The sequence below is a fragment of the Mesorhizobium sp. M0047 genome (genome assembly GCF_040323315.1).
GTDB lineage: Bacteria > Pseudomonadota > Alphaproteobacteria > Rhizobiales > Rhizobiaceae > Mesorhizobium.
Genome location: NZ_JAMYUW010000017.1, coordinates 1 through 54,678 on the forward strand (window position 1 = coordinate 1; position 54,678 = coordinate 54,678).

Genomic DNA, 54,678 nt, shown 5'->3' on the forward strand with positions numbered 1-54,678 from the left:
CCCCCCCCCCCCGCGCCGGGCGGGCCCACCCCCCCCCCCCCCCCGCCGCCCCCCCCCAAACTAATACCCCTTTTTTTTTTTTTACGGGGGTGGGGGTTAAACCCCAACCCCCCAACCCGCTCCAATCGTTTGTTTTGACGTAGGGGGAAAGCGCTATGCGCTTTTCCCGGGAAAGCCGTCCGATGCTTTTCCCGGAATTCCTCCTGCGCAAAGCTTTATTCTGCCGTGATCGCGCCGCAAGCTTGTTCGGAGGAACAACCCTGGCGACGGCCATGCTTGATGCTCTGCGCCTGCTTGCCTGTCTTGCCTGCGCCCAGGCCGCCGCCTCGCCGCCGGATGCGCCGGCCGTCGACGTCGAGTTGGTGCTTGCAGTCGACATATCGCTGTCGATGGACGAAAAGGAGTTCGCCCTGCAGCGCGCCGGTTATGTCGAGGCGTTGCGACATCCTGACTTTATCAAGGCTGTTCGCGCCGGCGCCACCGGCCGGATCGCGCTCACCTATTTCGAATGGGCCGGCACGGTGCGCGACGACGCGGTCATCGGCTGGCAGATCATAGACAGCGCGGAGAGCGCCAACCTCTTTGCCGACAAGGTTGCGGCCCGCCCGTTCCGCAGTTTCCGCGGCACCTCGATTTCCGGTGCGCTGGCCTTCGGCACCGAGCTTTTCGATCACACTTCTTTCAAGGGCGAACGCAGCGTCATCGATATTTCCGGTGACGGTCCGAACAATATCGGGCCGCCGGTCACCGCCACGCGCGATGCGGCGACTGCAAAGGGCATCGTCGTCAATGGATTGCCAATCCTGATCAGTCCATCACCCACCTTCAGTCATCTCGACCAGTATTACGCGCAGTGCGTGAGCGGCGGGCCCGGTTCCTTTGTGCTGCCGATTTATGCGGCCGCCGAATTTTCGACGGCCATCCGGCGCAAGCTGATCCTCGAAGTAAGCGGCATTCGGGACGAGGCGAGAATCATGCCCGTCGACGTGGCGACGCCGATAGACTGTCTGCAGGGCGAACGGGATAGGCGGTTCTTGTCCGATCCGTATTTTCCGGAACTCGACCGGTGAGCCTTACTGGAACTTGTCATGCATGTCGTAGTCTAGAACCGGTGGACACTTTTAGGCGACATGCAATTAGGCCGGTCGGGCGCCAAACTTGTCGCGGAACTCGTTGTAGAGATCGCGGCGCCAGCGCCGGCCGTGAATATAGCCGTGCATCAGTTCCGGCAGCGTATAGCCGAGCGATTTCGACGAGCGATTGGCCATGTAGCCCTCAAATGCTTGAGGTATCCGGCCCCTCAGAATATCGGCGATAATCTGCCGCGAGATCATGTATGGCGGAATATGCGGGTAGGCGTCGGCAATATGCGGATGTTTGCCCATCAGGTTCGCATAGGCTTCGACATAGCCGTCACGGCGGCCTGAAATCGAGTTTTCCGAGTTGTATTTCGTCCAGTCGATGTCTTCGGACAACCGAGCGCCATGACGGCGCGCTAGCCGCAGCAGCAATTCCCGGTCCTGCATCCGGGTGATGTCGCTGTCATAACCGCCAATGCCCAGCAAGGCCTCGCGGCGAGCGGTTATCGCGGAGCCGGCGATGAAGATCGTCTGTGCGACCAGCGTCCGTTCCAGCATCGTCGGGCTCACGAACGCATCGCGATTGACGCAATTGGTGGCGCGATTGCCCTTCAGGGACACAAAAGAGCTGATCAATACCTGAAGTGCGGAATTGTCGTCGAAGCGGGCCAGGGTTCGTTCAAGCCGGTGCGGCAGGTAAACGTCGTCCGAATCAAGGAATGTCACCACGGGCGCCCGCGCCCGCTCGATGCCGGCATTCCTGGCGGCATTTGCGCCTCGCCATTTCGCACCGACATAAATCAGCCGCGGGTCTTGAATGCGGGCGAGTGCCGCCTCGGTTCCGTCGGTCGAGCCATCGTCAACGACAATATGCTCGAGCCTTGGCATGCTTTGGGAAAGCACGCTTTCCACGGCGCGCAACACCGTTTCGCGCCGGTTGTGGGTCGGCGTGATGACGGTAACGAGAGGTGTTGGATCCATGATCCCGGCCATGTCGTGTCAGCTGTTTCCTGCGCAGAGCTGCGCGTCTATCCAGGACTTTTCAATTCTTGGAACGGTCGAATGGATCGAACTTCCTTTCCGCGACATCCCGTAGTCGATCCGACGCTACAAAAAGCAGCTGCCCGTGTCATCCACTTTACCGATACTCGAGCCGCGCAAGCCAACGAATTCCGGTTATTAGCGCTCCATTTGCAACAGCATCGTCGAACAGAGCATATGCGAATCACCACGGAAGCGGCCTGCCGCAGCGGACAGCATATATTCCATTACCTCGAACGTAATCGTTTTATGCTCGGCATTCGGTCAGATTGCCCTTGCGAGGCCGGCAACTCGGCTTCGTTGACAAGGGAGTACAGTCATGACCGCCTACGCCGTTGCCCATATGCGCCAGGCCACGATGGGCCCGCAGATCGTCGAATATCTGCAGAAGTGGCCTGGCCACCTGATCATCATCGAATTTCCCGACAGGCAGCATGTGCATGGCTGGTACAACTCGCCCGCCTACCAGGGCAATACTCGCACTACGCACGGATAATTCGGAGGCCGATGTGGTGTTCGCCGACGGGGTCGAGCATCCGCATAAGGCGACGGATGTTCTGGAATAGTTGACTGGTCCCAAATCAATGCAACGTTGGGGGCACGGCTCAAGATGCGACAAATCGGCTAACTGTGCCCGATATAGTCGGGCACGATCTCGATTTCGTCGCGAACTATGCCGGCAGCGAAGCTAAACTGGCCCCAGAATGCCAAGCTATAAAAGACCTGACCGACAATCAGGGAGAACGGAATTTGCCAAAGCGGCATCCCTGTCTCCCGAGCATGGCCCACAATGCGTCGTGTTGTGCGCCACGACATGGTGAACCAACGGCTGAAAGACTTGGCTACCCGTCGCATGCGACTAGGCGAATTGAGGGCCACGAACTTTCGGTCGGCGTCGCGGCCTGTAACCAGGGCCCGCCAGTAAAAGAAACGCCAGCCCCGCGGTGAGTAGTGGAAGACGCGTGCGTTGACATTATGAATTTTGTGGCCTTCACGCAGCAGTTCGCGCATCAACAACGTGCAGGAAACCTTGAAGCCATTATGGTTCGGGAAAGGATGACTGACGATCCATTCGCGCCGAAACCCTACGTTGTTTGCGTTCATCGCCCGCTTCGACGCGAACCGACTGTCTCCATGGGCCATCGGAAAAAACCAGATCAAGGCAAACGTTCTTGAAAAAAAATCATCGTGCGAAAGATATGTGTATCCGTTTACACAAATAATTTTGGGGTCTTTGAATGGCTTGAGCAAACCCGGCAGCCAGCCTGGTTCCGGCACGACGTCGGAATCGATAAAGATGACGATATTTCCGTCAGCTGCCAGCATGCCATTGTTCTTCAGGTCGTAGTATCGACCTCCGGGGAAAGCTGTGAAGACCAGGTTGGAGACTTGACCCAACTGCGGTGCTTCAGCCGCGATTTTACGATGCAGCGCATCTGTTTCCGACTCTGCCGCGCCGTGAGAGATAACAACCGTCGGTCGCGCCAGGCCGCTCGCGGAAACTGCGGCGATTTCCCGCGCCAAAGCCTTCAGTCCAACGCCGATCTCGTCCCAGTCAATGGACTTGGCGTTTTCCATTTCCATGACGAGCGAGTATGTTGCGCGTTCTTCAACCATCCCGGCCCCAAATATCTATCGATAACCAGGGGGAATATAGTCGCCTCGTCGCGATGTAAAGGCAACCCGTGCTGATCAACCGGCAGCGTTTTCGCCATTGTCCGGTGTTGTCTTTGCGGTAAAATTGGGCTTGACGCCGCTTCTTAAAGAAGCCCCCGAATTCGATGACTGATGGTCTGGAATTTTGAGAGGGCAGAGTACTGCGACAGAAAGCGCTCCCTCCATTCCATATTGATTGTGTCTCTTTGAACCTCAAGGCTGGAATTGAGGGCCGACGCAGGTCCAAAAGTGATGTGGGTGCCGGCCAGATGCGCAATTTTCTCAAGGCAGGTCTGTGGGTTTGCCAAGACTTCCTCATACGTCAATGGCAGGAAGGGCAGTCCGTTCTTTGCAAGCCAGACATCCCACGCGAGATTTTCCAGTCCGATTTTCTTAAGCGATTCTGCGATGGCTGGGCCGTCGTAGCGTGGTGAATTCTGGCCTTTCTCGGTAGAGCGGAATCGTCCCGTTTGACGGGCGCGTGTCCAAGAGATCGCCTGGCCAAGAAGATCGCGGCGGGTCAAGCGGACGTAGCGCAGCGCTGGAAGGCTGGCCGGGAGGTCCACAGTCTTGGACACTTGCGAAAACTGGCTTGCAAATATTTTGACTGCGTAAATCCCCGAGGGGGTGCGTCCGTCCTTCAGTGCCCGTAAAACCTGAGCACGGGGATCTCGCGGATAATTGGGCAGTTCCAGAACGCGGCGGCCGCCGAACCACTCGAGAGGTTTGCCAAGTCCCGCACCTGCCATCAACTCGGCGAGATAGTTGCTGCCGCTCCGAGGTGACGTGCAGATCAGAATCCCGGCCTTTATCCCAGCCAGAACGTCCGGTGGAGTTTCAACGGGCAGAGGGCCTCTTCGAAAAAGATGCATGGCTAACACAGCTACCGCTTCAGCAAGAACACCGCCTGCTGGCCGAAGAAATTCCAGAACCACCACGGCATCGACAGACCTATCTTCTGGCCGTTGGCGTCGAGTGCCGTCGCCTTTTCCACTGTCGCACCGAGTTCGTCGCACAGATTGACGAAGTCGCGGATGGTGCAGAAATGGATATTGGGCGTGTCGTACCAGGAATAGGGCAGGTCCTTTGTCACCGGCATGCGACCCTGGATGAACAGCGACAGGCGCACCCGCCAATGGCCGAAATTGGGAAAGGATACGATGGCGCGGTTGCCGATCCTGAGCAGTTCGTCGAGCACCAGCTTCGGGTTGCGGGTGGCCTGCAGCGTCTGCGACAGGACGACGAAGTCAAAGCCCTTGTCGGGATAGAATTCGAGATCCTTGTCGGCATCGCCCTGGATGACCGAGAGGCCGCGCGCCACGCATTCGTTGACGCCGCGCTGCGACAGCTCCAACCCACGGCCGTCGACCTGCTTGGTGTCCTGCAGCAATTCGAGCAGCGAGCCGTCGCCCGAACCGACATCGAGCACGCGGGACTGCGGCGGGATGAGATTGGCGACGACCTCGAGGTCGACGCGCTGGTCGCGATTGACACTCATGATGCCGCCTCCTGCGTGGAGCATGATCCTGGACAGACCAGTCCGCAACTTTCCAGGGTCATGCGCTGAGCCCTCTCGCCCGGGCCGCCGAGCCGATGAAGCCGTTGATGGCGGCAAACAGTTCCGGCTCGTCCAGCAGGAAGGCATCGTGGCCGCGATCGGTCTCTATCTCGACGAAGGACACCGAGGCGCCGGCGGCGTTCAGCGCATGCACGATCGAGCGGCTCTCCTCGGTCGGAAACAGCCAGTCCGACGTGAAGGACACCAGGCAGAAGCGGGTTTTGGTACCGGCAAAAGCGTCGGCCAACCGGCCGCCATGGTCGGCTGCGAGGTCGAAATAGTCCATCGACCGGGTCATGTAGAGGTAGGAATTGGCGTCGAAGCGATCGACGAAGGTCATGCCCTGGTGGCGCAGATAGCTCTCGATCTGAAAGTCGGCGTCGAAGCCGAAGGTCAGCGCTTCGCGATCCTGCAGATTGCGGCCGAATTTCCGGTGCAGCGCGGCCTCCGACAGATAGGTGATGTGGGCGGCCATGCGCGCCACCGCCAAGCCTTTTTCCGGGCGTTTGCCGTGCTCGAAATATTTGCCGCCATGCCAGTCCGGATCGGCCATGACAGCTTGCCGGCCGACCTCGTGGAATGCGATGTTCTGCGAAGAATGGCGCGCGCCTGTGGCGATCGGCAGCGCCGAGAAGACGCGCTCCGGATAGCTCGACGCCCATTCCAGCACCTGCATGCCACCCATCGAGCCGCCGAGCACGCAGAACAGCTTTTCGATGCCGAAATGGTCGATCAGCATCTGCTGCGCGCGCACCATGTCACGGATGGTGATGATCGGCAGGTCGAGCCCATAGGGCTTGCCGGTGGCGGGATTGGTCGAGGCCGGGCCTGTGGAACCAAGACAACCACCGATGACGTTCGAGCAGATGACGAAGAAGCGGCTGGTGTCGATGATCTTGCCGGGGCCGATCAGCACTTCCCACCAACCCGGCTTGCCGGTCACCGGATTGGTGCTGGCGACGTGCTGGTCGCCGGTCAGGGCATGGCAGACGAGGATCGCGTTGGAGCGGGCGTCGTTCAGCGTGCCATAGGTCTGGTAGGCGATCTGGAACGGCGACAGCAGCGTGCCGGCGTCGAGCTTGAGCGGCTTGTCAGGCCCAAAACGCAAAACCGGGCTCGACGGCTGGTCGGCCTCGTTGTTGGTTTTGCGAGCACGCAGAGCGGCCATTGCATCCATCTCACACCTTGATCCCTGCACCGTGCTTTTCGAAAATCGACGCCGATGCGGTGTCCGGCCGGCGCGGGCAATAAAAAACCGGCATTGCAGTCGCAAAGCCGGTTACAGGATGCAAACGGCCCTTTAGCAAGTTGTTTAACGTGGCTGCAAGCCGACCGGCCAAATCACCACGGTAGTTCGTACCCCTTCTAGGGCTGCGGCAGGCCGGCGTCAACGGCCAGCCATTGTCCGGAGGCGGTCACCTCTCGACATTGCGGGCCACGGCTTGTATTTCCGCTGCGGCTTCCCTGAGGAAGCGTTCTCGACGGATTTTGCGACATGAGCCAGACACCGGACAAGGCACGTCCAACCCCGCGCGCGGGCATCATGGACATCGACGCCTATGTGCCGGGCAAGAGCACGGCGCCTACCGGCGTCGCCAAGGTCTACAAGCTTTCGTCGAACGAGAACCCGCTCGGTCCCTCGCCAAAAGCGATCGAAGCCGCGCGCGAGATTGCCGGAAAGCTCGACGTCTATCCCGACGGCACCGCCAGGCGGCTGCGCGAAGCGATCGCCGAAGTGCACGGTCTCAACCCGGCCAACATCATCTGCTCGAACGGTTCCGACGAGATCCTCGGCCTGCTGGCGCAGACTTATCTGTCGCCCGGCGACGAGGCTGTCATCACCGAACACGCCTTCATGGTCTACAAGATCTACATCCAGTCGGCGGGTGCCGTTCCGGTGACGATCAAGGAAAAAGAGGAGCGCGCCGACATCGACGCCATCCTGGCCGCCATCACGCCACGCACCAAAATCGTGTTCCTTGCCAATCCCAACAACCCGACCGGCACCTATGTGCCGTTCCAGGAGGTGCGCCGGCTGCATTCCGGTTTGCCAAGGCACGTGCTTCTGGTGCTCGACGCGGCCTATGCAGAATATGTCCGCCGCAACGATTACGAAGCCGGCATCGAGCTGGTCGGCAGCGCCGAGAATGTGGTGATGACCCGTACTTTCTCGAAGATCGGCCTTGGTGGGGCGCGGATCGGCTGGATGTACGCGCCGATGCACATCGTCGACGCGATCAACCGCGTGCGTGGCCCCTTCAACGTCAATGCAACGGCGATCGAGGCCGGCATCGCGGCGATCCGCGACCGCGCCCATGTCGAGCGCAGCGTCGCGCACAACGAGACCTGGCTGGCATGGTTGAGCGAGGAGTTCACCAAGCTTGGGCTGCGGGTGACGCCCAGCGTTGGCAATTTCGTCCTTATTCATTTCCCTGACGACCAGAAACATTCGGCAGCGGCCGCGGACGACTACCTAACGGCACGCGGCTACATATTGCGGCGCGTTTCCGGCTACGGCTTTCCCAACGCGCTGCGCATGACCGTCGGCACCGAAGAGGCCAATCGCGGCGTTGTCGCCGCACTCACGACATTCCTGAAAAGCTAGAACACCATGACATCACCGATGTTTGAAAAGATCGCGCTGGTCGGCATCGGCCTGATCGGCTCGTCGCTGGCCCGCGTCATCCGCCGCGAGGGGCTGGCTGGCCGCGTAGCCATCTCGACCCGCAGTGCCGCGACGCTGGCGCGAGCGAAAGAACTTGGGCTCGGTGATTCCTACACCACCGATGCGAGCGAAGCGGTCCGGGATGCCGATCTGGTCATCGTCTCGGTGCCGGTCGGCTCGTCCGGCGCGATCGCCGAGGAAATTGCGTCTTCATTGAAGTCGGGCGCGATCCTCACCGATGTCGGCTCGACCAAGGCATCTGTCATCGCGCAGATGCAGCCTTATGTGCCAGCCGGCGTCCACTTTATTCCCGGTCATCCGCTGGCGGGCACAGAGAAATCCGGCCCCGATGCCGGGTTTGCCGACCTATTCGACAATCGCTGGTGTATCTTCACGCCGCTGCCCGATACTGACCCGGACGCGCTGGAACGGCTGTCGGAATTCTGGCGCCGCTGCGGCGCCAACATCGACACGATGGATCCTCAGCATCACGACATGACGCTGGCCATCGTCTCGCATTTGCCGCACATCATCGCCTACAATATCGTTGGCACCGCCGATGATCTGCAGTCGGTAACCAAGTCCGAGGTGATCAAGTATTCAGCTTCGGGCTTCCGCGACTTCACCCGCCTTGCCGCTTCCGACCCGACCATGTGGCGGGACGTGTGCCTGCACAACAAGGATGCAATCCTCGAAATGCTGGCGCGGTTCTCGGAAGACCTGGCGTCGTTGCAACGCGCGATTCGCTGGGGTGACGGCGAAAAACTCTTCGACCTGTTCACCCGCACCCGGGCCGTGCGCCGCTCGATCATCGAGGCCGGCCAGGACATCGACGTGCCCGATTTTGGCCGCCAGGCGGTCGAACACCCGGCCAAGACTTAAATTTGTTTCAGGCCGGCCAGCTCGCCGCAACCATCGCCAGCGTCTCGGCTCTATTCGGTGCCCCAAGCCTGCCGCCGAAGCGCAGGCATTTGAGCGCGGCGGCCGCACTGGCAAAGCGCAAAGCATGCTCGACGGGCATGGCTTCCGCCAGGCCGACGGCGAAGGCGCCGTGAAAGACGTCGCCGGCGGCCAATGTGTCGACCGCTTTGATTCTCGGCGCCGCGACATGACGCACACAGCCTGCGGAACGGTCGTGCCACCAACTCCCCGCCGCGCCGCCAGTCACCGCGACAAAGGCGTCGGTGTGGCCGGCGAGATCGGCGCAAGCCGTTTCCGGGTCGAGCGCCTGGCCGCAGACAATGCGCGCCGCCGGCTCCGAAGCGACGATATGCGTGGCGAGCGGCAACAGCTGTTCCAGGACCTCCAGCGGCGCGGTGTCGGCATCGAGGATCGCCGGCCGGCCGACGGCGCGCGCTGCGTTGAGGGCAAGTGCTGCCGCGCCCGGCCAGCGGACATCGACCAAAACGGCGTCGAATGCCATGAGGTCGGCGACCGGCAAGGCTTCGGGATCGGCTTGGGCACGCCCGTCATAGAACGGCACGATGATGCGCTCACCATGCGCATCGACCAGGATCGAGGCCAGCGCCGAGCGAGCGCCCCCGACGCGGCGGACATAGGCGCAATCGACACCTTCGGCTTCGATCGCGGCAACGAGATGGTCGCCGACGGGATCGTCACCCGCACTAGCCCACAGCGACACCTCGGCGCCCAAGCGGTGCGCGGCGCAGGCAGCACTGGTGGCCATGCCCGAGGCGATCTGGACGCCGTCGGAGGCGATGAACTTGCCTTGATGCAGCGGCAGTGTCTCGACACGCAGGATGGTGTCCAGCGTCAGCGCGCCGACGCTAAGAAGTTTTGCCGGTCTGTTCATACAGGGACGCTTAATCGAGTGGCTTGATCTTGCCCAGCGGGATGAAGCCGAGCGAGGGCTTGCCCTTGACCACCGTCAGCAGCATCGATGGCTCGTTGCCGAGCACCGTCAGGGCAGAAAAGCCCTGCTCGATCTGGCTTTTCTGCTCGGGTATGGCGGCGCCGAGGATGGCGGCAACCGCTTTCGGGTCCTTCAGCCTGATCATCAGATCGGCGTTGACCAGGCCCTCGGCATCGACCGAAAGCGGTCCTGAAACGGTGATGCGCGCCGTGCCTGACGACAGGTAGAGGTTGCGGATTTCGATTGCCTGGCCGCGCAGGCTTTTCAGCTGCGTGCCGATCAGTGCTACGCCGTTCTTCAGCGTCGCGTCGCCGCTGGCATCGAGCGCCGGCAGCACGCGCCCGCCGATCGCGCCGGGGTCGATCTCGAGATCGCCGAAACTGCCGAGATAGTCGATGTCCGCCCCATTCGGCTGCAGTTGGCCAGCCGCCTTGCCGGCGCTGAACAATTGCACCGGATCGGAATCGTCGGCCGGATCGGTCTGGCCGGACAGGCCCTCCGCCTCCAGAGCAATCCGCTGCGGTAGCGGCCACCACAATTTGACGTTGGCCTGCAGATTGTCCCAGTCGATCCACAGCGGCGCCATGCCTGGCACGGAAGTCCTGAGCGGGCCGCGCAGATTGGCAACCGGTGACAGAGGCTGGATGATCTGGGCGGCTGCTTTGAAACTGCCGGCCGAAGCGGCGACGTTCCTGGCATCGTCCTCGTAAGCCAAATTGTCGCAAGAGACCGTAAAGCTCAGGGGATAGCCGCTGACCTGGAGGTTGGCGCAGCCGGCTTCGACGCCAGTTTTGTTCAGCGTGGCAACCGCCTTGTCGGCCTCGCTCCTTACCCGGTTGGCCAGATAGAACCAGCCGCCGCTGTAGATGGCAAACAGCACCACGACGAAGGCGGCAAGCCAGATCAGGCGGCGAAGGTTACTCGGCTGGCGTTCGTCACTTGACGTCATGCTTTGGCTCTCGTTAACGCATGGGTGTTGCGGACGGACAGTCGATCCCGCCGACAATAGGTAGACAGAGACGAATAGGTAGACGGGACAGGCTAAAAAACTCCGGTCCCGGTACGGTGTTGGCATTCTTTGCAATCAGGCGCGGCGATATGGGCGATTTTTGGGTGTTTGGCTATGGTTCGTTGATCTGGCGGCCGGGTTTCGCGCATGTCGAGACACAGCGCGCCCGCCTGCATGGGTATCGCCGGTCGCTCTGCGTCTATTCCTTCGTGCATCGCGGCACGCGTGAACGGCCGGGGCTGGTGCTCGGCCTCGACCGTGGCGGCTCCTGCGTCGGCCTGGCGTTCCGTGTTCCCGGCGACTTGCGCGACGAGGTCATCACCTATCTGCGCGACCGCGAGCTGGTCACCAATGTCTATCTCGAGCGCTTGCTCAAGATTCGTCTCGACGGGGGCCGGACTGTCGAGGCGGTGGCCTATATCGTCGACCGCCAGCACGAGCAGTATGCCGGCGCGCTCGACGAGGCGGAGGCGGCGGCCATGGTGCGTGGCGCGGTCGGCCAGTCCGGCGTCAACGAGGATTATGTGCTCAGCACACTGGAGCATCTCGAGGCGCTAGGCATTCGCGACCATTGGCTGGAGGAAGTCGCCAGGCGGGTCGCGCCTTTGTGAAGCTGGCTCTGCGGAAAAAGGCGGCCAGGCCTTTGACCTCGCTCGGCCAAGACCTAGCTTAGGCTCCGAACCTCAGCCCGCGGGCAGCATTCGCCCGCCCAATCATTCCGGAGATATGCCTTGCAGAAACGCCGTCTCGGTCGTACCGATCTTTCCATCGCACCGCTGGTTCTGGGCGGCAATGTCTTCGGCTGGACCGCCGACGAGAAAACCTCGTTCGACCTGCTCGACAGCTTCATCGGCGCCGGCCTCAACGCCGTCGATACGGCGGATGCTTATTCGCGCTGGGTGCCCGGCCACCGGGGCGGAGAGTCGGAAACCATTATCGGCAAGTGGATGAAGGACCGTGGCAATCGTGACAAGGTCATCGTGGTCACCAAGGTCGGTTCGGATATGGGACAGGGCCATAAGGACCTGTCCGCCGCATACATCGAAAAGGCCATCGACGCATCGCTGAAGCGGCTGCAGACCGACACCATCGATCTCTATCTGTCGCACTGGCCGGATCCGACGACGCCCTACGAGGAAACCCTTGGCGCCTATGAGAAGCTGCTCGCCAAGGGCAAGATCCGCTATGCCGGCTGCTCGAACCTCGACGCCGCCCAGTTGCGCGCCGCACTCGATGTGGCGAGCCTGCGCGGCCTGCCGCGTTACGAAGTGCTGCAGCCGGAATACAATCTCTACGACCGCTCGTCCTTCGACGGCCCGCTGCGTGATCTCTGCGTGGCCGAGGACATCGGCGTCATCACCTATTTCAGTCTTGCCAAGGGTTTTCTCAGCGGCAAATACCGCAGCGAGGCCGATCTTGGTCAGAGCCCGCGTGGCGGCGGTGTGAAGGACTATCTCAACGCGCGCGGATATCGCATCCTTGCGGCACTGGACGCGGTCTCGGCCAGGCATTCGGCCAAGCAAGCGGAAGTCGCGCTTGCCTGGGTGATCGCGCGGCCCGGTGTGACCGCGCCGATCGCCAGCGCCACCAGGCCCGATCAGATGGACAGCTTGATCAAGGCGGCGTCGCTGAAATTGAGCGCCGACGATATGGCCGAACTCGACAAGGCGAGCGGCTGAAGCTTTCGGCGACCGCTCCTCGCACGAACGTCCAAGACGACCCTCTTGTCTTGCCGTACCGTCCCTTTGCACGGGGCAAGGCAGAGGTGCAGATGACGGAGCCGCTTCTTTCGCAGCTGGACCTTTGGCGTCAGCTGGTCGCGCTGGTGCTTGCCGCCACGATCGTCATGGGCAGCCCAGGGCCGGCAACGATAAGCGTCACCGCCGTCGGGGCCGCCTTCGGCCTGCGCCACTCGCTGCGCTATGCCTGGGGGATCATCCTGGGCACGATCGCCGTGTTGCTGATCGTGGCGACCGGGGTCATGGCGGTGCTCACGTCGATGCCGCGGCACGCGCCGCTGCTGGCCGTCGCTTCAGCGGTCTACATCCTCTATCTCGCCTTCAAGATTGCTACGGCACCGCCCTTGGCGGCACGCGCCGCCGAGGCTTCGCGTCCAACATGGCTGGCTGGGTTCCTTCTCGCGGTCGCCAATCCAAAGGCCTATGTGGCGATCGCCGTCGTGTTCGCCTGGGCTTCGTCGAAACAGGGCGTCGCTGAGCTCGGTCCATGGCTGAGGCTGACGGTTCTCGCCCTGATGATCGTCGCCATCCATGCCGTGTGGCTCGTCGCGGGAGCAGCGTTCGCGCGCTTCCTGCGCCAGCCGGCGGCATCGCGGATTATCAATCTGGTCTTTGCCGCGACGCTGGTGTTGACCACTGCGCTGGCCGTATTCGGCTGAGAACTGCCGGCCGGAGACTTCGGCTCAGGCTTTGGTTTTTGCGGCGTGATCCAGCTCTTGCAGCCTTTTCACCGCTGTCGGTGGCAAGGCAGGTGGGTTCGGGCCGCGCGCCGCCTCGATCAGGAACTGGTCGCAGGCGGCCTCGGTCTCCCCGATCAGCCGGGCCATGAATTCGTCCTTGCTCAGTCCCGGTGGAATCGGCGGCAGGAAGCGTGCCTTGATCGTGCCGGGGTAGCGCAGGAATTTCCGGCGCGGCCAATAAAGGCCGGCGACATGGGCGACCGGCACCACCGGAACACCAAGCTGCGCATAGATTTCGACGATGCCGTATTTGTAGGCCGGCTCGTCGCCCGGCGCCCGGCGCGTGCCCTCGGGATAGATGATGAGCTGGCGGGGGTTGCGCGCCATCTCCTCCTTGGTCGCGGCGACCACGGCCTTCAGCGCCTTCGAGCGGCTGCCGCGGTTAACCGGGATCATGCGCATCTTCATGATGTACCAGCCGAAGAACGGGATCCAGGTCAGCTCTCGTTTCAAGATGTAGAGCGGGTCCTGGAGGAAGGGAAAGAAGGCGATCGTGTCCCAGAACGACTGGTGCTTGGGTGCCAGGATGAACGAGCCTGCTGGCAGGTTTTCCTGGCCGGTGATGTCGCTCTTCGTTCCAGCGATCTTGTCGAAGAGCCACATCGAGGTGCGCGACCAGAATTTCGGCACGAACCAGGCGCGGTGACGGGGCGACAGGAAATAATAGGGGGTCCAGAGGATCATCTGGACGATCAGGTTGACGTAGAAGACGAAATTGAACGTCAGCGATCTGGCATAGAGCATGGGGGAGGCCCGGTGAGGAGTTGAGCGTTGGTTACACCAAGCGCGGGGAAAAAGGAAACAAGGTGATGCGGCTCATTCACCACGCCGCCTGCGCCAGGCGTTCCCGCAGGCGAGGAGCGGCGAAGTCGAGGAAGGCGCGCAGTTTCACCGGCAGCCGGCCCTGGCCGGCGTGTACGAGATTTACGGGCCACGGCTGCGGTTCGAAGTCCTGGAGAACCGCTCTGAGGGCTCCTGACCGCACAGCGGCTACGATCTGGTAGGAAAGTACCCGTGTTATCCCGATGCCGGCAATCGCAGCGTCGATCGCGGCCTCAGCGGTGTTGACGCGGAGCCTTGAGCGAACCTGGATTGGAAGGTCGGTCTTCTCCACCGAAAAGGTCCAGGTGGCGAGGGAACTGAGACCCTCAAAGGTAATGCAGCTGTGCGTCTCAATATCTCTGGGGGTTTTCGGCGTGCCGCGTTCAGACAAATAGGCGGGGCTTGCGCAGACAACACGACGGATGGAGCCAAGCCCTGTGGCAACCATGCGCGAGTCCGGCAGCCGGCCGATGCGGATTGCGAGATCGATATGCTCCTCGGCCAAATGGCTTATCGCGTCGCCGAGCGTCAGGCGAATGTCCACTTGCGGGTAGGCGGCGAGAAACGCGGTGACGACTGGCAGCACGTGAAGGCGGCCGAAGACGATCGGCGCGGTGATGATCAATTCGCCCGTCGGGGCGCTGTACTCGCCGCCGGCGACCCGCTCGGCCTCGCCGACCTCGTCGAGAATGCGGCGGCATGCGGCGAGGTAGGCGTCGCCCGCATCGGTCAGCGTCAGCCGCCGCGTCGACCGGTTCAGCAGGCGTGTCTGAAGATGACGCTCTAGGTCGGAGACCTTGCGGCTGACCGTGGCAAGTGGAACGCCCGAACGGCGCGCGGCAGCGGACAAACTGCCAGCCTCGACCGTGGCAACGAAAAGGGACATGGCTTCGAGGCGGTCCATTGTTTATTCCAGAAATTGGAAGGATAGATTGCAATTATGGCATCTACATCTGCAATGTGAAAGGATGCATATAAGACGGGCACCTCAAAAGGAAATCGTCATGCCCCGCATCGTTACCCTGTCATCCATTGCCGCCGCTCCAACAGCCGCGCAACCCATGCTGCACGCTGTCGAGAAGCAGCTCGGTGTCGTGCCGAACCTGTTTAGGATGGTTGCAAACAGCCCGGCCGCGCTGGAAGGCTACCTCGGCATGTCGGGGGCGCTTGCCAGGGGCCGCCTGCCGGCGCCAACGCGCGAACGTATCGCGCTCGCGGTCGCCGAGGTCAATGGTTGCAGCTACTGTCTTTCCGCCCACACCTACCTCGGCAAGAACCTCGCAAGGCTCGACGACGCCGAAATGATTGCCAACCGCCACGGCGGTTCCACCGATCCCAAGGCGGGCGCGGCTGTCCGTTTCGCCGCCAAGGTCGCCCACAGCCGCGGCCATGTCGGCGACGAGGACCTCGCAGCCGTCAGGCTGGCAGGCTATGACGATGGTGAGATCATTGAGATCGTCCAGCACGTCGCCCTGAACGTCTGGACCAACTATATCAATGAGGTTGCCCGGACCGAGATCGATTTTCCGGTTGTTTCTGCCCGCGATGCTGCCTGACTCCGGAAAGGCCAGGCGGTGTCCGCCGGTCTCCGCCACGCACGCCGCAGAGGAATGTCATGTCTGAGAGCCGACCACCGCTTCCACCGTTCACAGCCGAGACCGCCGCACAGAAGGCGCGCATGGCCGAGGACGCCTGGAACTCGCGCGATCCGGCACGGGTCGCGCTCGCCTACACAATGGACAGTCGCTGGCGTAACCGGACCGAATTCCTGCAAGGGCGCGATGCCATCCAGGCGTTCCTGACGCGCAAATGGAGCCGCGAGCTTGACTATAGGCTGATCAAGGAGGTCTGGGCCTTCCACGCCAACCGGATCGCGGTGCGCTTCGCCTATGAGTGGCGCGACGACAGCGGTTCATGGTTCCGCAGCTACGGCAACGAGAATTGGGAATTCGACGAACACGGGCTGATGCGCCTGCGCATCGCCAGCATCAACGACCTGCCGATCGGCGAGGCTGACCGCAAATATCACTGGCCGCTCGGCCGGCGGCCGGATGACCACCCAACACTGTCGGAACTCGGGCTTTAGAGCAATTCCAGGAGGCTTTCGATGAACGCGCATGCTTTCACCAGCGACGTCGCCTTCACGCCGACGATCAAGGCGATCCAGGCCCGCAAGGGCTCACGCCAATCCTATGCCCGCGTCGAGCAGCGTGGCGGCTGGCAAGCTGCCATCACCCCCGACCTTGCCGCCTTCATCGAGATGCAGACCAGCGTCTTCCTGGCGACGGCCAATGGCGATGGCCAGCCCTACATCCAGCACCGCGGCGGGCCGGCCGGCTTCCTCAAGGTGCTGGATGAACACACGATCGGCTTCGCGGATTTTGCCGGCAACCGGCAGTTCATCACGCAGGGCAATCTGGCCGACAATCCGCAGGCCTTCCTGTTCCTGGTCGACTATATGCATCGGCAACGCATCAAGCTCTGGGGCACGGCGCGCGCTGTCGAGAACGATGCCGAACTGCTGGCGAAACTGATGCCGCAAGATTACAAGGCACGTCCCGAGCAGGTCATCCTGTTCACGATCACGGCCTGGGATGCCAATTGCCCGCAGCATATCCCGCAGCGTTTCGAGGCGGCCGACGTGGCAGCGGCACTCGGTGAACGGGACAGGCGCATCGAGCGTCTTGAACAGGAGGTCGCACGGCTCAAGGAGGTGTCGGGCGCGGCTGCCAGGGCCGCCAGGGCAGGCGCGGCCGCCGGGGAATAATGGTTCAGCCGCCGGCTGCGGTTTCGGCCAGCGCGATGCCGTTGGGCGTCGGCTTGACCGGGACGATGCCACGCGCCAGCGCCAGCAAATATTTGTTGTACTCGGTGAACAGCACACGCAATGCCCGCGGCTTGGTCAGCCAGCCGCCATTGTCGAGGTTGGAATTGACCACCGGATAGGGCTCAAGCTTGGCGCCATGCAGCAGCCGGCCCATTTCCAGCAGACTGCGCGGCATATGATAATTGTTGGTGACGAGGATCACTGTGCCATAGGCATGGCTCTCGACCCATTTGGCGCTTTCCTCGGCATTGCCGATCGTATCGAGCGCGGCACGGTCGATGTCGACGCAGCAGGAGAACAGCCTGACGTCGCCACCGGTCGCCGCCTGCAACTGGCGACGGCTGGCGGAAGGATGCACACCGCTGATCAGCAGCCGCTCGCCCTTGCCTGACGCCAGCAGGTCCATGGCCGCATCGAGGCGGGATTGGCCGCCGGTCAGGACGATGATTGCATCAGCCTTGGCTGGATTGGCAGGCGTCGTCAGGTGGCTGACCTTGTTCGCGAACCAGCCGAAGCCCCCGGCAAACAATGTCGCGAGGACGAGCAAGGAGAGAGCGGATATACGCAACGCGGCCCTTAGACGGCTCATCGTGTTGCGGTCATGCGAACGGGCAACCACCACTGGCATCTGTCCAGCCGTACCGGTCGTATCCCGCGCGTCCATCGCCATATGGTTAATCCTGAAATGCGGACTTGGGTAGGTAAAAGACGCACTTTGCGTTACGCGAATTCTCCATCCGTGATCATCTTGCCTCGTCAGCCTGCATCCGGTTGGCGAACATCGATGTCGCTGAGATAGGCGACTACGGTGGCGTGCGAGGTTGCCGCCGTCAGCCCGCCGATCACCAGCACCATCAAGACGACACCGAGATACCCAGCCGAGCCGATAGCGAAATTGCCGAACAGGGCAGTTGCCTGGTCGGCCTGCGGCGTTGCCATGTTGCGCGACGACCACCAGGAAAAGACGATGAAGACGAGTACCGCCGCGGCACCGCCGGCCGCCGCTCCCTTCATGCCAGTGACCAGGAAATGTCGCCGGAATTCGCGTGCGATGAAGCGTGCCTCGGCACCGACGAAATGCAGCACCTCGATGATGTGGCCATTGCCGGCCATGGCGCCGCGTGTTGCGAACACCACGGTCAGCACCGTCGCCGACAGCATCAACGCCAGCACGGCGATGCCGATGGTCACAGTGGTGCGGGCCATGGCAACCAGCCGGTCGACCCAGGTGCGGTGATCGTCGAGCGAGGCACTCGGCAGTTTCGGCGTGATCGCGGCGCGCATCGCGGCGAAATCGGGTGGGCTGCTTTCGTCGATAGTGACGATGATCAGGCGCGGCACCGGCAATTCGTCGATGTTGAGGCCTGAACCCAGCCACGGTTCCAACAGCCTGGCGGTCGCCTCGCGATCGATGATCCGGGTTGCCTTGACGCCGGGAAACTCGCCGGCGATCTGGGAGGCCCGGGCAAGGGCTGCCTCCATGTCGAGGCCGTCGACCGGCTTGATCTGGATCGTCGCCTCGCGCGAAATCTGGTTCTCCCAGACGGACGCGGTGTCGCGCACAAGCGTCACCGCGCCGAAGGTCAGGCAGGACAGGAATGTCATGATGGCGATGACCAGCACCAGCGCCCGGCCGGCGATGTTCTGCGCCGGCACGATCGGTGCCATCCTGCGCTGGGCGCGGGCCCCTGCCTTTGCCGCCTCGGCGTCCTGGTCTCGTTCCACAAGATGTTCGGCGGACAGTTCAGTCATAGATGTCCAGCCTTCCGCCGGCCAGGATCATGCGACGCGCGTCGACCTGTTCCATCAAGCCGAGATCGTGGGTAGCGATCACCACGGCGGTGCCGAGACGATTGAGCTCGATGAACAGCCGCAGCAGGCGTCGCGCCAGCGGCGGATCGACATTGCCGGTCGGTTCGTCGGCCAGCAGGATCTCCGGCTGCTCGATCAGTGCTCGCGCGATCGCGGCGCGCTGCTTCTCGCCGCCGGACAGAACCGGCGGCAGCACGTGCATACGTTCGCCCAGCCCAACCCACTTCAACAGCTCGGTGACATCGGTGCGGTAGCTTGCTTCCTCGCGCCCGCGCACGCGCAGCGGCAGCGCGACGTTCTCGTAGGTAGTCATGTGATCGAGCAGGCGAAAGTCCTGGAACACGACGCCGATGCGCCGCCGCAGATGCGGCAGTTCGGAGCGCGAGATACGTGACCGGTCCTTGCCGAAGATGGTGATCAGCCCGCGCGTCGGCTTCAGCGACATGAACAGCAGGCGCAGCAACGTCGTCTTGCCGGCGCCCGAAGGCCCACTCAGGAACTGGAAGGAGCGCTCCGGAATGTGCAGGGAGATGTCGCGGAGGATTTCCGGACCCATGCCATAACGGAGGCCGACATTTTCGAAGCGAATCAATTTCGGCGACCTGAAATTCGGCACGGCGGCGAGCCGGCCTGTTCTGGGTAAAGACCATCGGCCGGCATGGTTAACCGGCGGTTAATTCCTGGGCTCTTTCGGCTCGTCACGAGGGCTCCGGTGGGGAAGCGTTAACCATTTGTGTTTACGCAAAAGAAACGAAAAGCGAACACGTGCTGCAATGCTGGGGCCATGATGGCTGACGATCGAACCGCGCGCCCGGTTTCCGGCGAAATCATGACCGATCCGGCGGCAATTGCCGCTAAGGACCGGTTCATGCGTGGTCCCGCTGCCGACGTCGTCGATGCCGATTATGTGGTGATGCCGCGTCTTGTCCCCGCCGTGGAAAGCGTTTCGCCGCTGCCGCGTGCGATCGTCACACCGGCCATCGAGGGCATGGACATGCTGCGCAAGCCCGAGGCCCCGGCGGAACGGCCGCCGGCCTCGCGCGGCGGACCGATCTTCTGGATCGCCGGCGTCGGCGCCGCGTTGGCCGCTTTCTGGGTCTCCGGCGGGCATGCGCTGGTGCGCCAGGCGTCGTTCCTGTCCAGCGCGCAGCCCTCGGCGCTCAGCATTTCAGGCGTCACCTCACGCGTCGACGCGTCGGGCCCGAACCCAGCGCTGTTCGTCGATGGCGAGGCCGTCAATGATGGCGCGAAACCGGTGCAACTGCCGCCGCTCGAAATTCGGGTGACGAGCAATGACGGGCGCACAACCCGCTATACGTTGGGGACATCCGGCCGCTCGCTGGCGTCGGGCGAAAGATTCGGCTTTGCCAGCCGGCTCGACGTGCCTAAGTACGGCGTAAGAGCCGTCTTAGTCACTTTCGCTCAATAGGCGACTACCGAGGAACACCAATGCCAATCGTACGCGGCAAGGACATCGAAGTCCTGTTTTCAGCATCGGCGATCGCCCGGCGCAACCTCGAACTCGCCAAGGAGATCGCCGGCCACGACTATCACGATCTGCTGGTGATCTCGGTGCTGAAGGGCTCGTTCATCTTCGCCGCCGATCTCATCCGTGCCATGCACGATGTCGGCTTGTCGCCGGAGGTCGAGTTCATCTTCATCTCCAGCTACGGCGCGGGCACCACCAGCGGCGAGGTGAGGGTGCTGCGCGACATCGACAACGAGGTCACCGGCCGCGACGTGCTGTTGATCGACGACATTCTCGAATCGGGCAAGACGCTAAGCTTCACCCGCGACCTGATGCTGTCGAGGGGCGCAAAAAGTTGTTCCATCGCCGTGCTGCTCGACAAGCGCATGCGTCGACAGACCGCACTCAACGCTGACTATGTCGGCTTCGACTGTCCCGACTATTTCGTCGTCGGCTACGGCATGGATGTCGCGCACGCTTTTCGCGAACTGCCTTTTGTCGGCGTCGTGAAAGGCGATGTCTGAGCGACTTCCAAAAAGATCCGCCGACCGTGGCCGCTTTCAGGAAAAGTCAACTTTTCGCGGCCAAATATGCCGGCCATGGCAAAGCTTCTGATCGTCGAGGACGATGAGTCCGTCCGCACCCTGGCCGCCCGCGCGCTTGAACGCGCAGGGCATGCGATCGAGGTCGCGGCGGACGGCGCGCAAGGGCTTTCACTGATCCAGGCCGCAAAAGGCGGCTACGATCTCGTCGTCTCCGACATCCGCATGCCGGAGATGGACGGCATCGAGATGGCGATTGCGGCGTCGGCCCTTTTTCCGTCAATGAAGATCATGCTGATGACTGGCTATGCCGACCAACGCGAGCGCGCCGAGGAGTTGGACGGCGTTATCCTCGATGTCGTGCAGAAGCCCTTTACGCTGGCCGAAATCCGCTCGCGGGTCGAACGGGCACTGATCTGCTTCGCCTGATCAGGCTGGATCGGCAGCAGTGAGCACGGGTGGAGCGCTCTTGCGCCGTTCGGTGTTGAGGGCCAGCAGGCCGGCGCCGATGATGAGGGCCGCGCCAATGACGGTCGTCGACCGCGGGACCTCGGCGAAGAACAGGAAACCCCACAGCGGCGACCACAGGATGCCGGTATATTCGAAGGTGGCAACGCGGTTGGCCGGCGCCATCCGATAGGCCTGCGACAGCAGGATCATGCCGGCGGAGGCGACGATACCGCAGGCCGCCATCTTGAGAAAATCCGGCAGCGTCGGCCACAGCCAGGGCCGCACCAGGAATTCCACGCTGGGGTGGACGGCATGGGTGATGCCGGCAAGGTGGAACACGCCGGCAACGACAGCGGCGCCAACCAGATAGGCGCCGTTCTGATAGAAGGCCATGACGGTCGACGATTCGGTGTCGCCGATCTTGCGGGCCATCAGTTGCGAGAAGCCATAGAGCGCCGCCGAGCCCAGCGACAGGAGTGCTGCCATGTCGAACAGTCCGGTGCCGGGGCGCAGCATCACGAGCACGCCAAGCAACCCGATCAACACGGTCGCCAGCGTCTGCCACGAGACGCGCTCGCCGAGATACGGCCCGGCCAGCGCCATGATGAACAGCGGCGCCATGAAATAGAGCGCCACCGCATCGGCCAGCGGCAGAGCGGCGATTGCCAGATAGTAGACCGTATAGGAGGTGAACTGGATGAAGGCGCGCATGGTCAGCATGCCGAATCGCTTCGACAGGATCGCCCGCAGGCCGACATCGGCATGGACCAGAACAATCAGGATCGGCAGAGCGACGATCGAGCGGATCGCCATCACTTCGGTCACCGGATAGCCGCTCGATACGGCTTTGACGAGCGGGTCCTGCAGCGAGAAGACCAGCACGCCCAGGCACAGGCTCAGGATGCCGCGCACCATCCGATTCTGCATCTGCATCCAAGCTCCTGCGTATACGATCCGAAGCTGTCGCTTGCGGGGTAAAAAGAACCCGCCACCGTTTCGGGCAGCGGGCACGAGTGAGGACTCTTGATTGGTCCGCGGCTGATTTCGCAGCCGCATATCCAATGGGAAAGGCCACTATCATCCTGGGTTTGACATGTTGCAAACGAATTGGAATGATACCAGCGATCAAATTTCCTTATGGCGGATTTCATGCGACCAACCCTCGACAGCGACCTCCTGCGCACCTTCGTGGCCATTGCCGAAGCCGGCAATTTCACCAAAGCGGCCGAGCAGGCTGGCCGCACCCAGTCGGCGGTCTCGATGCAGATGAAGAAGCTCGAAGAGCTGATCGGCGACAGCCTGTTCGAACGCGGTTCGCGCGGCGTCGCGCTGACGCGGCGCGGCGGCGAACTCATCGTCAATGCCCGCCGCATCGTTTCGCTGCTCGACGAGACGGCGGCGTCGATGGCGGCGGCGCCGCTTGGCGGGCCGGTGCGCATCGGCATTCCGGAGGAGTATGGCCACGCTATCCTGTCGCGCGCGCTCGGTGCCTTTTCGAAGCGTCACACGCAGGTCGAGGTCACGGTGCGCTATGCGCATTCAGGGGCACAGATAGCGGCGCTCGCCGCCGGAGAACTCGATCTGTGCGTGGTGTTCGAATGGCAGGATCCTGCCGGCGGCGAAGTGCTGATGCACGATCCGACCGTGTGGGTGACATCGACCCTGCACCATATGCATGAGGAGCAGCCTGTGCCGATCGCGCTCTACAACCGGGCTGGCTGGTGCAAGGACTTCGCCATCAAGTCACTGGAGCAGCGCAATCTTGCCTATCGTGTCGCCTATACCAGCGACACCACTGGCGGCCTCAAGCTCGCCGTCACCTCCGGACTGGCGATCGCGCCGATTTCGCGCAGCAACATCCCAAGCGGCTGTCGCGAACTGACGGCCGCGGACGGGTTCGGCGACATCGATTCCTCGAATGTGGTGATGCACCGCAACCCCAATGCCTCAGGTGAGGCGATCGACGGCATGCAGGAGGCAATCCGCGAAGCGTTCGTCAACAGGCAGGATCACCCCGCGGCATCCTCGTAGAAATGCAGGCGGTTGCCGAACGGGTCGGCGACCGATACCTCACGGGTCTTCCATGGCGTCTCTTCCAGGCCCGGCCTGGCGAAGCGGTATTTTTTGCCGATCAGTTCGCGATGCAGTGCGGTGATGTCCTCGACCTTGATGCGCATGGCAATGCCGGGTGCACCGTCGCCGTGATGTTCGCTGAGATGCAGGACGCAGTCGTCGCGGCCGACCGCCATGTAGAGCGGTGCGTCGTCGTCGAAGCGATGTTCCCACTGCACCTCGAAGCCGAGGAAGCCGACATAGAATTCACGCGCCTTGGCAATATCGAAGATGCGCAGGATGGGGGTGACGGCGCCAAGTTTGGGCATGGTGGTGCAACCGCTCGAGAGGGTTTTCGGGTGGCGTGGAGGCGGGGCGGCAATCCCTATGTCTTGTCGCAATTCCGGACGGAAAACCGCTTCACACCTTTCTTGAAATTGCTCTATTTCAACTCAAGCAGCCGTTCCAGATAACTGCGTTCGATATCGGGGCTGAGCGCGTTGCCGAGCCGCTTGCGGATCGCTTCCAGAATCTGACGGGCACGCTGCACGTCGATCTCGTCGGGCACCTTCACTGAATCGCCGAAGTCGGGACCCTGGCTGGCGCGCGGCCGGCCGAGCGGATCACGATCGGCGTTCTGCTGGCGACCGCCTTTCTCGCTGCCGCCCTCGTCGCCTTGCATGGCCTGCATCTGCTTCATCATGTCCTTGGCGCCCCTGCGCAGCGCTTCCAGCGCCCGGCCCTGATGGCCGACGGCCGCATCGCCTTCGCCCTCGCCGAGCGCCTGTTCGGCATTGCCCATCGACTTGCCGGCCTCGCCAAATCCTTCGTTGGGCTGCATGCCCATGCCTTCAAGCCCCTTCTTTAGCTGCTCGAGATCGCTTTTCAGCTGGCCCTGACCTTGCTGCAACTGCTTCAGCGCATCGGCGAATTCCTGCGGTGTCATCGGCTTCGGCTGGCCGTCCTCGTTCGGCTTGCCGTTTTCGCCGGATTGACCTTGTTGCTCGTCCTGGCCGAGCTGTTCGTCGCGGTTCTGTCCGCGCTGGCGTTCGCCGCGCTGCATCTGGTCCATGCGGAAGGTATCGTTCATCATCTCCTGCTGGCGGCGTAGGATATCGCCGAGCTTGTCCATCTGCTGGCGCATCTCGCTGTCCTGCTGGCCGCCTTGCTGCTGCCGGCCAGCCTGCAGATTGTTCATCATGTCCTGAAGTTGCGACAGCAATTCCTGCGCCTTGTCGCGATCGCCCGACTTCGCCAGATTCTCGATCTGGTCCATCATGCGGTCGATATCGCTCTGGCGCAGTTCCTGCCCGTTCTGCTGCATCTGCGGAGCGTTGGGATTCTGCTTGGCGCGCTCCGCGAATTCCTGCAGGAACTGGTTCATCGCCTCGCGCAGTTCCTTCATCGCCTTTTCGATTTCAGCGTCGCTGGCGCCATTCTTGATGGCGTCCTGCAGTGCCTGCTGCGCCTGGCGCAGCCGCTTTTCCGCAGCCGAGAGATTGCCTTCCTCGATGCCGAGCGCAATTTCCCAGAGATAGGAGACCTCGTTGCGCAATTGATCGTCGCTGTCGGCCATCTTCAGCCGGCTGCGGGCGCTCATGATGGCGAGGTAGTGGGACATGTTGTCGAATGTGTCTTCCGGCCGCAGCGTGATGGCGTCCATCAGGTCGAGCACGCGCGGCTTGGTATTGGTGTCGAGCGCGAGCAGGCGGCGCTGCTCGATCACGGCCCGTGCCAGCGGATTGGCGAATGGCCGCTCAGGCATCAGCAGCGTCTTGGTTTCGCTCGATGCGGTGTGGCCGGCGTCGTCCGTGGTAACCAGCGTCAGCTTGATTTTGCTGCCGGCCCAAACGTGCTCAGTCAGGTCCTTGGAGGTCCTGGCGGCATTCGACTTGCCGCCGCGGCGCGGCAGCGAAAGCGGCATTTCGGGCGGACCATAGAGCGGATGGGCATTCGGTGCCTGTTGATCGGCAAGCGCGAAAACCCCCTTGGCGGTGGCGGCGCCATAGTCGTCGTCGATCTGGTAGTTGAGTTCGACGGCGCCGTTGGCGGCGCGCTTCGGCTCGCCGACGAAGCGGATCTGCGGCGGCTTGTCGGCTATGACCGCGAAGGCCCAGCGGCCGAGCTGATCCTCGCCCGACGTCAGCGTCAGCGTGCCGTCGCCGGTCAGCTTGCCGGTGAACTGGCGTATCTTGGACGGTGTTGCCGGGCTTGCCGCAGGCTTGGCCGTGGCGGCGGCCTGCGGGCCAGCCGGGTCGATGGCGCGGGAATTGCCACTCTTGTCGGCGTAGGCAAGCGTTTCCTCGCCCGAACCGCCGGTCACGCGCAACGAAACATCGCTGCCTTCGGGAATTGTGAAGGTCGGGGTCGCCTGATTGGCGTCGGCCGTCAGGAAGATCGGCGGCTTGCCGGTGTAGGCCGGTGGCGTCACCCAGGCGTCGATGCGCGGCGGCACGGCATCATGCGCGCCATGGGCTTTGAACCCGTCGCTGATCCTGCCGCCCGTCGGCCCGAAGGAGAAGGCGAAGGCGGTAACGAGCAAAAGTGCTGCCACCGCGCGCAGCCCCCAAGGGTCGCGTTCCGGCACGCGCGTGCGCGGCAGGTCGGCGCCGAGGCTGTCGAGCCTTCCGGCCATGCGCTTCTGGTGCTCGCGCCAGAGCGCCTGCGAGAAGCTGCTTTCCCTGCCGCTAGGCCGGTCGGTCTGCACCAGCACCGGGCTGTGCAGCAATTGATTGGCCGCCTCGATGCGGCGGTCGATTTCGGCGGCACCAGGGATGCGCAAGAAACGCAGCGGGTAGAGCGCGGCCAGTGCCGCGATCGCGAAGGCGGCGACAAGGCCGATGCGCGCCATATCCGGCAGCCGGGTGAAGATACCGAGCCATGAGGCGCTGAGGAACAGGCTGGCGACGATGACGAGCGGAAGCAGCAACGGCCAGCCACGCTCGACCATCATCGAGACCCGCGTCGCCAGCCGGCTCAAGGCGAGGCGCGAGGCCAGGCCGCGGTTGCCGTTGAAGGTGGGTCGTTGCGTCATCGGCCCTTCCTCCTATTTCATCCCGAAAGGACCGGGATGGGACTCTGTCTCCTGCATGATCTGTCCGGAAACCGGATTCCCTTTTGGGGTCATGCTGTGGGCGGGCAGGATAGCCCAAGCCTCACGACTCGAAGAATACCAGCAAACACGGCAAAGGCGAGGCAGTTTGCGAAAACGTGAAGGCCGCCGTTATAGTTCCACCGGTTGCAGTCAGAAAGTTGCGGGGTTGGCATTTGCCCCGCAGACCAGCACCGCGACGCGTTCGCCCGGCACCGGCGCATAGCGGCCGGACAGGATCGCGGCAAAGGCGGCGGCGCCACCCGGCTCGGAGATGATGCGCACCCGGTTCCACAGCGCCTTTTGCGCGGCGATGATGTCGTCGTCGCTGACCAGGATCGAGCGTTCGACAAAGGCCTCGGCGATCGGGAACATCATCTCGCCGACACGCTTTGGTGCCAGCGAATCGGCGGCGATGCCCTCGGCTGGCGCATCGACGGGGTGTCCGGCTTCAAACGCCCGGTAAAGCGTCGGTGCCCCCTCCGGCTCGACGGCGACGATGCGGATGCGGCCGGCAAACCAGGCAGCGATGCCGCCGATCAAGCCGCCGCCGCCGACAGCGACCAGCAGCGTGTCGATGTCGGGCAAATCGCCCTCGATTTCCAGCCCGAGCGTGCCCTGGCCGATCAGCGTCTCCTGCTGGTTGAAGGCATGGATCTGCAAGGCGCCGGTTTCCTCGGCGAAGCGTTCGCTGGCGGCCAGTGCCTCGGCATAGCGGGCGCCGCCGACAATCAGATCGGCGCCGTAGGAGCGGATCCGCTCCAGTTTGGCCGGCGGGCTCACTTCTGGAACGAAGATGGTCGCCTTGTGGCCAAGCCGCATGGCGGCATAGGCGACGGCAGCACCATGGTTGCCGCCCGACGCAGCGACGACGCCGGCCTTGGGAACCGGCCGTTCCAGGAGATTGGTGAAGGCGCCGCGTGCCTTGAACGAGCCGGAATGCTGCAGGCATTCGAGCTTCAGGTCGATCGTCAGCGGCGGCCGGTCGAAGTCGGCCATGTCGACGCGCAGCACCGGTGTGTGCCTGATATAGGGGCGGATGCGCGGTTCCATCGCGGCAATGCGCTCGCGTGTGACGGTGTTGCCGTTCCTCATGATCTGCTCCTGTGACGGGCAACTGTATTTCCGGCGCCTCTATGCGAGCCAATCGGGCACGGAATCCAGCCCGATCAGGTCGTCATAGGTCAGGCGCGGACGCACGATGTGGAAGCGGTCGCCATCAACCAGCACCTCCGGCACCAGCAGGCGAGTGTTATAGGTGCCGGCCTGCACCGCGCCATAGGCGCCGGCGGTGAAGACAGAAATCAGGTCGCCGGCCTTCAGCCTGGGCAGATCGCGGTCGAGCCCGATATAGTCGCCGGTCTCGCAGACCGGGCCGACCACGTCGACCATCATGCGTGGCGCGTCGGCCGGCGGCTGCACGACCGGACGGATGTCGTGGAAAGCATCGTAGAGCGTCGGCCGGATGAGATCGTTCATGGCGGCGTCGACGACCAGGAAGTTCTTGGCGTCGCCTTCCTTCACGAAGATCACCGCGGAGACCAGGATGCCGGCATTGCCTGATATCAGCCGGCCCGGCTCGAACATCACCTTAAGCCCAAGCTTGCCGACATGCTTCCTGACGATCTGGGCATAGGCATCGGGGAGCGGCGGCGGGTTGTTGTCGACGCGGTAGGGAATGCCGAGGCCGCCGCCGAGATCGATATGCTCGATGGCGTGGCCGTCAGTGCGCAGCGCGCCGACCAGATCGACAAGCAGGGCAAAGGCGTCATCGAAAGGCTGCAACTCGGTGATCTGGCTGCCGATATGGGTGTCGATGCCGGTGATCTTGATGCCGGGAAGCGTTGCCGCGCGGGCATAGACCTGACGTGCCTTCTGCCACGGGATGCCGAACTTGTTCTCGGCCTTGCCGGTGGAAATCTTCTTGTGGGTCTTGGCGTCGACGTCGGGATTGATGCGCAGCGAGATCGGCGCCACCTTGCCCAGCGTCGCGGCTCGTGCCGACAGCAGTTCGAGTTCCGGCTCGGATTCGACGTTGAAGCAGAGGATGCCGGCGGCAAGGGCAAAGTCCATTTCGCGTGCGGTCTTGCCGACGCCCGAAAACAGGATCTTGCCTGCCGGGATGCCGGCGGCCAGCGCCCGGCGCAATTCCCCTTCCGAAACCACGTCGGCGCCGGCGCCGAGCCTGGCCAGCGTCCGCAGGACGGCCTGGTTGGAATTGGCCTTCATGGCGTAGCAGACCAGCGCGTCGAGCCCGGCAAAGGCCTGCGCGAACACCCGGTAGTGCCTGGTCAAGGTGGCCGTCGAATAGCAGTAGAACGGCGTGCCGACCTGTGCGGCGATATCGGGGATCGCCACGTCCTCGGCATGGAGCACGCCGTCGCGGTAGTCGAAATGGTTCACGAGAATGGTTCCGGGAAGTTGGAGCGCGATGAGATCGGGTTTAGAAGGACCAAACCCAGCCTCATCGGTTCTAGATCAGCGGGTCAAGGATGAACTTCTTGTCCACGACCGGTTTTTCCGGCTCCGGAGGTACAGGCTGGTGCGCTTTCGAGGCATCCTTGCGCGCTTGCACGGCTGCCTCATAGGGCGTGTCGAGACCGCCCCTCCTGCCGCAGGCCGAAACGGCCGCGATCGCCGCCAGAAGCGTAAGCGTCACCAAAATCCTGCTTCCGGTCATCGATCCATCCGTCCGAAACGTTTGCCAGCCGCCGCTTTTAGCCGAGTTCTCGGTGTATTGCACCCCGGGATATTGCTGGTTGCAATATCAGGGATATTGCTGGTCGCAATAGCCCGGAGATATTGCTGGTCGCAGTAGCCGGCATCACGCTTTCGCCAGTCGCTTTTTCCAGGTGCGGATCTGTTTCCTCACCTCCGATGGCGCGGTGCCGCCGAAACTGGTGCGGCTCTTGACCGAGTTCTGCACCGCCAGCACCGAAAAAATGTCGGCCGTAATGCCGGGATTGATCGACTGCAAATCCTCCAGCGAGAGCTTCTCCAGCCCAATCTTCTTCTCTTCAGCCAGCGCCACCGCCCGGCCGGTGACATGATGCGCCTCGCGGAACGGCAGGCCGAGCGTGCGCACCAGCCAGTCGGCAAGGTCGGTGGCTGTCGCGTGGCCGGAGCCGGCGGCTTTCTTCATCGCGGCCGCGTTGACCGCCATGTCCGAAACCATGCCGGTCATGGCGGCCAGCATCAGGTCCAGCGTCTCGGCGGCATCGAACACCGATTCCTTGTCTTCCTGCATGTCCTTGCCATAGGTCAAGGGCATGCCCTTCATCACCGTCAGCAGGCCGACGAGATGGCCGGTGACGCGGCCGGTCTTGCCGCGCACCAGTTCGGCGGCGTCGGGGTTCTTCTTCTGCGGCATGATCGAGGAGCCGGTGGAAAACGAGTCCGACAGCCTGACGAAGCCGAACTGCGGCGTTGACCAGATGATGATCTCCTCGGCCAGCCGCGACAGATGCGTGGCGCAGATCGCCGCCATGCCGAGGAACTCCAGCGCGAAATCGCGATCAGAGACGCTGTCCAACGAATTGCGCATCGGCTCGCGGAAGCCGAGCGCCTTGGCGGTGCGGTGGCGGTCGATCGGGAAGCTGGTGCCGGCGAGGGCTGCGGCACCGAGCGGGCTTTCGTCCATCCGCTCGATCGCATCGCGCACGCGCGACAGGTCACGCGAAAACATTTCGACGTAGGCCATGCAGTGATGGCCGAAGGTCACCGGTTGCGCAGCCTGCATATGGGTAAAGCCCGGCATCACCGTCGCGGCATGCTCCTCGGCCCGCTCCAGCAGCGCCCTGATCAGCCCCTTCAATGCCTCGGCGACGCGAAAGCACTCGTCCTTGACCCACAGTCTCAAGTCGACCGCCACCTGGTCGTTGCGCGAGCGTGCGGTGTGCAGCCGGCCGGCGGCCGGGCCGATCAGGTCGGCAAGGCGGGCCTCGATGTTCATGTGGATGTCTTCGAGCCGGGTCGAGAACTCGAAGCTCCCGGCCTCGATCTCTTTCAGGATCGTGTTCAGCCCGAGAGCGATTTTTTCTTGATCGGCCGCCGAAATAATGCCCGTCTGCGCCAGCATCTCGCTATGGGCGATCGAGCCTTTGATGTCCTGCGCATAGAGTTTGCGGTCGAAGGAGATCGACGCGTTGATCGCTTCCATGATCGCGGCCGGACCCGAGGCAAAACGTCCGCCCCACATCTGGTTGCTGGTCTTCTTGTCGCTCATGGCTATAACCCGTGCTTCGGAGCAGTTCTGAGAAAATGGCAGACGGTAATAAATTCTTCCCGGCCCCGCGCCTGATCCTCGCCGCCTTGGTGGCGGGCGCGCTGGCCGGCGTGGTCGCGGTATATGTCAGCGAGAGCCGGTCTGGCAACAATGCACCGGCACAAGCTGCCGTCGACGACAGCAAGGATGACGTCGCCTGCGCCGCCAAGAGCGACCGCGCCAAGAAGATCGCGGCCTCGGCCACTGGTGAAGTCGCAGCGCTTTTGCCGGCCGATCCGCCGCAATCCTTGAAAAGCCTCGCCTTCAATGGTCCGGACGGGAAGGCGATGACGCTTGCCGACCATGCCGGCAAGACGGTGCTGCTCAATTTGTGGGCGACATGGTGCGCGCCGTGCCGCGCCGAAATGCCGGCGCTCGATGCACTGCAGAAGGAAAAGGGCAGCGACGCATTTCAGGTGGTCGCCGTCAATGTCGATGCCGGCGACGATGTGAAGCCGAAGAAGTTCCTCAGCGATACCGGCGTCGCGACGCTCGGCTACTACCGGGATTCGACGATGGCGCTGTTCAACGACCTCAAGAAGCGCGGCCTGGCGCTCGGCCTTCCCGTCACCATGCTGATCGACGGCGAGGGCTGCCTGCTCGCCCATATGAACGGCCCGGCCGAATGGTCGGGGCCGGATGCCAGGCGGCTGGTCGAGACGGTGCTCAAACCCGAAAGCCTTTAGAGCAACTCACCGTTTCACGGCTGCGGCGGCTGTAATCAGCTTTGTCGTGCCCGAAAGCCAGCTTGGCGGAGCCCGGTCCTGAAGACGGTTCCTGCCCTGTTCGTTGTCGCGCTAAGTCGGCTAACGCCATTGCTTTGCCGTAGTCTGTTACGGGGAGGCGAGCATTGCTTCAGCCAGAGATGAAGTTCATCGATCTGCAACAAAGCCGTTGTCTGATTGTCATGAGCGACACATATTGCCTGTGCGGGAGTGCCCCTTTCGCCAATGACAAACGGGAGATGAAACATGAAGTCCTTCGGCTTCGCGGCCGGTGTTGCCGCCACCTTTACGCTGCTTTCCTCAACCTCCGCTTTTGCTGTCACGCAGATCAGTTGGTGGCACGCCATGACTGGCGCCAATGCCGAGGTCGTCGACAAGATCTCCAAAGATTTCAATGCCAGCCAGAGCGATTATGAGCTCGTTCCGGTGTTCAAGGGCACGTATCCCGAGACGCTGAATGCCGGCATCGCCGCCTACCGCGCCGGCCAGGCGCCCGACATTATCCAGGTGTTCGACGTCGGCACCGGCGTGATGATGGCAGCCGAAGGCGCAATCAAGCCGGCAGCCGATGTATTGACCAGCGCTGGAATGACCTTCGACAAGAGCCAATACCTGCCAGGCATCGTCGGCTATTATTCAAAGCCGGACGGCACCATGCTGTCCTTCCCCTACAACTCCTCTTCGCCGATCCTTTATTACAACAAGGATATCTTCCAGAAGGCGGGCCTCGACGTAGACAGCCCACCGAGGACCTGGAAGGAAGTGTGGGAAGATGCCAAGAAGATCAAGGCGAGCGGTGCTGCTTCTTGCGGCTACACCTCGACCTGGCTGACCTGGATCCATCTGGAGAATTTCGCTGCCTGGAATGATGTGCCATGGGCCACCCAGCAGAACGGTCTGGCCGGCGGCGATGTCGAACTCAAGATCAATGCGCCGATTTTCGTCAATCACTTCCAGGCGCTCGCAGACCTCGCCAAGGACGGCACCTTCAAATATGGCGGGCGCACCTCCGAAGCCAAGCAGATCTTCCTTGCTGGCGAATGCGGGATCATGACCGAATCCTCGGGAGGTCTCGGCGATATCGTCAAGTCCGGGATAAATTACGGCATCGGCCAATTGCCCTATGACAGCGACGCCAAGGGCGCACCGCAGAACACGACGCCGGGCGGCGCCAGCCTGTGGGTTTTCGCGGACAAATCCGACGAGGAATACAAGGGCGTCGCGGCCTTCTTCGCCTACCTGTCGAAGACTGATGTGCAGGAATACCTGCACCAGAAGTCGGGTTACCTGCCCGTAACGCTCGCCGCCTACGAAGCGACCAAGAAATCCGGTTTCTATGACAAGAACATCGGTCGCGAGACGCCGATCCTGCAGATGACGGGTAAGGCGCCGACCGACAATTCGAAGGGCGTACGTCTGCCGAATCTGCCGCAGGTGCGCGATATCCAGAACGAGGAGTTCGAGAAGATGCTGGCCGGCCAGCAAACTGCCCAGTAGGCGCTCGACAATGCGGTTGCGCGTGGCAACGCCGCGATCAAGGAAGCGCTGGGGAATTAAAGCGAGCGCAAAGTCCTTGTTCCACAGCGCACCCACCGTCCTGTCAGGGATCTCCCCCTCCAGGGTCCCTGAGAGGGGGAGATTTGCTGTGATTTCGCCAATTGTCGATGCTGCCGAATCTGAAACGTCCATCAATGCCATCATTGACAGAGAAGGGCACCATATGGTGCCACCCGACTAACCAGCCCGGAGTGGCTCCTTGACCCCTCGCGTCGTCTTTCCCAACAAGGTCCTCCCCTACCTCTTGGTGGCACCGCAACTAGCGATCACGCTCGTCTTTTTCTACTGGCCGGCCGGTCAGGCTTTCTATCAGTCCATGCTCAGGCAGGATCCGTTCGGACTGAGGACCAGGTTCGTCTGGTTCGCCAATTTCAGGAAGGTGCTTGCCGATCCGGCCTACCTCAACTCGATCAAGGTCACGGTGGTGTTTTCCCTTGCGACCGCTATCGTCGCCATGTGCGTGGCGCTCCTGCTTGCGGTGATGGCAGAGAAGGTGGTGCGCGGCAAAGGTCTTTACCGCACACTCTTGATCTGGCCCTACGCGGTGGCGCCGGCGATTGCCGGTATGCTGTGGCTGTTCCTCTTCAACCCGTCGATCGGGTCGCTGGCCTACATGCTGAGGAGTTTCGGCATCGCTTGGGATCCGCTGCTCAACGGCACCGATGCCATGATCCTGCTGGTGTCCGCCGCTGCCTGGAAGCAGATCAGCTATAATTTCCTGTTCTTCGTCGCCGGCCTGCAGGCGGTGCCGAAAACTCTGATCGAGGCGGCGGCCATGGACGGCGCCGGCGAGACCAAGCGCTTCTGGACCATCGTCTTTCCGCTGCTTGCGCCGACGACCTTCTTCCTGCTGGTCGTCAACACCGTCTATGCCCTGTTCGACACGTTCGGCATCGTTCATGCCGTCACTGGCGGCGGGCCGGGCAGGACGACCGAGACGCTGGTCTACAAGGTCTACAATGACGGCTTCGTCAATCTGATCCTCGGTGACTCCGCAGCGCAGTCGGTCATCCTGATGATCATCGTCATCTCGCTCACCGCCATCCAGTTCCGCTACGTGGAACGCAAAGTCCATTACGGCTGAGGGCAGCGATGATCGGTCAGTCCTCGACTCGCATTTTCCTCGCCCATGCCGTGCTCATCCTCGGCATATTGATCGTCGCCTTCCCGATCTACTACACATTCGTTGCCTCGACGCAGACGCTGCAAACGATCCTTAAGCCGCCATTGCCGCTCCTGCCCAGCGATCAGTTCTGGAACAATTACACCGAAGCGCTGTTTGGCGGTGTCGGCCGCATCGGCGGCGTCAGCGTCGGCAGGCTGCTGCTCAACACCACGGTCATGGCGCTCGGCATCGCGGTGGGGAAGATTTTCATCTCTATCCTGTCGGCCTATGCGATCGTGTTCTTCCGTTTTCCGCTGCGGATGGTCTTCTTCTGGCTGATCTTCATCACCCTGATGCTTCCTGTTGAGGTGCGCATCCTGCCCACCTACAAGGTGATGGTCGATCTCGGCATGATCGACACCTATGCCGGCCTGATCATCCCGCTGATTGCCTCGGCTACCGCCACATTACTGTTTCGGCAGTTTTTCATGACCATTCCAGGTGAACTGGTGGAGGCGGCGCGTGTCGACGGTGCGGGGCCATGGCGCTTCTTCTTCGATATCCTGTTGCCCTTGTCGCGGACAAACATCGCGGCGCTGTTCGTCATCCTCTTCATCTATGGCTGGACACAGTATCTATGGCCGTTGCTTGTCACCAACAGCAACAACATGAATACGATCGTCATCGCGCTCAGGAAGATGGTCTCCTTCGCCGATGCCGATACGCAATGGCACCTGGTCATGGTCACAGCGATGCTGGCCATCGTGCCGCCGATCCTGGTCGTGGTGCTGATGCAACGCTGGTTCGTTCGCGGCCTAGTCGATTCCGAAAAGTGAGAAGCTGATGGCGACCGTCGATCTGAAGGACGTTAAGAAGGTCTACCCGAGCGGCTTCGAGGCCGTGAAGGGGGTTTCCATCGCCGTTCCCGACAAGGAGCTTTGCGTGCTGGTCGGCCCATCCGGCTGCGGCAAGTCCACGCTGCTCAGAATGATCGCTGGGCTCGAAACCATCTCCTCGGGAACGGTTGCGATCGACGGCAAGATCGTCAACTCCATCGGCCCGACCGAGCGTGACATCGCCATGGTGTTCCAGAATTATGCGCTCTACCCGCATATGAAGGTCTACGACAATATGGCCTACGGGTTGCGCAACCGCGGCACGCCGAAAGACGAGATCGACAGTCGGGTCCGCTCGACGGCGAAAGTGCTGGAACTCTCGACACTGCTCGACAGACGCCCACGCGAGTTGTCCGGCGGCCAGCGCCAGCGGGTCGCCATGGGCCGCGCCATTGTGCGCAACCCGCGGGTTTTCCTGTTCGACGAGCCGCTCTCCAATCTCGATGCCAAATTGCGCGGCCAGATGCGGGTCGAGATCAAGAACCTGCAGCGCTCGCTTGGCGTCACGTCGGTCTATGTCACCCACGACCAGCTCGAGGCGATGACGCTGGCCGACATCCTCGTCGTCATGAATGCCGGACTGGTCGAGCAGATGGGGGCGCCGCTCGACGTCTACGAGAAACCGGCTTCGACGTTCGTCGCTTCCTTCATCGGCGCGCCGCCAATGAATCTCCTGGCGTTGACTGGGGGCTCCTCGGGCCCGATGCTAGCTGACGGCTCGGCGATTGCTTTCGCGCCTGAGCAGGCAAGACCCGCGACAGTCGGTTTTCGGCCCGAGGATGCCGACGTTACCTTCAATGCGGAGGCGCCGTCCGGCGCACTCGTCCTGCCGGCGCTGGTCGCGGCCGTCGAACCGGTAGGTGCCGAGAGTTTTCTTCACTGCGCCGCAGGCGGCAGCAGCATCATCGTGCGTGTCGCTGGTCGCGCCACCGCTACGGTCGGCAATCAGTTGCGCGTGGTTGCCAAGGCAGAAAAGCTGCATTGGTTCGATCACACCGGAAAGCGCGTCGGCTAGTCCGAACGATATGTCCTACGCTCCGCGCGTCGGCGTTCAGGCAAAGACATGCGCCTTTCCCGACACGGTCAGCCGGACGATCTCGCCGACCGCCGGCGCGTCCATGCCTGGTTTGCGCAGCACCAGCGGCGTGTTGCCGATCGCGGCCGCATCGGGCGGATCCGCATTGTTCAAGAGCCGAACCGCGATCGTGCACATCGAGCCGGCGAATTCCGATTCCGTCACTTCGCCGAACAGCATGTCCGAAGTGCCCGACATGCCCTCGCGCGACGTTCTTTTCAGCGCGATCTGCTCCGGCCGCAGCATGATGCGGGCAACATCGCGGCTGTCGTTGGTGTCGACCGCTATGCGGCCGAGCGGCGAGCTGGCGAAGCCAGCGGATATCTTTGCCGGCAGGATGATGGCGTCGCCGAGGAACTCGGCGATCATCCTGTCCTTCGGCTTGAAATAGAGTTCGCGCGGCGTACCGACCTGCGAGAACTTGCCATCGCGCATCACCGCGACCTGACTGGCGAAGGACAGCGCTTCGGCCTGGTCGTGCGTCACCAGAATGGTGGTGATGCCGGCGGTTTCCAGAAGCTCGGCCACTGCCTTGCGCATCGAGGCGCGCAGGCCGGTGTCGAGCGCCGAGAACGGCTCGTCAAGAAGCATCAGCCTGGGTTTCATCGCCATGGCGCGGGCCAGCGCCACGCGCTGCTGCTGGCCGCCGGAGAGTTCGTGCGGGCGGCGTTTGAGGATCGCCTTGTCGAGCCCGACGATATAGGCGAGTTCGACGATGCGCTCAGTGCGCTTTTCTTCGCCGCGCGCCATGCCGAAGCCGATATTGTCGCCGATGGTCAGATGCGGGAACAGAGCGCCGTCCTGCGCCACCACGCCGATGCCGCGGCGATGTGCCGGCACGGCACCGTCACCATTGGCCAGGACCTCGCCGTCGAGCATGATGCGGCCCCGATCCGGGGCCTCGAAGCCGGCGATCAGCCGCAGCAGGGTCGTCTTGCCGCAGCCCGATGGGCCGACAATCGCCGTGCGGCTGCCACTGGCGACGCTGAGGTCGACGCCGGCAAGCGCCGCGACCGGGCCGTAATGCTTGTGCAGGCCGCTGATCTCGAGAAAGCTCATCGTCCGGCCATCCGTTTCGACTGGACATAAAGCAGCCAGGTCAAGGGAAGCGACATGGCCACCATGATGAAGGCGTAAGGTGCCGCAGAGGCATAATCAATCTCGCCGCTATAGGACCAGAACGCCATCGCCAGCGTGCGGGTGCCGTTCGGCGCCAGCATCTGGGTGGCGGTCAGTTCGTTCATGATGCCGAGCGCCACGAGCGCCATGCCGGCTGCTGCACCTGGCGCCGACAGGCGGATCGTGGTCGACCACAGCGCCTGCAGCGGCGGCCGGCCGAGGCTGGAAGCTGCGCGTTCGAGTTCGACAGGTGCCTGCGCGATCGACGCGCGCAGGCTGACCAGCGCGCGCGGCAGGAACATCAGCGCATAGGCCATCAGGATGGTGAATAGGGTCTGGTAGAGCGGAAACGCGATGCGCACTGTGATGGTGACCAGCGCCAGCGCAATGACGACCCCCGGCAACGAGCCGACGATGTAATTGCAGCCCTCCAGCAGGCGCTGCAATGGCCCCGGCGCGCGGATCGAGATCCAGGCCATCGGCATGGCGGCGACCGTGGCGAGCAATGCGCCGGCGAGCGCCAGGAACAGCGTTTGGCCAAGCGCCAGCCCTATCTCGTCGAAGCACCAGACAGCGGCGCCGCCGGCGGCAAGCCAGCCGCCGATGGTGACGAACGGCACGCCAAGCGCCAGCAGCGTGGTGACGACAAGCAAGGCCAGGCAAGGTCCGGTGGCCCGTCCGAGGCTTGTGCGCTGCTGATAGCGCGCGGCGCCCGAGCCGACGCGGGCATAGCGCTCCTCGCCGCGCACCAGCACTTCGAGGCCGAGCAGCACGAAACAGCAGCTTACCAGTACGCCGGCCAGCATGTTGGCGGCCGGCCCGTTGAAGGTCGACTGGAATTGGTCGACGATCGCCGTGGTGAAGGTGTCGAAGCGGATGAAGACATAGAGGCCGTACTCAGCCAGCAGATGCAGACCGACCAGCAGCGAGCCGCCGCAGATCGCGAGCCGCAATTGCGGCAGCACGACACGCCAAAACACGCGCCGGGGCCCAAGGCCGAGTGCGGCGGCGGCATCCTCAAGGGCGGGATCGAGACGGCGCAGCGCCGCCGACACCGGCAGATACAGGAGCGGGAAATAGGCGATCACGGAAATCAGGACGCCGGCCCACAGGCCGTGCAGTCCTGGCACCATGGTGATCCAGGCATAGCTGTGCACGAAAGCGGGAATGGCGAGCGGCGCCACGCACAGCCACGCCCAGAACCGGGCGCCCGGCAGGTTGCTGCGCTCGGTCAGCCAGGCCAGTGCAACCGACAGCACGATGGTGATCGGTACGCAGAGCAGCACCAGCAGGACCGTGTTGACCAGAAGCTCGCCGACACGTGGCCGGAAGACCAGCGCCGAGACGGTTTCCCAGCCGGTCTGCACTGCGATCCAGATGATGAAGGCAAGCGGCAGAAGCGCCAGCAGCGCAACGAAGATAGCGACGATGACCAGCCAAAGCGGTACGCGCCGCCGAGACCTTCGGCCTGTGCCCGAAGGCAGGCCCGAGCGCGCAAGATCGACCGCAGACTGCATCAGGTCAGACGCCACGCCGTTGGCGCTCAGCGGCAGCAACAGAAGGACCGCGGTCGCGGTCGGGAACACAGCGTGTCGTCATCGACGAATGCCATCTCGAAAAACAAAATCACTCCCGCGGAAGGCGAATTCCCGCGGGAGCGTGGTCGGTTGTCCTTTTAGGAGGAATGCCAACTAAAGCAAGCCGGCTGCCGTCATCAGGTCGGTGACTTTCTTGGAGTTCAGCCTCGTGGCATCGACCTTTGGCGCCTGCAGATCGGCGAGCGGTACCAGCTTCGGGTTGGACTCCGCACCCTTGCCGACCGCGTATTCGAAGGAATCACCGGTCTTCAGCACGTCCTGGCCGCCCTTGCCGGTCACCCATTTCAGGAAGGCCTGGGCTTCCTTCGGATGCTTGCTCGAAGCCAGCACACCGCCACCGGAGATCGAAACGAATGCGCCCGGATCCTGGTTCTTGAAATAGTGCAACGCGACATTCTTGCTGTTTTCGCCGGTCTTGGCCTGATCGCCGAAATAGTAATAATGGTAGATCACGCCGCCTTCGATTTCGCCGGCGTTGACCGCCTTCATCACCGTGCTGTTGCCCTTGTAGGCGGTGAAGTTGGTCTTCATCGCCTTCAGCCAGTCCGCCGTGGCGGCCTCGCCCTTGAGCTGAAGCAGCGCACTGACGATGGCCTGGAAATCGGCGCCCGATGGGGAAGCGGCCCAACGGCCCTTCCAGCTCGGATCCGCGAGGTCAAGCATCGACTTGGGTAGCTGGTCGGCGCTTAGCTTGGTCTTGTTATAGGCAAAGACCGTGCTGCGCGCCGCGACGCCGACCCATTTGCCGCTGGCCGGCTGATAGTCCTGGGGAACCTGGGCCAGCGTGTCGGCTTCGACCGGCGCGAACAGGCCGGCATTTTCGACCAGCACCATGGCTGGCGAGTTTTCCGTCAGGAACACGTCTGCGGGCGAAGCAGCGCCCTCGGCGACGATCTGGTTCGAGAAATCGCTGTCGCCGCCATTGCGCACGGTCACCTTGATGCCGGTCTCCTTGGTGAAGCCTTCGGCCCACGCCTTGGTCAGGCTCTCGTGCTGGGCGTTGTAAACAATGATGCCATCATCTTCCGCCATCGCCGGACCGGCGAGCAGGGTGATTGCCAGCGCGGTGGCGCCGACGAGGGTGGAAAGGGCGTATTTCATGGCATGTCCTCGTTCTGCGGGTCTTCGGTCTGTCAGGGCTGCACCTATCGATACCTGACCATGATAGTCAACATTGCTTTGCTGATTTTGATCGAGCGCCTGCAAAGTTTCGTGATTTGCCGCTAGTTTGGCTTGGACATTATTTCGCCGGCCACGTAACAAATCAGCGCCGAGACGCGAAAATCGGGGGAGTGAACTCTTGTGAGCGGCAAGAACGAGGCCGAGCTTTCCCGGCTGATGCGGGCCGCGATCGCGGGAGATGAAAGGGCCTATGCCGACTTTCTGCACCGGATTGCCGCGCTGGTGCGCGGTTTTGTCAGGCGCAAGATCGTGCAGGGCGGGGTCGATCCCGAGGATGTCGTGCAGGAAACGTTGCTGGCCATTCATGTGAAACGACATACCTGGCGCCAGGACGCGCCGGTGTTGCCGTGGATCTATGCAATCGCCCGCTTCAAGCTCATCGACGCGTTCCGGCGGCGTGGACGGCGCATCGAGGTCGATATCGACGATATCGCCGAGACATTCGCCGAGCCGGAAGCGGAAACCGTCAGCGAGCGCGACATCAACCGGGCTTTGGATGGCCTGTCGCCGGCACAGCGCTCGGTGGTCTCAGCCGTGTCGGTGGAAGGCCGCTCTATCGGAGAGACGGCGGCAAGGTTCGGTATCAGCGAGACGGCGGTGCGTGTGTCGCTGCATCGGGGACTTGCCGCGATAGCCAAGCGATTCGGGCGGGAATGACATGAGGACGGACGATCTCATCAAGGCGCTGGACGCCGATGCCGGTAGCAAGGCGATGCCGTTGCAATCGGCCTGGTGGATGGCCGCCGGTGCTGCGGCGGTGATCGCCGCCGTCGTTTTCCTGCTGACCATCGGCCCGCGCCCGGACTTCATGGCGGCCGCGCATACGATGCGTTTTCTCTCCAAGTTTGTTTTCACCATCGTGCTTGCCTTCAGTGCCTTTGCCCTGGTCCGCGACTTGTCGACGCCGGGAGCTTCGACGCGCCGGGCAATGGCCTGGATGGCCGCGGCGCCGGTGCTGGTAGCCGTGGCGGTGGTTCTGGAGCTTTTCATGGTGCCGGAGGCGCTGTGGGGCACAAGGATGGTCGGCTCCAACATGATGATCTGCATGACATTCATCCCTTTGATCGGGATCGGACCGCTTGCCATCTTCCTGTGGATGCTGCGCTACGGCGCGCCGACACGACCGGTGCTTGCAGGCGCGGTCGCGGGCCTGCTCGCCGGCGGGCTGTCGGCGACCTTCTATGCCGCGCACTGCTTCGACGATTCGCCGCTTTTCGTCGCTACCTGGTACACGATCGCGATCGCTGTACTGGCGCTACTTGGTGCGATTGGCGGGCGATTTTTCGTGCGCTGGTAGTGCGCCACCGCGATCACGGCACGTGCTCACCGATCCTTGATCATTCCGCCAACTGTTTGTCGGTCTCGATCAGAACCGGTCCCGAAAAGAGCCTGCTGCTGACGCGAATCTGATCAGCGCGTCGGAACGGGATGCTCGCCGCGATAGTCGTAGAAGCCGCGCCCGGTCTTGCGGCCGAGCCAGCCGGCCTCGACATATTTCACCAGCAGCGGGCAAGGACGGTATTTCGAATCCGACAGGCCGTCGTGCAGCACCTGCATGATCGACAGGCAGGTATCGAGACCAATGAAATCGGCAAGCTGCAGCGGCCCCATCGGATGGTTGGCGCCGAGCCGCATGGCGGTGTCGATGGCGTCGACCGAGCCGACACCCTCATAGAGCGTGTAGATCGCTTCGTTGATCATCGGCAGCAAGATGCGATTGACGATGAAGGCCGGAAAATCCTCCGAGACCGTGATCGTCTTGTCGAGCTGCTTCACAAAGGTCTTGGCCGCCTCGAAGGTCTGGTCCTCGGTGGCGATGCCGCGCACCAGTTCGACCAGCTTCATCAGCGGCACCGGGTTCATGAAATGTATGCCGATGAACCGCTCCGGCCGGTCGGTTTGCGCGGCAAGCCGCGTGATCGAGATCGACGAAGTATTGGTCGCCAGGATGGCTTCGGGATTGAGCTGCGGACAGAGCTGGGCGTAGATCTTGCGCTTGACGGTCTCGTCCTCGGTCGCCGCCTCGATCACCAGATCGGCGCCGGCAAGATCCGCCATCGCCGGCGCGGAAGAGATGCGCGCCATCGCTTCGTTGCGCACCTTCTCTTCGAGCTTGCCGGAACCCACCTGGCGAGCCATGTTGCCGCTGATGGTGGCGATGCCCTTCTCGATGCGGTCGGGCGATATATCGTAGATCAGCACCTTGTAGCCCGAAAGCGCGGAGACATGGGCGATACCTCCGCCCATCTGGCCCGCGCCGATGATACCGATCGTCTCGATCTTGCTCATTACACCGATCCCGTCAAAATGCCTTTGCGGCCTGCTTTTTGTGCGGTGCAAACTAAAAGGGCGGGTCGACTTCGTCTACCCCGCCCTCACTATTTAATACGCTTTGGCAGAAAGCGTCAAAGCGCCTTTTGCAACTCCGGCAGGATGACGAAGAGATCGCCGACGAGGCCGTAGTCGGCTACCTGGAAGATCGGGGCCTCCTCGTCCTTGTTGATGGCGACGATGACCTTCGAATCCTTCATGCCGGCGAGGTGCTGGATGGCGCCGGAGATGCCGACCGCGATGTAGAGATCGGGGGCGACGACCTTGCCGGTCTGGCCGACCTGCCAGTCGTTCGGCGCATAGCCGGCATCGACGGCGGCGCGGGAAGCGCCGACGGCTGCACCGAGCTTGTCGGCGACCGGCAGGATGACCTCCTGGAATTTTTCCGAGGAGCCCAGTGCGCGACCACCTGAGATGATGATCTTGGCCGAGGTCAGTTCCGGACGGTCGGTCTCGGACAGCTTGTTCTCGACGAAGGAGGACAGGCCCGGATTGGCCGCGGCCTTGACGGTTTCGATGGAGGCCGAGCCGCCCTCGGGTGCTGCCTGGAAAGAGGCGGTGCGCACCGTGATCACCTTCTTGGCGTCGCTCGACTGCACCGTCTGGATGGCGTTGCCGGCATAGATCGGCCGCTTGAAGGTGTCGGGCGATACGACTTCGATGATCTCCGATACCTGCGCGACGTCGAGCAAGGCAGCCACGCGCGGCGCGACATTCTTGCCCGACGAGGTCGCCGGCGCGATTATGGTGTCGTAGGCGCCTGCCAGCGACACGACGAGTGCCGCCGTCGGTTCGGCGAGACGCTCGGCGAGTTCGTCGGCTTCCGCGAGCAGCACCTTGGTGACGCCCTTCAGCTTGGCGGCAGCATCGGCTGCGCCCTTGGCGCTCTTGCCAGCCACCAGCACATGCACGTCCGAACCGATCTGCAGGGCCGCCGACAGCGCCTTGGCGGTCTGGTCGGAAAGGGTGGCGTTGTCGTGTTCGGCGATGAGGAGAATTGCCATTTTATCTGTTCCTTTCCCGATCGCTTACAAAACGCCGGCTTCGTTCTTCAGCTTGTCGACCAGTTCGGCGACACTCTTGACCTTGACACCCGCCTTGCGGCCACCTGGCTCCTCGGTCTTGATGACCTTGAGGCGCGGCTTGACGTCGGCGCCGTAGTCGGCGGGCGATTTCTCGTCGAGCTGCTTCTTCTTGGCCTTCATGATGTTGGGCAGCGAGGCATAGCGCGGCTGGTTGAGGCGAAGGTCGGCGGTCACGATCGCCGGCATCTTCAATTCCACGGTCTGCAGGCCGCCGTCGACTTCGCGCGTCACCTTGGCCTTGTCGCCGTCGAGCACGACCTTGGAAGCGAAGGTGCCCTGCGCCCAGCCCAGAAGCGCCGCCAGCATCTGGCCGGTCTGGTTGGAATCGTCGTCGATCGCCTGCTTGCCCAGGATGACGAGGCCGGGCTGCTCTGCCTCGACCACGCCCTTCAGCACCTTGGCGACGCCGAGCGGCTCGGTCTGCTCGTCGGTCTTGACCAGAATGGCGCGGTCGGCGCCCATGGCGAGCGCGGTGCGCAGGGTTTCCTGCGCCTGCTGCGGGCCGATCGAAACAACGATGATCTCTTCCGCCTTGCCGGCTTCCTTCAGCCGGATTGCTTCTTCCACCGCGATCTCGTCGAACGGGTTCATCGCCATCTTGACGTTGGCGAGTTCAACCGCCGAACCATCGGCCTTCACGCGAACCTTCACATTCGCATCCACAACCCGCTTCACGGGCACAAGGATCTTCATTTGCCTGTCACCTCTCTTGAGATAGTTGGGCGCGCCTATAGCAGCCTGCGCCCCTGCTGAGTTGTCGAAAGCCGACATTCCGGATGGAAATTCTGGTCTTTGACCGCCTTAGGCTGCGGCGGAGACGTTTCCGTAGTTGCGGCAACCCTGCACGTCAATACGCCGCAAGCTGCTCAAATCGGTTCAGTCCGAGCTGGACGCGTTTCCTCGCCCCCAGCGCGGTGTCGCGGCGGGCGGGTCGGGGATCAGCGGTTCCGTGGCAACCGGCTGCTGGTTGGGAGCGCTGGGCGCGACATCTTCGTCAGGGCCTGCAAACAGCGGCACACCGCGGCTGCGCAATATGAGCACCAGAACGGCGCCGGCGATGATGCCGCCGATGTGGCAGGCCCAGGAGATCTGATCCTCACCGCCGGCGGCAAACATCACCACCTGGAACAGCACCCACAGAATGAGCGGGATGAAGGCCGGAATGCGCAACGGGATGCGGGCAAAGGCCAGCACCCAGACCTTTACCCTGGGATAAAGGATCAGATAGGCGACGACCACGCCGGCGATGGCCCCGGACGCGCCGATCAGCGGCACCTGCGAATCCCAGGCGACGAGCCCCTGAAAGGCCGCTCCCGCAACGGCGCACAACAGATAGAAGATGAGATAGCGGATGTGGCCGAGCGCATCCTCGACATTGTCGCCGAACACCCACAGGAACAGCATGTTGCCGCCGAGGTGGAAGATGTCGGCGTGCAGGAAGGAATAGCTGAGATAGCTCAGGCTTTCGGGGATGACGACAAAGCGCGGGTCGAGTTCGGCGGTGTCATGCACGACCGACGGGATGAAGCCGAGGCCAAGCACGGCGGCATTGGAGAAATTCTCGCCGCCGATCGCAGTGATGAGGTAGACCAGGGCGTTGACCGCGATCAGCCCGATCGTCACATATTGCAGCCTGATGTGCCGCAGCCTGTTGGTATCGTAGAGCGGGATGAACATGCCGCAGGCCCCTTCCGCTTTCGACAATCAGCGGTTCTTGCCCGGAACCCATAACACGTCGGCGTTTCCGTTGTCATTGACCGCCCGGGCGGCGACAAACAGGAAATCCGAGACGCGGTTGATGTATTTCAGTCCGTCGCGGTTGACGTGTTCGTTCGGGTCCTGGGCCAGGGCCACCATCAGTCGTTCGGCCCGCCGTGCCACCGTGCGGGCGAGATGGAGGGCGGCCGCCGCCGGTGTACCGCCATTGAGCACGAAGGATTTGAGCGGCTGAAGCTGCTTGTTGAGCAGGTCGATCTCCTTCTCGACCCGCTCGGTCTGCACGGCGACGATGCGAAGCGGCTCATAGCCGAGCGGCTTGCCGTCGTCGGGCACGGCGAGATCCGCGCCGAGATCGAATAGATCGTTCTGGATGCGGGCGAGCATGGCGTCGATCGCGGGGTGGCTCGATGCCGTGTGGATCCTGGCGATGCCGATGCAGGCATTGGCCTCGTCGACGGTGCCGTAGGCGTCCACCCGCAGATCGGATTTCAGTCGCCGTTCGCCGGTGCCGAGACCCGTGGTGCCGTCATCGCCGGTGCGGGTGTAGATCTTGTTGAGCTTGACCACGTCGCCTCCCGGCAGCCGATATCTCACTTGCGGGTGAAATACACCGCAAGCAGGATCAGCGCCAGCGCCACGGCCTGCAACAGAACGCGCGTCTGCATCAGCTTGTTCGAGGTGAAGCCGGAACCGCCTCGCATCATGTTGATAAGGCCGCGAACGAGGACGATCACCACGGCGACCATGACCAGGATGGCGAGGATGTTGAAGACGGATGCCATTATTGCGTTTCCAGTTGTTTGGCTTCAGGCTCGCTTGGCGAGCAGGCGATAGAGCATCGAAGCGGGCAGGATGCGTTTGAGCGCCGCACCGATCCTGGCCGGCACTGTTACCACATAGTGCGGGCGCGGGCGCCGCGACAGAAGTGCATGGCGCAGCGCCGCGTGGACCACTTCCGGTCCGGGCTTCAAGGCCGATTGACTGCCGCCGGCCCGCAGCCGCTCCAGTTGCGCCGCATAGTCGAGGCGGTGGACTGAAGTCTCGTGCTCGATGTTCTTCAAGAACCAGGGAAGCGCGTTGCTGGCGATTTTCGACTTTACCGGCCCGGGCTCGATCAGAGAGACATGGATGCCGCTGCCGGCCAGTTCCTGGCGCTGGCACAGCATCAAGGCCTCCAAGGCGTGTTTCGACGCCGAATAGGCGCCGCGAAAACGCACTGGCATCAAGCCGAGGATCGACGAGCAGTGGACGATGCGGCCGTGCCCCTGGCGGCGCATCACCGGCACCAGCCGGCGGGTCAGGTCATGCCAGCCGAAGAAATTCGCCTCGAACTGCTCCTTGAGCGCGGCAACGGGCAGATCCTCGACGGCGCCGCCTTGCGCATAGGCGCCATTGTTGAACAGGGCGTCGAGCCTGCCGCCGGTGCGGTCGAGCACCGCCGCCACCAGCGCGGCGATGGAATCCGGTTCGCAATAATCGAGATAGAAAGCCTCGATACCGTCGATCTCGAGGGCGGCGATGTCCTGCGGCTTGCGCGCGGTGGCGAACACCCGCCAGCCTTCCGCCTTTAACGCACGGGCGCAATACGCACCAATTCCGGAAGATGCGCCGGTGACGATGATCGGGCGCAACTCTTGCGTTGAACTGTTCGTGGTTTCGCCAAGGGTTGCCATTTGCCGCAATCCCTTCCCATATTCCCGGCGTGGAGACAATTGGAGGGCACGGTTCTTGTTGCGGAAGATCGTTGCACTCAAACGGGTCCTCTACGACGCGCTTGGCCATTTCAACACCGATGACGGCTGGGCGATGGCCAGCCATCTGGCGATCACATCGTTGATGGCCCTGTTCCCATTCCTGATCTTTGCCACGACGCTGGCGAGCTTCCTCGGCGCGCAGGCGTTCTCAGACACGGCCGTGCACCTTGTGTTCGACACCTGGCCCGAGCAGATCGCCAAGCCGATCGCGCGCGAGGTGCTCAATGTGCTGACCGTCAGGCGCACCGATCTCTTGACCTATGGCGTGCTGCTTGCCGCCTACTTCGCCTCGAACGGCATCGAGGCGCTGCGCACGTCGCTCAACCGCGCCTATCGTGTCTCGGAAACGCGCGGCATCATTTACCGCCGGGTGCAGAGCATTATCTTCGTGCTCATCGCAACGGCCGGGTTTCTGGCGATCAGCGTGCTTCTGGTGTTCGCGCCGCTGCTGGCGCGGCTCGCCGAAGCCCATATCGACTGGATCAAGCCCTATATGGGCACCATCACGCTGTGGCGTTATGTGATCGCCTCGGCGGTCATCGTCGGCGGATTGTTTGCTGTCCATTTCTGGTTGCCGGCGGGCAAGCGCCGCCTGGTGTCGATCGTCCCGGGCATCATCTTCACGCTTTCCGGATGGCTTGTCGGCTCGACCGTCTTCGCCACCTATCTCGACCACTTCTCGTCCTACGTGACGACCTATGCCGGCCTCGCCTCGATCATGATCGCCGTGGTCTTCCTCTACATGGTCTCGGCGATCTTCATCCTTGGCGGCGAGCTCAATGCCGCGATCAGCCGCTATCTGGAGGCCCGCGCCCGGGTTGGATGACGGCCGAATTGGAGAACTGGGAGCGGGAGAACTGGGGAACGGGAGAATTGAAGAATTGAAGAATTAAAGAAGTAGCACCCAGCGCCAGATGGGCCCATTTTCCTCAATTCCTCAATTCCTCAATTCCTCAATTCCTCAATTCCTCAATTCCTCAATTCCTCAATTCCTCAATTCCTCAATTCCTCAATTCCTCAATTCTACAATTCCACCCTTGGTCTGCCGCGCCGTTGCCAGGCCGACGCCGAATGTGGTGATCGCCATGCCGGCAATCTGCAGCGCGTTGAGCTGCTCGTCGAACAAGGCCCAGGCGATGATGGCCGTCACCGCCGGCACAAGATAGAACAGCGAGGCCACTTTCGACATCTCGCCGTCGCGGATCATCACCATCAGCAGGAAGATGGCGCCGAGCGACAGCACCAGCACCAGCCAGGCCATGGCGAAGATCAATTCGCCGTTGATGATGACCGTATGCGTCTCGAAGGCGAGCGAAGCCAGGAGCATCAGCGAGGCGCCGCCGACATACTGCCACATGGTCGCCGCGACGAGGTCGCCGCCGGATGCGAAGCGCTTCTGCCAGATGGTGCCGGCGCTCATGCCGAGCACCGAGACCAGCGAGGCGGCCAGTGTCGCCGCTGTTACGCCGCCGCCGAGCGCGCCGAGCTTCGGCCACAGCACGATGACGATGCCGACGAGGCCGATGCCAAGGCCAAGCCAGTGGCGTGGCAGGATCGCCTCGCCGAGAAGCTTGCCGGCCAGCACCGCCGTGATCAGCGGCTGCAGGCCGACGATCAGGGCCGAAAAGCCGGCCGGCATGCCGTGGTGGATGGCCCAGAACACGGCACCGAGATAGACGCCGTGCATCAGTATGCCGGCGCCGGTGGCATGCAATGCCTCCTCGCGGGTGGCTCCCTTCGAGTCCAGCACCAGCATCAGGACGGCCAGCAGGATGGCGGCGATGACGAAACGCGCGGCAAGGAAGGTGAACGGCTCCGCCCACGGCATGGCATAGCGCGCGCCGATGAAGCCGGTCGCCCACAAGACGACGAAGGTGGCGGGAATGAACCGCTTGATGCTGTGCATGTTCCGGAGACCGCCTGGGAGAGTTGAACGTGGCGCTGCTCTACTGCGCTTCAATGCGACGCGCAAAGTGAAACCGTTGATCCATGCATCATCGGAATTCAACGGCCGGTGCACTTGGCGGGCGGTTTCTCGGATAGCCCCGGCCTCAAAGCCCGACCATCCGCCTGATGTCGTCGGGTGATGCGCCGGCATGGCGCAAGGCGGCAAGTCCGGTATCGCCGAGGCTCTTGGACAGCTTTCGTCCATCCGGCCCGAGGATGAGACGATGATGGAAATAGGCAGGCTGCGGCAGCCCGAGGAGTTCCTGCAGCAGGCGCTGCACGGCGGTGGCGGAAAACAGATCCTGCCCGCGCACGACGTGGCTGATGCCTTGCAGCGCATCGTCCATGACGACGGCGAGGTGGTAGCTGGTCGGGATGTCGCGACGCGCCACGATCACGTCGCCCCACTCCTGCGGGCGGGCTTCGATAGAGCGTGCCACAAGCAGCGTCTCGTCGGAATACTCGGTCCATGACAGGGCCTTGCCGACACGGACCATGGCCGCGCCGACATCCAGTCGCCAGGCGAAAGGCGTGTTTTCGGCGATCCGCCGCTTGCGCTCCTTCATCGGCAGCGCCTTGTCGGCGGCGGGATAGAGCGGTACGCCGTCGGGATCGCGCGGCCAATCGCGTCCGTGCTTTTCGCTATCGGTGATGAAGGCGCGGATCTCGCCACGGCTCATGAAGGCGGGATAGACGAGTTCTTCCGCGATCAGCCGGTCAAGCATCGCCTTGTACTCGGCGAAATGCTCGGACTGGCGGCGCACCGGCTCTTCCCATGCGAGCCCCAGCCATTTCAGATCGGCAAGCACGCCGGCCTCGAATTGCGGCGTGCAGCGCGTTGTGTCGATGTCCTCGATGCGCAGCAGCAGGCGGCCGCCAGCCTGTGTCGCCAGGTCCTGGTTGAGCAGCGCCGAATAGGCGTGGCCGAGATGCAGTTCGCCGTTGGGGCTGGGCGCGAAGCGGAATGTCAGGAGTGTCATCTCTTGGGCGGCAATCGGGTTGTGCGGCGGTTTTGCCAATTGCTACCGTGCAGCCGGTCGAGGAACAAGAAAGCATGCAGCGTATCGTGACATCGGACGACATTGCCCGGGGGCTCGACGCGCTTTGCGTGATCGACCCACGCCTGGAAAAGGTGCGCGGCATGGCCGGCGAGGTGCCGCTGCGGCTTTCAGAGCCGGGGTTTCGAAGCCTGGCTTCAATTGTCGTTTCACAGCAAGTGTCCCGCGCCAGCGCCGATGCGATCTTCGGCCGGCTGACCAAGCTCGTCGATCCGCTGACGCCGCAGGCTATCCTGGCCGCCGGCGAAGACATGTTTCGCGAGGCCGGCCTGTCGCGGCCGAAGCAGCGTGGCCTGATCGCAATTGCGAAAGCCGTGGTCGACGGCCTCGACCTGCATCACCTCTGTTGGCTCGATGCCCAGGACGCGATCACGACGATGACGGCGGTGCCGGGCATCGGTCCGTGGACGGCGGAAGTATACCTGTTGTTTGCCGCCGGGCATCCCGACATCTTCCCCGCGCGCGACGTCGCCTTGCAGAGCGCGGTCGGCCATGCGCTTGGCATAGACCCGCGTCCGCCGGAGAAAACACTGATCCAACTCGCCGAATCATGGAGCCCGTGGCGAGGTGTCGCATCGCGGCTTTTCTGGTCCTATTATCGCGAAACCAGAGGGCGGGACGCCGCACCACCGGCCTGAAACCGCAAAAAAGCATGAAAATCCTATCTTTTTGATGCTTCGACGACGCGACAATCCGCTTCACATCCCTGTCATGTCGGGCTTACAGTATCCTCGCCGTTCGGTTCTAGAACCAAGGAGGTAAACACGTGACGGTTGCCGTATCTCCGGATGGGCTTCCAGCACTGGTGCTGAATGCGGATTACCGTCCGCTCAGCTATTACCCCTTGTCGCTCTGGTCCTGGCAGGACGCGATCAAGGCGGTGTTCCTCGACCGGGTGAACATCGTCGCCGAATACGAGCACGCCGTCTCCTCGCCGACCTTCTCGATGAAGCTGCCGAGCGTGGTCAGCCTGAAGGCCTATGTGAAGCCGTCGAGGCATCCGGCCTTCACCCGCTTCAACGTCTTCCTGCGCGACCGCTTCCAGTGCCAGTATTGCGGCACGCCGGAGGACCTGACATTCGACCACGTCATCCCCCGCCATCGTGGCGGTGCCACGACATGGGAGAATGTCGTTGCCGCCTGCTCGCCCTGCAACCTCAGGAAAGGCGGCATGATGCCGGCGCACGCCAAGATGTGGCCGCTGCAGAAGCCTTTCCAGCCGACAGTGCACGATCTGCACAATAACGGCCGCCTATTCCCGCCCAACCATCTGCATGAGAGCTGGATGGATTACCTCTACTGGGATGTCGAACTCGAACCCTGAGATCGTCCGAGAATTCGGGAGGCCGGTCGTCTGGAGCGATTGTCTGCGCTTCCGATGCTCACATGCCTATCACTCCCCAGTGTCGGGCCAGGTCGGTCGCGCTCACTTATCAGCGGCTTCGCGCTTAAGGACCGGCTTCCCCCACTCCGTCGCTGCTTCGCAGCGCCACCTCTCCCCCCTCCGGAGGGAGAGGAAGGGAGCCCAGCGTGAGGAGCGGTGGCTAGAATAAGTTCGCGCCCTTCCTCTACCCCGTCGATCGGGGGAGGGGTGGCTCGGCGAAGCCGAGACGGAGTGGGGGTCGATCTGGCTCGGACGTCGAACGCCGCGCCATCCGACTCAGCCTGGCGAATTTTTGCTCAGTCGCGCGTGAAAGCGCCGCGGAAGGCGACGGCGGCGAGGACCAGGCTGGCAATGGCGTTCCAGCCGGCCAGCGACAGGCCAAGGATGCGAAGTGCGGCCTTGTCGCAGGAGGGCGGCACGAATTTGTCGAGCGCGTCGAGCACGCCCTTGCCGCCGGTGTCGACCGGTCCGGCACCCGCGGTGCAATCGGTCGGGCCGGCCCACCACTGCCATTCGACGCCGGAGTGATAGACGCCGAGATAGAGGCCATAGAGCATCAGCAGGCCGCCGACAGCCAGCAGGCCACGCGTCAGCCAAGCCGGTGCGTGCAGCATCGATGCAATCGCCGCCAGCACCATCAGCGGCACGCCGATGTAGTAGGGTGTGCGCTGCTCAAGGCAGAGATGGCAGGGGATGTACCCGCCGAGATACTGGAAGCCGAGCGCCGAGCCGACGGTGGCGGCCATGGCGACGGCGAGGAACAGAGCCGTGCGCGTCCGCTGGCGCCCGGCGTCGGCATTCATGGTCGCTGTCATTTCAATCGGCTCCGTCCGGCTCGCAATGGCTGTCTTCAGAGGGCGTATTTGACTGTTATATAGAGCAAAATCAGGGCGGCGGCCGCGGCGCCGGCAATCAGGCCGAGGCGCTTTTCGATGAAGTCGCGGATCGGCTCGCCATAGCGGCGCAAAAGCCAGGCGAGCAGCAGGAAGCGACCACCGCGCGCCACAATCGCCAGCCCGATGAACAGCAACAAGGGCGTGCCGATGACGCCGGACAGAATCGTCACCACCTTGATCGGCGGCAGATGGGCAGCGCCCGAAGTGATCAGCATCAGGATGACGAAGCCGGTGCCCGCGCCCGCGCGCAGCCTCTCGAACTCGTCGTATTTGCCGTAGAATTCGAGGATCGGCCGCGCCACCGCGTCATAGGCATAGTGGCCGATAAACCAGCCGGCGATGCCGCCCAGCACCGAGGCGACGGTGGCGATCAGCGCATAGCGGTAGGCGCGATCCGGCCGCGACAGCGCCATCGGCAGATAGAGCACGTCGGCCGGCACTAGGAACACCGAGCTTTCGACGAAGGCGATGAAGGCCAGCCACCATTCGGCGGATTTGCGGGCCGCCAGCGACAAGGTCCAGTCGTAAAGTCCGCGAAGCATCGCCACTCCTAACGCATGTCGCCCAAAATTGCGCAGCGATATTATCCGACAGCCGCGCTTTGATGCGCCGCTTGTCTAGAAAGATTTGCCGCACTGCACAATGGCAGCGCCGTCACGAAATCGAAAGACGCAGTTTGGTCGCATCCGGCATGCCGGAGAATTCGTGCCGGAGAATTGGCCAGCCGGAGAATTGGCCAGTTGACGAACAGGCCCCCAACCGTATAGTCCCGCGCCATCCAGGCCGCCCGGCCTGAGCCCCTATGGCGGAATTGGTAGACGCGCTCGACTCAAAATCGAGTTCCGCAAGGAGTGCTGGTTCGATCCCGGCTAGGGGCACCACTGCCTTTTCGAAGAACCGGCGTTGCAATCCGAAAAATTTGACCTTCAGCGATCAAGACGCTTTGCGCGCTCCGGCGGGATCGCCGTCGTTGGCCGCGCTAAGCTCACCGGTCGCCAGCAGGTCCAATTCGTCGAATGCCCGTTCGAGATCGGCACTCACATCCGCGGCCGGTCCGCTGTGCCGGTCCTGGCGCGTCAGCGTTTCCAGCCTGTGTTGAAGCTCGCGGTTCTCATCGCGGCAACGGGCATGGGTGAGCTCGTCGGTCATGCCGCGCAAGCGCAGGTCCGCGAGTTGAACCCTCACCGCGGCATAGTCCTTGCGCGCCGCGTCGCGCTCCTCGCGTAACTTCGCGATCTCGGCTTGCGAAGCGCGGCGCCAATGCTCGGCTGCTTCCCCGGCACCGTCCCCGACATGGCTCGTCGGTGCGCGCACCACGGCGTGATCGACGAGCAGAGTCGTGGTCCGGCGCTGGAGCGAGCGCAATTCTCTCTCGAGTCCCGCGGCCCGCTCTTGCGCGGCGGCGGCGCAATCGTTGAGCACGCCGCGCTCATGCTCGGCCGTGGACAGCCGCGCTTGCAGGTCTTGCTGCAGCGCCATCTGCCGCGACAGTTTGCCGGTCAGTTGCTCGTTGAGGATCTGGTAATCCGCGACCTTGGCATGAAGCAGCATGGCCGCCTGTTCCAGGCCGGCAAGCCGCGATGCAACGTCCTCACGCGCCCGCTCGGCGGCTTGCCTGGCCATGATCTCATCGGCAAGCTGCTCCGAGATTCGCGCCAGATTGCGTCCCAGGCGCTCGACCTCGACATTCGCCTTGAGGAACCGCGCTTCGCGCTGGTTGGCGTGCCTGTCGGCCTCCGCAATGGCCTGACGGGTCCTGTCGAGTTCGACCTTCAGGTCGGCGATGGTCGCGCTCGCGATCGACAGCTCGCGCGATTTCCGCTCAAGTTCTTTCGAGGCGCGATCATGCAGGTGTTCGAGCCTGGCCGTCGCCCCTTGCAATTCCCAGGTCTCGGTATCGAGCGCGTCGGCATGGCGCGTCCGCGCATCGAGCCTGACCAGATAGTCCTGCAGGGAGGACCATGCTTGACGCGACAATTCCAGCCCTTCCGCCACGCCTTTCAAATGGGCGGCTAAATCGTCACCGGAATGATGGCTGGACAAGGGGGAGGAAAGGTGCCTGCCCTGGCCCGTCTGAATTGAAGCGGGGGAAGCAGCCAGCGGATCCGACTGGGCCAATCTGTTGGGCTTCTCTTCGAAGAAAGGCGAAGCCGTGCCGGCTTGAATGCTTCGGATCAGCTCTTCCAGCGCGTCATCGTCGCGTCTTCGGACAACGGCACTGGCCTCTGCACTGATGTGCCGGGCGCCGTTGGCCTCATGATTCAGCGACATTTTTCTCTCATCGCTACCGAATCACTGAAGTATCGCGGATCAAGAACAAGATTGCGAGTAGATTTTGCCGGTTTTCGCTTAAAAAGTTATGAACAGACGTCAATATTAGCATCGACTGTTGGGAATCGAAGTAAGTTCTCGGCCACCTCTATCAATTATCCACGGCTTGCAGCGAAATATGCCGTTCTCTCGGGACCGCGCCTGGCCGCCTACCGCCGTCCCAGCAAGCTCTTCATGCGGTTGCGCAGCAGGCGGGCCATGTTGCGGGTCTCGCGGTAGAGGTGCAGT

General features: G+C 62.8%; 58 protein-coding genes, 1 tRNA gene, 1 pseudogene and 1 riboswitch (1 of these 61 only partly in view). Of the genes and pseudogenes, 25 read left to right on the forward strand and 35 right to left on the reverse strand.

Annotation, left to right across the window (positions count from 1 at the left end):
* Positions 1–272: 272 nt before the first annotated feature.
* Positions 273–1,070: a DUF1194 domain-containing protein gene (locus tag NKJ89_RS17740; protein ID WP_352604315.1), complete on the forward strand. Its 798-nt coding sequence runs from the start codon at positions 273–275 to the stop codon at positions 1,068–1,070.
* 66 nt (positions 1,071–1,136) lie between these two features.
* Here NKJ89_RS17740 and NKJ89_RS17745 read toward each other — a convergent pair whose 3' ends face one another.
* Positions 1,137–2,072, reverse strand: a complete 936-nt coding sequence (locus NKJ89_RS17745) for a glycosyltransferase family 2 protein (RefSeq protein WP_352604317.1) — start codon at positions 2,070–2,072, stop codon at positions 1,137–1,139.
* Positions 2,073–2,439: 367 nt separating this feature from the next.
* Here NKJ89_RS17745 and NKJ89_RS17750 point away from each other — a divergent pair.
* Positions 2,440–2,686: pseudogene (locus NKJ89_RS17750) on the forward strand (DUF1330 domain-containing protein).
* Positions 2,687–2,744: 58 nt separating this feature from the next.
* On the opposite strand, the gene NKJ89_RS17755 reads toward NKJ89_RS17750, so the two are convergent.
* The 4 genes from NKJ89_RS17755 to metX form a co-directional block, all read right to left on the reverse strand.
* Complete coding sequence (locus NKJ89_RS17755; protein WP_352604319.1) at positions 2,745–3,737, reverse strand: glycosyltransferase; 993 nt, start codon at positions 3,735–3,737, stop codon at positions 2,745–2,747.
* 143 nt (positions 3,738–3,880) lie between these two features.
* Entirely contained in the window at positions 3,881–4,711 is an 831-nt protein-coding gene (locus NKJ89_RS17760) for a Stf0 family sulfotransferase (protein ID WP_352604321.1), read from the reverse strand.
* Positions 4,660–5,274: a methionine biosynthesis protein MetW gene (gene metW, locus NKJ89_RS17765; RefSeq protein WP_023757246.1), complete on the reverse strand. Its 615-nt coding sequence runs from the start codon at positions 5,272–5,274 to the stop codon at positions 4,660–4,662. The genes NKJ89_RS17760 and metW overlap by 52 nt, the downstream gene beginning before the upstream one ends.
* Before the next feature lie 58 nt (positions 5,275–5,332).
* Positions 5,333–6,502, reverse strand: coding sequence for a homoserine O-acetyltransferase MetX (gene metX / locus NKJ89_RS17770; protein WP_352604323.1), 1,170 nt, complete (start codon positions 6,500–6,502; stop codon positions 5,333–5,335).
* A gap of 112 nt (positions 6,503–6,614) precedes the next feature.
* Positions 6,615–6,692: riboswitch (SAM riboswitch) on the reverse strand.
* Positions 6,693–6,829: 137 nt separating this feature from the next.
* Here metX and hisC point away from each other — a divergent pair.
* Both hisC and NKJ89_RS17780 read left to right on the forward strand, forming a co-directional pair.
* A complete protein-coding gene (gene hisC / locus NKJ89_RS17775; protein WP_352604325.1) occupies positions 6,830–7,939 on the forward strand; it encodes a histidinol-phosphate transaminase in 1,110 nt (369 codons plus the stop codon).
* A 6-nt stretch (positions 7,940–7,945) separates the two neighbouring features.
* Positions 7,946–8,881, forward strand: coding sequence for a prephenate/arogenate dehydrogenase family protein (locus tag NKJ89_RS17780; protein WP_352604327.1), 936 nt, complete (start codon positions 7,946–7,948; stop codon positions 8,879–8,881).
* 7 nt (positions 8,882–8,888) lie between these two features.
* Here NKJ89_RS17780 and NKJ89_RS17785 read toward each other — a convergent pair whose 3' ends face one another.
* Entirely contained in the window at positions 8,889–9,812 is a 924-nt protein-coding gene (locus tag NKJ89_RS17785) for a sugar kinase (RefSeq protein WP_352604329.1), read from the reverse strand.
* Positions 9,813–9,822: 10 nt separating this feature from the next.
* The gene (locus tag NKJ89_RS17790) at positions 9,823–10,821 is read right to left on the reverse strand and encodes a DUF2125 domain-containing protein (protein WP_352604331.1); all 999 of its coding nucleotides are present in this window, start codon (positions 10,819–10,821) and stop codon (positions 9,823–9,825) included.
* A 149-nt stretch (positions 10,822–10,970) separates the two neighbouring features.
* On the opposite strand from NKJ89_RS17790, the gene NKJ89_RS17795 reads away from it, so the two are divergent.
* The 3 genes from NKJ89_RS17795 (at position 10,971) to NKJ89_RS17805 (ending at position 13,279) form a co-directional block, all read left to right on the forward strand.
* Positions 10,971–11,492 (forward strand): gamma-glutamylcyclotransferase, encoded by a 522-nt coding sequence (locus NKJ89_RS17795; protein WP_352604333.1) that lies wholly within the window; start codon positions 10,971–10,973, stop codon positions 11,490–11,492.
* 120 nt (positions 11,493–11,612) lie between these two features.
* A complete protein-coding gene (locus tag NKJ89_RS17800; RefSeq protein WP_352604336.1) occupies positions 11,613–12,560 on the forward strand; it encodes an aldo/keto reductase in 948 nt (315 codons plus the stop codon).
* A 92-nt stretch (positions 12,561–12,652) separates the two neighbouring features.
* Entirely contained in the window at positions 12,653–13,279 is a 627-nt protein-coding gene (locus NKJ89_RS17805; protein ID WP_352604338.1) for a LysE family translocator, read from the forward strand.
* A 24-nt stretch (positions 13,280–13,303) separates the two neighbouring features.
* Here NKJ89_RS17805 and NKJ89_RS17810 read toward each other — a convergent pair whose 3' ends face one another.
* Positions 13,304–14,104 carry a lysophospholipid acyltransferase family protein gene (locus NKJ89_RS17810; protein ID WP_352604340.1) on the reverse strand — a complete coding sequence of 267 codons (801 nt, stop codon included), beginning with the start codon at positions 14,102–14,104 and terminating at the stop codon, positions 13,304–13,306.
* 76 nt (positions 14,105–14,180) lie between these two features.
* A complete protein-coding gene (locus tag NKJ89_RS17815; RefSeq protein ID WP_023757239.1) occupies positions 14,181–15,086 on the reverse strand; it encodes a LysR family transcriptional regulator in 906 nt (301 codons plus the stop codon).
* Between the two features lie 100 nt (positions 15,087–15,186).
* Here NKJ89_RS17815 and NKJ89_RS17820 point away from each other — a divergent pair, with 100 nt between their 5' ends.
* The 3 genes from NKJ89_RS17820 to NKJ89_RS17830 are packed head-to-tail and all read left to right on the forward strand — an operon-like array spanning position 15,187 to position 16,949.
* A complete protein-coding gene (locus NKJ89_RS17820; protein ID WP_023757238.1) occupies positions 15,187–15,738 on the forward strand; it encodes a carboxymuconolactone decarboxylase family protein in 552 nt (183 codons plus the stop codon).
* Positions 15,739–15,797: 59 nt separating this feature from the next.
* A complete protein-coding gene (locus NKJ89_RS17825) occupies positions 15,798–16,268 on the forward strand; it encodes a nuclear transport factor 2 family protein (protein ID WP_352604342.1) in 471 nt (156 codons plus the stop codon).
* 21 nt (positions 16,269–16,289) lie between these two features.
* The gene (locus tag NKJ89_RS17830; RefSeq protein WP_352604344.1) at positions 16,290–16,949 is read left to right on the forward strand and encodes a pyridoxamine 5'-phosphate oxidase family protein; all 660 of its coding nucleotides are present in this window, start codon (positions 16,290–16,292) and stop codon (positions 16,947–16,949) included.
* A gap of 4 nt (positions 16,950–16,953) precedes the next feature.
* On the opposite strand, the gene NKJ89_RS17835 is transcribed toward NKJ89_RS17830, so the two are convergent.
* The 3 genes from NKJ89_RS17835 to ftsE all read right to left on the reverse strand — a co-directional run bounded on the left by NKJ89_RS17835 (position 16,954) and on the right by ftsE (position 19,413).
* Entirely contained in the window at positions 16,954–17,679 is a 726-nt protein-coding gene (locus tag NKJ89_RS17835) for a YdcF family protein (RefSeq protein ID WP_352604346.1), read from the reverse strand.
* 86 nt (positions 17,680–17,765) lie between these two features.
* Positions 17,766–18,761 (reverse strand): cell division protein FtsX, encoded by a 996-nt coding sequence (locus NKJ89_RS17840; RefSeq protein ID WP_352604348.1) that lies wholly within the window; start codon positions 18,759–18,761, stop codon positions 17,766–17,768.
* Positions 18,754–19,413: a cell division ATP-binding protein FtsE gene (ftsE, locus tag NKJ89_RS17845; protein ID WP_023757234.1), complete on the reverse strand. Its 660-nt coding sequence runs from the start codon at positions 19,411–19,413 to the stop codon at positions 18,754–18,756. The genes NKJ89_RS17840 and ftsE overlap by 8 nt, the downstream gene beginning before the upstream one ends.
* A gap of 192 nt (positions 19,414–19,605) precedes the next feature.
* Here ftsE and NKJ89_RS17850 point away from each other — a divergent pair, with 192 nt between their 5' ends.
* The 3 genes from NKJ89_RS17850 (at position 19,606) to NKJ89_RS17860 (ending at position 21,260) form a co-directional block, all read left to right on the forward strand.
* Entirely contained in the window at positions 19,606–20,250 is a 645-nt protein-coding gene (locus tag NKJ89_RS17850) for a cadherin-like beta sandwich domain-containing protein (protein WP_023757233.1), read from the forward strand.
* 20 nt (positions 20,251–20,270) lie between these two features.
* A complete protein-coding gene (gene hpt / locus NKJ89_RS17855; protein ID WP_023757232.1) occupies positions 20,271–20,813 on the forward strand; it encodes a hypoxanthine phosphoribosyltransferase in 543 nt (180 codons plus the stop codon).
* Between the two features lie 75 nt (positions 20,814–20,888).
* Positions 20,889–21,260 (forward strand): response regulator, encoded by a 372-nt coding sequence (locus NKJ89_RS17860; RefSeq protein ID WP_023757231.1) that lies wholly within the window; start codon positions 20,889–20,891, stop codon positions 21,258–21,260.
* On the opposite strand, the gene NKJ89_RS17865 is transcribed toward NKJ89_RS17860, so the two are convergent.
* On the reverse strand, positions 21,261–22,208 hold the full coding sequence (locus NKJ89_RS17865) for a DMT family transporter (RefSeq protein WP_023757230.1): 948 nt from the start codon (positions 22,206–22,208) through the stop codon (positions 21,261–21,263).
* A gap of 222 nt (positions 22,209–22,430) precedes the next feature.
* Here NKJ89_RS17865 and NKJ89_RS17870 point away from each other — a divergent pair, with 222 nt between their 5' ends.
* Positions 22,431–23,312 carry a LysR family transcriptional regulator gene (locus NKJ89_RS17870; protein ID WP_352604350.1) on the forward strand — a complete coding sequence of 294 codons (882 nt, stop codon included), beginning with the start codon at positions 22,431–22,433 and terminating at the stop codon, positions 23,310–23,312.
* Here the strand turns inward: NKJ89_RS17870 and NKJ89_RS17875 are convergent.
* The 6 genes from NKJ89_RS17875 to argH all read right to left on the reverse strand — a co-directional run bounded on the left by NKJ89_RS17875 (position 23,291) and on the right by argH (position 30,649).
* On the reverse strand, positions 23,291–23,662 hold the full coding sequence (locus NKJ89_RS17875; protein WP_352604352.1) for a glyoxalase superfamily protein: 372 nt from the start codon (positions 23,660–23,662) through the stop codon (positions 23,291–23,293). The genes NKJ89_RS17870 and NKJ89_RS17875 overlap by 22 nt on opposite strands.
* Before the next feature lie 113 nt (positions 23,663–23,775).
* On the reverse strand, positions 23,776–26,367 hold the full coding sequence (locus NKJ89_RS17880; protein ID WP_352604354.1) for a TIGR02302 family protein: 2,592 nt from the start codon (positions 26,365–26,367) through the stop codon (positions 23,776–23,778).
* Between the two features lie 210 nt (positions 26,368–26,577).
* Positions 26,578–27,519, reverse strand: a complete 942-nt coding sequence (locus tag NKJ89_RS17885; RefSeq protein WP_352604356.1) for a threonine/serine dehydratase — start codon at positions 27,517–27,519, stop codon at positions 26,578–26,580.
* A 39-nt stretch (positions 27,520–27,558) separates the two neighbouring features.
* The gene (lysA, locus tag NKJ89_RS17890) at positions 27,559–28,827 is read right to left on the reverse strand and encodes a diaminopimelate decarboxylase (RefSeq protein WP_352604358.1); all 1,269 of its coding nucleotides are present in this window, start codon (positions 28,825–28,827) and stop codon (positions 27,559–27,561) included.
* A gap of 70 nt (positions 28,828–28,897) precedes the next feature.
* Positions 28,898–29,104: a lipoprotein gene (locus NKJ89_RS17895; RefSeq protein WP_352604360.1), complete on the reverse strand. Its 207-nt coding sequence runs from the start codon at positions 29,102–29,104 to the stop codon at positions 28,898–28,900.
* A 144-nt stretch (positions 29,105–29,248) separates the two neighbouring features.
* On the reverse strand, positions 29,249–30,649 hold the full coding sequence (gene argH, locus NKJ89_RS17900; protein WP_352604362.1) for an argininosuccinate lyase: 1,401 nt from the start codon (positions 30,647–30,649) through the stop codon (positions 29,249–29,251).
* 35 nt (positions 30,650–30,684) lie between these two features.
* Here argH and tlpA point away from each other — a divergent pair, with 35 nt between their 5' ends.
* From tlpA to NKJ89_RS17925, 5 genes are all read left to right on the forward strand, one after another.
* Entirely contained in the window at positions 30,685–31,374 is a 690-nt protein-coding gene (gene tlpA, locus NKJ89_RS17905; RefSeq protein WP_352604364.1) for a thiol:disulfide interchange protein TlpA, read from the forward strand.
* Between the two features lie 285 nt (positions 31,375–31,659).
* On the forward strand, positions 31,660–32,910 hold the full coding sequence (ugpB, locus tag NKJ89_RS17910) for a sn-glycerol-3-phosphate ABC transporter substrate-binding protein UgpB (protein WP_352604366.1): 1,251 nt from the start codon (positions 31,660–31,662) through the stop codon (positions 32,908–32,910).
* A gap of 259 nt (positions 32,911–33,169) precedes the next feature.
* Complete coding sequence (gene ugpA, locus NKJ89_RS17915) at positions 33,170–34,054, forward strand: sn-glycerol-3-phosphate ABC transporter permease UgpA (protein WP_352604368.1); 885 nt, start codon at positions 33,170–33,172, stop codon at positions 34,052–34,054.
* Between the two features lie 8 nt (positions 34,055–34,062).
* Positions 34,063–34,911, forward strand: coding sequence for a sn-glycerol-3-phosphate ABC transporter permease UgpE (gene ugpE, locus NKJ89_RS17920; protein ID WP_352604370.1), 849 nt, complete (start codon positions 34,063–34,065; stop codon positions 34,909–34,911).
* Between the two features lie 7 nt (positions 34,912–34,918).
* Complete coding sequence (locus tag NKJ89_RS17925) at positions 34,919–35,986, forward strand: sn-glycerol-3-phosphate import ATP-binding protein UgpC (protein WP_352604372.1); 1,068 nt, start codon at positions 34,919–34,921, stop codon at positions 35,984–35,986.
* 36 nt (positions 35,987–36,022) lie between these two features.
* Here the strand turns inward: NKJ89_RS17925 and NKJ89_RS17930 are convergent, their stop codons facing one another.
* From NKJ89_RS17930 to NKJ89_RS17940, 3 genes are all read right to left on the reverse strand, one after another.
* Positions 36,023–37,105, reverse strand: a complete 1,083-nt coding sequence (locus NKJ89_RS17930; protein WP_352604374.1) for an ABC transporter ATP-binding protein — start codon at positions 37,103–37,105, stop codon at positions 36,023–36,025.
* Positions 37,102–38,682: an ABC transporter permease gene (locus tag NKJ89_RS17935; RefSeq protein WP_352604506.1), complete on the reverse strand. Its 1,581-nt coding sequence runs from the start codon at positions 38,680–38,682 to the stop codon at positions 37,102–37,104. Before NKJ89_RS17935 ends, NKJ89_RS17930 begins: the two co-directional genes overlap by 4 nt.
* A 174-nt stretch (positions 38,683–38,856) precedes the next feature.
* Complete coding sequence (locus NKJ89_RS17940) at positions 38,857–39,864, reverse strand: iron ABC transporter substrate-binding protein (protein ID WP_352604376.1); 1,008 nt, start codon at positions 39,862–39,864, stop codon at positions 38,857–38,859.
* A gap of 201 nt (positions 39,865–40,065) precedes the next feature.
* Here NKJ89_RS17940 and NKJ89_RS17945 point away from each other — a divergent pair, with 201 nt between their 5' ends.
* Positions 40,066–40,602, forward strand: coding sequence for a sigma-70 family RNA polymerase sigma factor (locus NKJ89_RS17945; protein WP_352604378.1), 537 nt, complete (start codon positions 40,066–40,068; stop codon positions 40,600–40,602).
* A 1-nt stretch (position 40,603) separates the two neighbouring features.
* Positions 40,604–41,242, forward strand: coding sequence for an NrsF family protein (locus NKJ89_RS17950; protein ID WP_352604380.1), 639 nt, complete (start codon positions 40,604–40,606; stop codon positions 41,240–41,242).
* A 113-nt stretch (positions 41,243–41,355) separates the two neighbouring features.
* On the opposite strand, the gene NKJ89_RS17955 is transcribed toward NKJ89_RS17950, so the two are convergent.
* From NKJ89_RS17955 to NKJ89_RS17985, 7 genes are all read right to left on the reverse strand, one after another.
* Positions 41,356–42,234: a 3-hydroxybutyryl-CoA dehydrogenase gene (locus tag NKJ89_RS17955; RefSeq protein WP_352604382.1), complete on the reverse strand. Its 879-nt coding sequence runs from the start codon at positions 42,232–42,234 to the stop codon at positions 41,356–41,358.
* 116 nt (positions 42,235–42,350) lie between these two features.
* Positions 42,351–43,280, reverse strand: coding sequence for an electron transfer flavoprotein subunit alpha/FixB family protein (locus tag NKJ89_RS17960; protein WP_352604383.1), 930 nt, complete (start codon positions 43,278–43,280; stop codon positions 42,351–42,353).
* 24 nt (positions 43,281–43,304) lie between these two features.
* Positions 43,305–44,054 carry an electron transfer flavoprotein subunit beta/FixA family protein gene (locus NKJ89_RS17965; RefSeq protein ID WP_023757211.1) on the reverse strand — a complete coding sequence of 250 codons (750 nt, stop codon included), beginning with the start codon at positions 44,052–44,054 and terminating at the stop codon, positions 43,305–43,307.
* 183 nt (positions 44,055–44,237) lie between these two features.
* Positions 44,238–45,038, reverse strand: coding sequence for a rhomboid family intramembrane serine protease (locus tag NKJ89_RS17970; protein ID WP_352604508.1), 801 nt, complete (start codon positions 45,036–45,038; stop codon positions 44,238–44,240).
* A 27-nt stretch (positions 45,039–45,065) separates the two neighbouring features.
* Positions 45,066–45,647, reverse strand: coding sequence for a cob(I)yrinic acid a,c-diamide adenosyltransferase (locus NKJ89_RS17975; RefSeq protein WP_352604385.1), 582 nt, complete (start codon positions 45,645–45,647; stop codon positions 45,066–45,068).
* A 23-nt stretch (positions 45,648–45,670) separates the two neighbouring features.
* Complete coding sequence (locus tag NKJ89_RS17980) at positions 45,671–45,862, reverse strand: twin transmembrane helix small protein (RefSeq protein ID WP_023757208.1); 192 nt, start codon at positions 45,860–45,862, stop codon at positions 45,671–45,673.
* A gap of 24 nt (positions 45,863–45,886) precedes the next feature.
* Positions 45,887–46,753: an SDR family oxidoreductase gene (locus NKJ89_RS17985; RefSeq protein ID WP_352604387.1), complete on the reverse strand. Its 867-nt coding sequence runs from the start codon at positions 46,751–46,753 to the stop codon at positions 45,887–45,889.
* 55 nt (positions 46,754–46,808) lie between these two features.
* On the opposite strand from NKJ89_RS17985, the gene NKJ89_RS17990 reads away from it, so the two are divergent.
* Positions 46,809–47,660 (forward strand): YihY/virulence factor BrkB family protein, encoded by an 852-nt coding sequence (locus tag NKJ89_RS17990; protein WP_032906951.1) that lies wholly within the window; start codon positions 46,809–46,811, stop codon positions 47,658–47,660.
* Positions 47,661–47,843: 183 nt separating this feature from the next.
* Here the strand turns inward: NKJ89_RS17990 and NKJ89_RS17995 are convergent, their stop codons facing one another.
* The gene (locus NKJ89_RS17995; protein WP_352604389.1) at positions 47,844–48,740 is read right to left on the reverse strand and encodes a DMT family transporter; all 897 of its coding nucleotides are present in this window, start codon (positions 48,738–48,740) and stop codon (positions 47,844–47,846) included.
* 145 nt (positions 48,741–48,885) lie between these two features.
* Complete coding sequence (gene gluQRS, locus NKJ89_RS18000; protein WP_352604391.1) at positions 48,886–49,761, reverse strand: tRNA glutamyl-Q(34) synthetase GluQRS; 876 nt, start codon at positions 49,759–49,761, stop codon at positions 48,886–48,888.
* A 74-nt stretch (positions 49,762–49,835) separates the two neighbouring features.
* Between gluQRS and NKJ89_RS18005 the strand changes: the two genes are divergently transcribed.
* A complete protein-coding gene (locus tag NKJ89_RS18005) occupies positions 49,836–50,477 on the forward strand; it encodes a DNA-3-methyladenine glycosylase family protein (protein WP_352604393.1) in 642 nt (213 codons plus the stop codon).
* A 128-nt stretch (positions 50,478–50,605) separates the two neighbouring features.
* Positions 50,606–51,163, forward strand: coding sequence for an HNH endonuclease (locus tag NKJ89_RS18010; RefSeq protein ID WP_006328497.1), 558 nt, complete (start codon positions 50,606–50,608; stop codon positions 51,161–51,163).
* A gap of 356 nt (positions 51,164–51,519) precedes the next feature.
* On the opposite strand, the gene NKJ89_RS18015 is transcribed toward NKJ89_RS18010, so the two are convergent.
* Both NKJ89_RS18015 and NKJ89_RS18020 read right to left on the reverse strand, forming a co-directional pair.
* Positions 51,520–52,038, reverse strand: a complete 519-nt coding sequence (locus NKJ89_RS18015; RefSeq protein WP_352604395.1) for a disulfide bond formation protein B — start codon at positions 52,036–52,038, stop codon at positions 51,520–51,522.
* Between the two features lie 35 nt (positions 52,039–52,073).
* The gene (locus NKJ89_RS18020) at positions 52,074–52,661 is read right to left on the reverse strand and encodes a YqaA family protein (protein ID WP_352604397.1); all 588 of its coding nucleotides are present in this window, start codon (positions 52,659–52,661) and stop codon (positions 52,074–52,076) included.
* Between the two features lie 254 nt (positions 52,662–52,915).
* Between NKJ89_RS18020 and NKJ89_RS18025 the strand changes: the two genes are divergently transcribed.
* A tRNA-Leu gene (locus NKJ89_RS18025) sits at positions 52,916–53,000 on the forward strand.
* A gap of 52 nt (positions 53,001–53,052) precedes the next feature.
* Here the strand turns inward: NKJ89_RS18025 and NKJ89_RS18030 are convergent.
* Together NKJ89_RS18030 and NKJ89_RS18035 are read right to left on the reverse strand one after the other, a co-directional pair.
* Positions 53,053–54,390, reverse strand: coding sequence for a coiled-coil domain-containing protein (locus tag NKJ89_RS18030; RefSeq protein WP_352604399.1), 1,338 nt, complete (start codon positions 54,388–54,390; stop codon positions 53,053–53,055).
* A gap of 209 nt (positions 54,391–54,599) precedes the next feature.
* Positions 54,600–54,678: the 3' end of a GNAT family N-acetyltransferase gene (locus tag NKJ89_RS18035; protein WP_352604400.1), read on the reverse strand. Its footprint extends 1,202 nt past the window's final position; 79 of the gene's 1,281 nt are visible here — the last part of the coding sequence; its start codon lies beyond the right edge, outside the window — the gene reads right to left on this strand; it ends in the stop codon at positions 54,600–54,602.

What these genes read in the sequence shown, in the direction of transcription:
- NKJ89_RS17740 (WP_352604315.1), top strand. Translation starts at nt 273, where the DNA reads ATGCTTGATGCTCTGCGCCTGCTTGCCTGTCTTGCCTGCGCCCAGGCC.
- NKJ89_RS17745 (WP_352604317.1), bottom strand. Translation starts at nt 2,072, where the DNA reads ATGGCCGGGATCATGGATCCAACACCTCTCGTTACCGTCATCACGCCG.
- NKJ89_RS17755 (WP_352604319.1), bottom strand. Translation starts at nt 3,737, where the DNA reads ATGGTTGAAGAACGCGCAACATACTCGCTCGTCATGGAAATGGAAAAC.
- metW (WP_023757246.1), bottom strand. Translation starts at nt 5,274, where the DNA reads ATGAGTGTCAATCGCGACCAGCGCGTCGACCTCGAGGTCGTCGCCAAT.
- metX (WP_352604323.1), bottom strand. Translation starts at nt 6,502, where the DNA reads ATGGCCGCTCTGCGTGCTCGCAAAACCAACAACGAGGCCGACCAGCCG.
- hisC (WP_352604325.1), top strand. Translation starts at nt 6,830, where the DNA reads ATGAGCCAGACACCGGACAAGGCACGTCCAACCCCGCGCGCGGGCATC.
- NKJ89_RS17780 (WP_352604327.1), top strand. Translation starts at nt 7,946, where the DNA reads ATGACATCACCGATGTTTGAAAAGATCGCGCTGGTCGGCATCGGCCTG.
- NKJ89_RS17785 (WP_352604329.1), bottom strand. Translation starts at nt 9,812, where the DNA reads ATGAACAGACCGGCAAAACTTCTTAGCGTCGGCGCGCTGACGCTGGAC.
- NKJ89_RS17790 (WP_352604331.1), bottom strand. Translation starts at nt 10,821, where the DNA reads ATGACGTCAAGTGACGAACGCCAGCCGAGTAACCTTCGCCGCCTGATC.
- NKJ89_RS17795 (WP_352604333.1), top strand. Translation starts at nt 10,971, where the DNA reads ATGGGCGATTTTTGGGTGTTTGGCTATGGTTCGTTGATCTGGCGGCCG.
- NKJ89_RS17805 (WP_352604338.1), top strand. Translation starts at nt 12,653, where the DNA reads ATGACGGAGCCGCTTCTTTCGCAGCTGGACCTTTGGCGTCAGCTGGTC.
- NKJ89_RS17810 (WP_352604340.1), bottom strand. Translation starts at nt 14,104, where the DNA reads ATGCTCTATGCCAGATCGCTGACGTTCAATTTCGTCTTCTACGTCAAC.
- NKJ89_RS17815 (WP_023757239.1), bottom strand. Translation starts at nt 15,086, where the DNA reads ATGGACCGCCTCGAAGCCATGTCCCTTTTCGTTGCCACGGTCGAGGCT.
- NKJ89_RS17820 (WP_023757238.1), top strand. Translation starts at nt 15,187, where the DNA reads ATGCCCCGCATCGTTACCCTGTCATCCATTGCCGCCGCTCCAACAGCC.
- NKJ89_RS17825 (WP_352604342.1), top strand. Translation starts at nt 15,798, where the DNA reads ATGTCTGAGAGCCGACCACCGCTTCCACCGTTCACAGCCGAGACCGCC.
- NKJ89_RS17830 (WP_352604344.1), top strand. Translation starts at nt 16,290, where the DNA reads ATGAACGCGCATGCTTTCACCAGCGACGTCGCCTTCACGCCGACGATC.
- NKJ89_RS17835 (WP_352604346.1), bottom strand. Translation starts at nt 17,679, where the DNA reads ATGGCGATGGACGCGCGGGATACGACCGGTACGGCTGGACAGATGCCA.
- NKJ89_RS17840 (WP_352604348.1), bottom strand. Translation starts at nt 18,761, where the DNA reads ATGACTGAACTGTCCGCCGAACATCTTGTGGAACGAGACCAGGACGCC.
- NKJ89_RS17850 (WP_023757233.1), top strand. Translation starts at nt 19,606, where the DNA reads ATGATGGCTGACGATCGAACCGCGCGCCCGGTTTCCGGCGAAATCATG.
- hpt (WP_023757232.1), top strand. Translation starts at nt 20,271, where the DNA reads ATGCCAATCGTACGCGGCAAGGACATCGAAGTCCTGTTTTCAGCATCG.
- NKJ89_RS17860 (WP_023757231.1), top strand. Translation starts at nt 20,889, where the DNA reads ATGGCAAAGCTTCTGATCGTCGAGGACGATGAGTCCGTCCGCACCCTG.
- NKJ89_RS17865 (WP_023757230.1), bottom strand. Translation starts at nt 22,208, where the DNA reads ATGCAGAATCGGATGGTGCGCGGCATCCTGAGCCTGTGCCTGGGCGTG.
- NKJ89_RS17870 (WP_352604350.1), top strand. Translation starts at nt 22,431, where the DNA reads ATGCGACCAACCCTCGACAGCGACCTCCTGCGCACCTTCGTGGCCATT.
- NKJ89_RS17875 (WP_352604352.1), bottom strand. Translation starts at nt 23,662, where the DNA reads ATGCCCAAACTTGGCGCCGTCACCCCCATCCTGCGCATCTTCGATATT.
- NKJ89_RS17880 (WP_352604354.1), bottom strand. Translation starts at nt 26,367, where the DNA reads ATGACGCAACGACCCACCTTCAACGGCAACCGCGGCCTGGCCTCGCGC.
- NKJ89_RS17885 (WP_352604356.1), bottom strand. Translation starts at nt 27,519, where the DNA reads ATGAGGAACGGCAACACCGTCACACGCGAGCGCATTGCCGCGATGGAA.
- NKJ89_RS17895 (WP_352604360.1), bottom strand. Translation starts at nt 29,104, where the DNA reads ATGACCGGAAGCAGGATTTTGGTGACGCTTACGCTTCTGGCGGCGATC.
- argH (WP_352604362.1), bottom strand. Translation starts at nt 30,649, where the DNA reads ATGAGCGACAAGAAGACCAGCAACCAGATGTGGGGCGGACGTTTTGCC.
- tlpA (WP_352604364.1), top strand. Translation starts at nt 30,685, where the DNA reads ATGGCAGACGGTAATAAATTCTTCCCGGCCCCGCGCCTGATCCTCGCC.
- ugpB (WP_352604366.1), top strand. Translation starts at nt 31,660, where the DNA reads ATGAAGTCCTTCGGCTTCGCGGCCGGTGTTGCCGCCACCTTTACGCTG.
- ugpE (WP_352604370.1), top strand. Translation starts at nt 34,063, where the DNA reads ATGATCGGTCAGTCCTCGACTCGCATTTTCCTCGCCCATGCCGTGCTC.
- NKJ89_RS17925 (WP_352604372.1), top strand. Translation starts at nt 34,919, where the DNA reads ATGGCGACCGTCGATCTGAAGGACGTTAAGAAGGTCTACCCGAGCGGC.
- NKJ89_RS17930 (WP_352604374.1), bottom strand. Translation starts at nt 37,105, where the DNA reads ATGAGCTTTCTCGAGATCAGCGGCCTGCACAAGCATTACGGCCCGGTC.
- NKJ89_RS17935 (WP_352604506.1), bottom strand. Translation starts at nt 38,682, where the DNA reads ATGCAGTCTGCGGTCGATCTTGCGCGCTCGGGCCTGCCTTCGGGCACA.
- NKJ89_RS17940 (WP_352604376.1), bottom strand. Translation starts at nt 39,864, where the DNA reads ATGAAATACGCCCTTTCCACCCTCGTCGGCGCCACCGCGCTGGCAATC.
- NKJ89_RS17950 (WP_352604380.1), top strand. Translation starts at nt 40,604, where the DNA reads ATGAGGACGGACGATCTCATCAAGGCGCTGGACGCCGATGCCGGTAGC.
- NKJ89_RS17955 (WP_352604382.1), bottom strand. Translation starts at nt 42,234, where the DNA reads ATGAGCAAGATCGAGACGATCGGTATCATCGGCGCGGGCCAGATGGGC.
- NKJ89_RS17960 (WP_352604383.1), bottom strand. Translation starts at nt 43,280, where the DNA reads ATGGCAATTCTCCTCATCGCCGAACACGACAACGCCACCCTTTCCGAC.
- NKJ89_RS17965 (WP_023757211.1), bottom strand. Translation starts at nt 44,054, where the DNA reads ATGAAGATCCTTGTGCCCGTGAAGCGGGTTGTGGATGCGAATGTGAAG.
- NKJ89_RS17970 (WP_352604508.1), bottom strand. Translation starts at nt 45,038, where the DNA reads ATGTTCATCCCGCTCTACGATACCAACAGGCTGCGGCACATCAGGCTG.
- NKJ89_RS17980 (WP_023757208.1), bottom strand. Translation starts at nt 45,862, where the DNA reads ATGGCATCCGTCTTCAACATCCTCGCCATCCTGGTCATGGTCGCCGTG.
- NKJ89_RS17985 (WP_352604387.1), bottom strand. Translation starts at nt 46,753, where the DNA reads ATGGCAACCCTTGGCGAAACCACGAACAGTTCAACGCAAGAGTTGCGC.
- NKJ89_RS17995 (WP_352604389.1), bottom strand. Translation starts at nt 48,740, where the DNA reads ATGCACAGCATCAAGCGGTTCATTCCCGCCACCTTCGTCGTCTTGTGG.
- gluQRS (WP_352604391.1), bottom strand. Translation starts at nt 49,761, where the DNA reads ATGACACTCCTGACATTCCGCTTCGCGCCCAGCCCCAACGGCGAACTG.
- NKJ89_RS18005 (WP_352604393.1), top strand. Translation starts at nt 49,836, where the DNA reads ATGCAGCGTATCGTGACATCGGACGACATTGCCCGGGGGCTCGACGCG.
- NKJ89_RS18015 (WP_352604395.1), bottom strand. Translation starts at nt 52,038, where the DNA reads ATGACAGCGACCATGAATGCCGACGCCGGGCGCCAGCGGACGCGCACG.
- NKJ89_RS18020 (WP_352604397.1), bottom strand. Translation starts at nt 52,661, where the DNA reads ATGCTTCGCGGACTTTACGACTGGACCTTGTCGCTGGCGGCCCGCAAA.
- NKJ89_RS18030 (WP_352604399.1), bottom strand. Translation starts at nt 54,390, where the DNA reads ATGTCGCTGAATCATGAGGCCAACGGCGCCCGGCACATCAGTGCAGAG.